This is a genomic window from Bradyrhizobium sp. UFLA05-109, assembly GCF_054185165.1.
This window is the reverse complement of sequence record NZ_JBBIAR010000006.1, coordinates 1-55,635: the sequence shown is the minus strand read 5'-3', so window position 1 is coordinate 55,635 and position 55,635 is coordinate 1. Positions and strand designations below refer to the sequence as shown.

51 protein-coding genes (1 of these 51 only partly in view) are annotated in these 55,635 nt (G+C 63.8%); 31 read left to right on the top strand and 20 right to left on the bottom strand.

Going from position 1 to position 55,635, the window contains the following annotated elements; genetic code table 11:
* The 7 genes from paaC to Q3C01_RS05665 form a co-directional block, all read left to right on the top strand.
* Positions 1–756: the 3' portion of a 1,2-phenylacetyl-CoA epoxidase subunit PaaC gene (gene paaC, locus Q3C01_RS05695; protein ID WP_458144355.1), read on the top strand. 21 nt of this gene lie to the left of the window's left edge; the window shows 756 of its 777 coding nt (coding positions 22–777); its start codon lies off the left edge, out of view; the stop codon is at positions 754–756.
* Entirely contained in the window at positions 750–1,253 is a 504-nt protein-coding gene (paaD, locus tag Q3C01_RS05690; RefSeq protein WP_458144354.1) for a 1,2-phenylacetyl-CoA epoxidase subunit PaaD, read from the top strand. The genes paaC and paaD overlap by 7 nt, the downstream gene beginning before the upstream one ends.
* Positions 1,254–1,255: 2 nt before the next feature.
* Positions 1,256–2,338, top strand: a complete 1,083-nt coding sequence (paaE, locus tag Q3C01_RS05685) for a 1,2-phenylacetyl-CoA epoxidase subunit PaaE (protein WP_458144353.1) — start codon at positions 1,256–1,258, stop codon at positions 2,336–2,338.
* Between the two features lie 101 nt (positions 2,339–2,439).
* Positions 2,440–2,889, top strand: coding sequence for a hydroxyphenylacetyl-CoA thioesterase PaaI (paaI, locus tag Q3C01_RS05680; RefSeq protein ID WP_458144352.1), 450 nt, complete (start codon positions 2,440–2,442; stop codon positions 2,887–2,889).
* Positions 2,890–2,924: 35 nt separating this feature from the next.
* Positions 2,925–4,256, top strand: a complete 1,332-nt coding sequence (paaK, locus tag Q3C01_RS05675) for a phenylacetate--CoA ligase PaaK (protein WP_458144351.1) — start codon at positions 2,925–2,927, stop codon at positions 4,254–4,256.
* A gap of 51 nt (positions 4,257–4,307) precedes the next feature.
* On the top strand, positions 4,308–5,312 hold the full coding sequence (locus tag Q3C01_RS05670) for a quinone oxidoreductase family protein (protein WP_458144350.1): 1,005 nt from the start codon (positions 4,308–4,310) through the stop codon (positions 5,310–5,312).
* 110 nt (positions 5,313–5,422) lie between these two features.
* The gene (locus tag Q3C01_RS05665) at positions 5,423–6,502 is read left to right on the top strand and encodes a YeeE/YedE family protein (RefSeq protein WP_458144349.1); all 1,080 of its coding nucleotides are present in this window, start codon (positions 5,423–5,425) and stop codon (positions 6,500–6,502) included.
* A 1-nt stretch (position 6,503) separates the two neighbouring features.
* On the opposite strand, the gene Q3C01_RS05660 is transcribed toward Q3C01_RS05665, so the two are convergent.
* From Q3C01_RS05660 to Q3C01_RS05640, 5 genes are read right to left on the bottom strand one after another with little or no spacing between them, the layout of a single operon-like run.
* On the bottom strand, positions 6,504–7,727 hold the full coding sequence (locus Q3C01_RS05660) for a bifunctional alpha/beta hydrolase/OsmC family protein (protein ID WP_458144348.1): 1,224 nt from the start codon (positions 7,725–7,727) through the stop codon (positions 6,504–6,506).
* Between the two features lie 53 nt (positions 7,728–7,780).
* Positions 7,781–8,446, bottom strand: coding sequence for a sulfite oxidase-like oxidoreductase (locus Q3C01_RS05655; protein ID WP_458144347.1), 666 nt, complete (start codon positions 8,444–8,446; stop codon positions 7,781–7,783).
* A 19-nt stretch (positions 8,447–8,465) separates the two neighbouring features.
* On the bottom strand, positions 8,466–9,788 hold the full coding sequence (locus Q3C01_RS05650; RefSeq protein WP_449383252.1) for an MFS transporter: 1,323 nt from the start codon (positions 9,786–9,788) through the stop codon (positions 8,466–8,468).
* Positions 9,789–9,817: 29 nt separating this feature from the next.
* Positions 9,818–11,038, bottom strand: a complete 1,221-nt coding sequence (locus Q3C01_RS05645) for a cytochrome P450 (RefSeq protein WP_458144346.1) — start codon at positions 11,036–11,038, stop codon at positions 9,818–9,820.
* Between the two features lie 54 nt (positions 11,039–11,092).
* Positions 11,093–11,302 carry a ferredoxin gene (locus Q3C01_RS05640; protein ID WP_458144345.1) on the bottom strand — a complete coding sequence of 70 codons (210 nt, stop codon included), beginning with the start codon at positions 11,300–11,302 and terminating at the stop codon, positions 11,093–11,095.
* Between the two features lie 159 nt (positions 11,303–11,461).
* Between Q3C01_RS05640 and Q3C01_RS05635 the strand changes: the two genes are divergently transcribed.
* The gene (locus Q3C01_RS05635; protein WP_458144344.1) at positions 11,462–12,106 is read left to right on the top strand and encodes a TetR/AcrR family transcriptional regulator; all 645 of its coding nucleotides are present in this window, start codon (positions 11,462–11,464) and stop codon (positions 12,104–12,106) included.
* Here Q3C01_RS05635 and Q3C01_RS05630 read toward each other — a convergent pair.
* From Q3C01_RS05630 to Q3C01_RS05615, 4 genes are all read right to left on the bottom strand, one after another.
* A complete protein-coding gene (locus tag Q3C01_RS05630; RefSeq protein ID WP_458144343.1) occupies positions 12,103–12,753 on the bottom strand; it encodes an aspartate/glutamate racemase family protein in 651 nt (216 codons plus the stop codon). The two genes, Q3C01_RS05635 and Q3C01_RS05630, sit on opposite strands and share 4 nt — an antisense overlap.
* Positions 12,754–12,915: 162 nt before the next feature.
* The gene (locus Q3C01_RS05625) at positions 12,916–13,929 is read right to left on the bottom strand and encodes an amino acid ABC transporter substrate-binding protein (RefSeq protein WP_458144342.1); all 1,014 of its coding nucleotides are present in this window, start codon (positions 13,927–13,929) and stop codon (positions 12,916–12,918) included.
* A 12-nt stretch (positions 13,930–13,941) separates the two neighbouring features.
* Positions 13,942–15,291 carry an aspartate aminotransferase family protein gene (locus Q3C01_RS05620; protein ID WP_458144341.1) on the bottom strand — a complete coding sequence of 450 codons (1,350 nt, stop codon included), beginning with the start codon at positions 15,289–15,291 and terminating at the stop codon, positions 13,942–13,944.
* A 3-nt stretch (positions 15,292–15,294) separates the two neighbouring features.
* Positions 15,295–16,167 carry a MurR/RpiR family transcriptional regulator gene (locus Q3C01_RS05615; protein ID WP_458144340.1) on the bottom strand — a complete coding sequence of 291 codons (873 nt, stop codon included), beginning with the start codon at positions 16,165–16,167 and terminating at the stop codon, positions 15,295–15,297.
* A gap of 107 nt (positions 16,168–16,274) precedes the next feature.
* Here Q3C01_RS05615 and Q3C01_RS05610 point away from each other — a divergent pair, with 107 nt between their 5' ends.
* Complete coding sequence (locus Q3C01_RS05610) at positions 16,275–17,462, top strand: amino acid ABC transporter permease (protein ID WP_458144339.1); 1,188 nt, start codon at positions 16,275–16,277, stop codon at positions 17,460–17,462.
* 2 nt (positions 17,463–17,464) lie between these two features.
* Positions 17,465–18,571: an amino acid ABC transporter permease gene (locus tag Q3C01_RS05605; RefSeq protein WP_458144338.1), complete on the top strand. Its 1,107-nt coding sequence runs from the start codon at positions 17,465–17,467 to the stop codon at positions 18,569–18,571.
* Positions 18,572–18,723: 152 nt separating this feature from the next.
* On the opposite strand, the gene Q3C01_RS05600 is transcribed toward Q3C01_RS05605, so the two are convergent.
* Both Q3C01_RS05600 and Q3C01_RS05595 read right to left on the bottom strand, forming a co-directional pair.
* Complete coding sequence (locus Q3C01_RS05600; protein WP_458144337.1) at positions 18,724–20,142, bottom strand: amidase; 1,419 nt, start codon at positions 20,140–20,142, stop codon at positions 18,724–18,726.
* Positions 20,143–20,273: 131 nt separating this feature from the next.
* Entirely contained in the window at positions 20,274–21,050 is a 777-nt protein-coding gene (locus tag Q3C01_RS05595; protein ID WP_458144336.1) for an SDR family oxidoreductase, read from the bottom strand.
* A gap of 178 nt (positions 21,051–21,228) precedes the next feature.
* On the opposite strand from Q3C01_RS05595, the gene Q3C01_RS05590 reads away from it, so the two are divergent.
* The 3 genes from Q3C01_RS05590 to Q3C01_RS05580 all read left to right on the top strand — a co-directional run bounded on the left by Q3C01_RS05590 (position 21,229) and on the right by Q3C01_RS05580 (position 23,811).
* On the top strand, positions 21,229–22,302 hold the full coding sequence (locus Q3C01_RS05590) for a tartrate dehydrogenase (RefSeq protein ID WP_458144335.1): 1,074 nt from the start codon (positions 21,229–21,231) through the stop codon (positions 22,300–22,302).
* A gap of 203 nt (positions 22,303–22,505) precedes the next feature.
* Positions 22,506–23,030 (top strand): hypothetical protein, encoded by a 525-nt coding sequence (locus Q3C01_RS05585; protein WP_458144334.1) that lies wholly within the window; start codon positions 22,506–22,508, stop codon positions 23,028–23,030.
* 52 nt (positions 23,031–23,082) lie between these two features.
* A complete protein-coding gene (locus Q3C01_RS05580; protein ID WP_458144333.1) occupies positions 23,083–23,811 on the top strand; it encodes a DUF4163 domain-containing protein in 729 nt (242 codons plus the stop codon).
* A 25-nt stretch (positions 23,812–23,836) separates the two neighbouring features.
* Here Q3C01_RS05580 and Q3C01_RS05575 read toward each other — a convergent pair whose 3' ends face one another.
* Entirely contained in the window at positions 23,837–25,087 is a 1,251-nt protein-coding gene (locus Q3C01_RS05575) for a Zn-dependent hydrolase (protein WP_458144332.1), read from the bottom strand.
* A gap of 30 nt (positions 25,088–25,117) precedes the next feature.
* Entirely contained in the window at positions 25,118–26,035 is a 918-nt protein-coding gene (locus Q3C01_RS05570) for a LysR family transcriptional regulator (protein WP_458144331.1), read from the bottom strand.
* A 120-nt stretch (positions 26,036–26,155) separates the two neighbouring features.
* Here Q3C01_RS05570 and Q3C01_RS05565 point away from each other — a divergent pair, with 120 nt between their 5' ends.
* The 6 genes from Q3C01_RS05565 (at position 26,156) to Q3C01_RS05540 (ending at position 31,609) form a co-directional block, all read left to right on the top strand.
* Positions 26,156–26,971 carry a putative hydro-lyase gene (locus Q3C01_RS05565; protein ID WP_458144330.1) on the top strand — a complete coding sequence of 272 codons (816 nt, stop codon included), beginning with the start codon at positions 26,156–26,158 and terminating at the stop codon, positions 26,969–26,971.
* An 87-nt stretch (positions 26,972–27,058) separates the two neighbouring features.
* Positions 27,059–28,303, top strand: coding sequence for an ABC transporter substrate-binding protein (locus tag Q3C01_RS05560; RefSeq protein ID WP_458144329.1), 1,245 nt, complete (start codon positions 27,059–27,061; stop codon positions 28,301–28,303).
* Positions 28,304–28,337: 34 nt separating this feature from the next.
* Complete coding sequence (locus tag Q3C01_RS05555) at positions 28,338–29,216, top strand: branched-chain amino acid ABC transporter permease (protein WP_458144328.1); 879 nt, start codon at positions 28,338–28,340, stop codon at positions 29,214–29,216.
* Positions 29,216–30,193, top strand: a complete 978-nt coding sequence (locus tag Q3C01_RS05550) for a branched-chain amino acid ABC transporter permease (protein ID WP_458144327.1) — start codon at positions 29,216–29,218, stop codon at positions 30,191–30,193. The genes Q3C01_RS05555 and Q3C01_RS05550 overlap by 1 nt, the downstream gene beginning before the upstream one ends.
* A complete protein-coding gene (locus Q3C01_RS05545) occupies positions 30,190–30,921 on the top strand; it encodes an ABC transporter ATP-binding protein (RefSeq protein WP_254106997.1) in 732 nt (243 codons plus the stop codon). The genes Q3C01_RS05550 and Q3C01_RS05545 overlap by 4 nt, the downstream gene beginning before the upstream one ends.
* Positions 30,905–31,609 (top strand): ABC transporter ATP-binding protein, encoded by a 705-nt coding sequence (locus Q3C01_RS05540; protein ID WP_458144326.1) that lies wholly within the window; start codon positions 30,905–30,907, stop codon positions 31,607–31,609. The genes Q3C01_RS05545 and Q3C01_RS05540 overlap by 17 nt, the downstream gene beginning before the upstream one ends.
* 288 nt (positions 31,610–31,897) lie before the next feature.
* On the opposite strand, the gene otnC is transcribed toward Q3C01_RS05540, so the two are convergent.
* Entirely contained in the window at positions 31,898–32,557 is a 660-nt protein-coding gene (otnC, locus tag Q3C01_RS05535; RefSeq protein ID WP_458144325.1) for a 3-oxo-tetronate 4-phosphate decarboxylase, read from the bottom strand.
* 118 nt (positions 32,558–32,675) lie between these two features.
* Between otnC and ltnD the strand changes: the two genes are divergently transcribed.
* The 6 genes from ltnD (at position 32,676) to Q3C01_RS05505 (ending at position 42,304) form a co-directional block, all read left to right on the top strand.
* Positions 32,676–33,590, top strand: a complete 915-nt coding sequence (ltnD, locus tag Q3C01_RS05530) for an L-threonate dehydrogenase (RefSeq protein ID WP_458144324.1) — start codon at positions 32,676–32,678, stop codon at positions 33,588–33,590.
* Between the two features lie 13 nt (positions 33,591–33,603).
* On the top strand, positions 33,604–34,386 hold the full coding sequence (gene otnI / locus Q3C01_RS05525) for a 2-oxo-tetronate isomerase (RefSeq protein WP_458144323.1): 783 nt from the start codon (positions 33,604–33,606) through the stop codon (positions 34,384–34,386).
* Entirely contained in the window at positions 34,383–35,660 is a 1,278-nt protein-coding gene (otnK, locus tag Q3C01_RS05520; RefSeq protein ID WP_458144322.1) for a 3-oxo-tetronate kinase, read from the top strand. Before otnI ends, otnK begins: the two co-directional genes overlap by 4 nt.
* A gap of 180 nt (positions 35,661–35,840) precedes the next feature.
* Entirely contained in the window at positions 35,841–37,532 is a 1,692-nt protein-coding gene (locus Q3C01_RS05515; protein WP_458144321.1) for a methyl-accepting chemotaxis protein, read from the top strand.
* Positions 37,533–37,929: 397 nt separating this feature from the next.
* Positions 37,930–41,115: an efflux RND transporter permease subunit gene (locus tag Q3C01_RS05510; protein ID WP_458144320.1), complete on the top strand. Its 3,186-nt coding sequence runs from the start codon at positions 37,930–37,932 to the stop codon at positions 41,113–41,115.
* Complete coding sequence (locus Q3C01_RS05505; protein WP_458144319.1) at positions 41,102–42,304, top strand: efflux RND transporter periplasmic adaptor subunit; 1,203 nt, start codon at positions 41,102–41,104, stop codon at positions 42,302–42,304. Before Q3C01_RS05510 ends, Q3C01_RS05505 begins: the two co-directional genes overlap by 14 nt.
* A gap of 394 nt (positions 42,305–42,698) precedes the next feature.
* Here Q3C01_RS05505 and Q3C01_RS05500 read toward each other — a convergent pair whose 3' ends face one another.
* Positions 42,699–42,905 carry a hypothetical protein gene (locus tag Q3C01_RS05500; RefSeq protein ID WP_458144318.1) on the bottom strand — a complete coding sequence of 69 codons (207 nt, stop codon included), beginning with the start codon at positions 42,903–42,905 and terminating at the stop codon, positions 42,699–42,701.
* Between the two features lie 26 nt (positions 42,906–42,931).
* Here Q3C01_RS05500 and Q3C01_RS05495 point away from each other — a divergent pair, with 26 nt between their 5' ends.
* On the top strand, positions 42,932–44,638 hold the full coding sequence (locus tag Q3C01_RS05495) for a methyl-accepting chemotaxis protein (RefSeq protein WP_458144317.1): 1,707 nt from the start codon (positions 42,932–42,934) through the stop codon (positions 44,636–44,638).
* Between the two features lie 303 nt (positions 44,639–44,941).
* Here Q3C01_RS05495 and Q3C01_RS05490 read toward each other — a convergent pair whose 3' ends face one another.
* The gene (locus Q3C01_RS05490) at positions 44,942–45,922 is read right to left on the bottom strand and encodes a helix-turn-helix domain-containing protein (protein ID WP_458144316.1); all 981 of its coding nucleotides are present in this window, start codon (positions 45,920–45,922) and stop codon (positions 44,942–44,944) included.
* A gap of 665 nt (positions 45,923–46,587) precedes the next feature.
* On the opposite strand from Q3C01_RS05490, the gene Q3C01_RS05485 reads away from it, so the two are divergent.
* The gene (locus Q3C01_RS05485; RefSeq protein WP_458144315.1) at positions 46,588–46,938 is read left to right on the top strand and encodes a hypothetical protein; all 351 of its coding nucleotides are present in this window, start codon (positions 46,588–46,590) and stop codon (positions 46,936–46,938) included.
* A 431-nt stretch (positions 46,939–47,369) separates the two neighbouring features.
* On the opposite strand, the gene Q3C01_RS05480 is transcribed toward Q3C01_RS05485, so the two are convergent.
* Positions 47,370–48,884 carry an acetyl-CoA acetyltransferase gene (locus Q3C01_RS05480; RefSeq protein WP_458144314.1) on the bottom strand — a complete coding sequence of 505 codons (1,515 nt, stop codon included), beginning with the start codon at positions 48,882–48,884 and terminating at the stop codon, positions 47,370–47,372.
* A 387-nt stretch (positions 48,885–49,271) separates the two neighbouring features.
* On the opposite strand from Q3C01_RS05480, the gene yghU reads away from it, so the two are divergent.
* Positions 49,272–50,153, top strand: a complete 882-nt coding sequence (gene yghU / locus Q3C01_RS05475) for a glutathione-dependent disulfide-bond oxidoreductase (protein ID WP_458144313.1) — start codon at positions 49,272–49,274, stop codon at positions 50,151–50,153.
* 125 nt (positions 50,154–50,278) lie between these two features.
* Here yghU and Q3C01_RS05470 read toward each other — a convergent pair whose 3' ends face one another.
* The 3 genes from Q3C01_RS05470 to Q3C01_RS05460 form a co-directional block, all read right to left on the bottom strand.
* On the bottom strand, positions 50,279–51,553 hold the full coding sequence (locus Q3C01_RS05470) for an acyl-CoA dehydrogenase family protein (RefSeq protein WP_458144312.1): 1,275 nt from the start codon (positions 51,551–51,553) through the stop codon (positions 50,279–50,281).
* Positions 51,554–51,847: 294 nt separating this feature from the next.
* Positions 51,848–52,225: a VOC family protein gene (locus tag Q3C01_RS05465; protein WP_458144311.1), complete on the bottom strand. Its 378-nt coding sequence runs from the start codon at positions 52,223–52,225 to the stop codon at positions 51,848–51,850.
* Between the two features lie 131 nt (positions 52,226–52,356).
* The gene (locus Q3C01_RS05460; protein WP_458144310.1) at positions 52,357–53,136 is read right to left on the bottom strand and encodes an SDR family NAD(P)-dependent oxidoreductase; all 780 of its coding nucleotides are present in this window, start codon (positions 53,134–53,136) and stop codon (positions 52,357–52,359) included.
* A gap of 170 nt (positions 53,137–53,306) precedes the next feature.
* Between Q3C01_RS05460 and Q3C01_RS05455 the strand changes: the two genes are divergently transcribed.
* From Q3C01_RS05455 to Q3C01_RS05445, 3 genes are read left to right on the top strand one after another with little or no spacing between them, the layout of a single operon-like run.
* The gene (locus tag Q3C01_RS05455; RefSeq protein WP_458144309.1) at positions 53,307–54,095 is read left to right on the top strand and encodes an enoyl-CoA hydratase/isomerase; all 789 of its coding nucleotides are present in this window, start codon (positions 53,307–53,309) and stop codon (positions 54,093–54,095) included.
* Between the two features lie 10 nt (positions 54,096–54,105).
* A complete protein-coding gene (locus Q3C01_RS05450; RefSeq protein ID WP_458144308.1) occupies positions 54,106–55,092 on the top strand; it encodes a phosphotransferase family protein in 987 nt (328 codons plus the stop codon).
* 2 nt (positions 55,093–55,094) lie between these two features.
* On the top strand, positions 55,095–55,472 hold the full coding sequence (locus Q3C01_RS05445; protein WP_458144307.1) for a DUF6285 domain-containing protein: 378 nt from the start codon (positions 55,095–55,097) through the stop codon (positions 55,470–55,472).
* The last annotated feature ends 163 nt before the right edge of the window (positions 55,473–55,635 follow it).

Here is a 55,635-nt window from a genome sequence, read left to right as displayed (position 1 = left end):
GTCTCCGAGACGCCGCTGGTGCTCTACACCTTGCGGCGCGCCGATGATGCGCTGATCCTCGGGCATCGGCTGTCGGAATGGTGCGGGCATACGCCGATGCTGGAAGAGGATATGGCGCTCTCCAACATCGCGCTCGACCTCATCGGCCAGGCCCGCGAGCTCTACACCTATGCGGCCAAGGTCGAAGACCAAGGCAACGACGAGGACAAGCTCGCTTACCTGCGCGACGTGAGGCAATATCGCAACCTGCTGCTGGTCGAGCAGCCGAACGGCGATTTCGCCCAGACCCTGGTGCGCCAGTTCTTCTATTCCGCCTTCGCCGACCTCTACTGGCGGGCGATGATGAATTCGCGCGATACGACGCTGGCAGCGATCGCCGCCAAATCCGAGAAGGAGAGCGCTTATCACTTGCGCCATTCCTCGGAATGGATCATCCGGCTCGGCGACGGCACCGAGGAGAGCCACTCCCGTGCGCAAGCCGCGATCGATCATTTCTGGGCCTTCACCGGCGAGATGTTTGCGGTCGACGATGACGAGCGCGGCCTGATCGATGCCGGCATCGCGATCGATCCGGCGACGTTGCGCGATCCCTGGCTGAAGATACTCTCCAATGTCCTCAGCGAGGCGACGCTCATGCTGCCGCAAAACGACTGGATGCAGCAGGGCGGCCGCGCCGGTCGGCACAGCGAGCATCTCGGCCATCTCCTTAGCGAGCTGCAATCGATGCAGCGTACCTTTCCGGGGCTGACATGGTGACGGCTCTCGAGAGCGAAAGCGATCTGCGCCAGCGCGCATGGGACGTTGCGGCAAGCGTGGTCGATCCGGAGATCCCGGTGCTGACCATTGCCGATCTCGGCGTGCTGCGGGATGTCGCCGTTGACGGTGATCGCGTCGAAGTCGCGATCACGCCGACCTATTCCGGCTGCCCCGCGATGAACATGATCGCGCTCGAAATCGAGCTGGCACTGGAGCGCGCCGGTTTTGCGCGGCCCAAGGTTCGCACGGTCTTGTCGCCGGCCTGGACCACCGACTGGATGAGCGAGGACGGCCGCCGCAAGCTGCATGCCTATGGCATCGCGCCGCCGCAGGCCTCAAGCTCGCGCCGCGCGCTGTTCGGTGAGCAGGCCGTCGCGTGCCCGCAATGCGGTTCTGAGAATGCCGAGCTGTTGTCCGAATTCGGCTCGACCTCCTGCAAGGCGCTCTGGCGCTGCAAGTCCTGCCGTGAGCCCTTCGACTACTTCAAGTGTCATTGACCATGTCCGCAGCCGCTCCACGTTTTCATCGCCTCGCCGTCAACGACCTCCGTCGCGAAGCCTCGGACGCCGTGTCGATGACCTTCGCCATCCCGGGCGAGCTCGCCGACGACTATGCATTCTCGCCCGGCCAATATCTGACGCTGCGCACCATGCTCGAGGGTGAGGAGGTGCGCCGCTCCTATTCGATCTGCTCGGGTCCTGACGACGGCGAGCTTCGCATCGCCGTGAAGAAGGTCGACGGCGGCGCGTTTTCGAATTGGGTGGCGGACGAATTGAAGTGCGGCGACGAGCTCGACGTGATGACGCCAACCGGCCGCTTCGGTGCGATCCCTCGGGTGGACACTGCGCGCGTCCATGTCGGCTTTGCCGCGGGGTCGGGCATCACGCCGATCCTGTCGATCGTGAAGGGCGTGCTGGCGCGCGAGCCGAACAGCCGCTTCTTCCTGTTCTACGGCAATCGCGCGACCGACAACATCATGTTCCTGGAGGCGCTCGAGGAACTCAAGGACCGATTCATCGATCGCCTTTCGATCTTTCACGTCATTTCCGGCGAGGAGCAGGACATTCCGATCCTGCATGGCCGGCTCGACGGCGAGAAGGTGAGGGTTCTGCTGCGCTCGCTGGTGCCGGCCGCAAGTGTCGATCACGTCTTCGTCTGCGGTCCATCTGGCATGAGCGAGGAGATCGAGGCCACCTGCCGCGACCTCGGCATTGCGGACGATCGCATCCATGTCGAGCGCTTCGTGTCCGAGTTCGGCGGCAAGCCGCGTCCGAAGAAGGCGGTCGCGGTCGATGCGCCGCCCAAGGCCATCGCGTCGCTGATCATCGACGGCAAGCGCCGCGACGTTCCGGTCGCCGAGGACGAAGCCATTCTCGATGCCGCGCTCCGCGCCGGCGTCGATCTGCCCTTCGCCTGCAAGGGCGGCATGTGTTCGACCTGCCGAGCCAAGCTGGTCGAGGGCGAGGCGCCGATGGACATCAATTATTCGCTGGAGCCCTGGGAGCTGAAGGCAGGTTTCGTCCTGACCTGCCAGGCCAAGCCGACGTCGGAGCGAGTCGTGGTCGACTACGACCATGTCTGAGCGGTGCATCAGAACCTGATGATGCAAATGCGTCGCATTATTTGACAGTTTTGAGCGATCGGCAGAACATCGGGCGCAAAAGAACAGGTAGGAGACGCGGAGTGAACGTCAAAGCAGCCCTGTCACCGGAAGACGTCGCCCGCGCCTGCGCCGATGCGATGTGGGCGGAGGACGATGCCTCGAAAGGTCTCGGCATGGAGATCGTCGAGATCGGCCCGGGCTTTGCGACGCTGGCGATGACGGTGCGACCGGACATGGTCAACGGCCAGCGCATTGCCCATGGCGGCTTCATCTTTACGCTGGCCGATTCCGCCTTCGCTTTCGCCTGCAACTCGCACAATGAGCGCGTGGTTGCGGCGCAAGGGCAGATCACCTTCGTCAAGCCGGGCAGGCTCGGCGATCGTCTCGTCGCAAGAGCGCGCGAAATCAGCCGCGGCGGTCGTTCCGGAATCTACGACGTGCGCGTTAGCGCTGGTGACATCGTCATCGCCGAATTCCGTGGGCATTCGCGTGTCATTCCTGGCACGTGGCTGCCGACGCAAGATCAGTGAACACAAGAACAAACAAATGATGTGGGGAAACGAGGATGGCTCTGACCAGGCTGAAGGCAGGTGGCAACGCCTATAGTGCCGAGATGGACGCGCATGAGCGCGCCTCGCGCGACGAAATGATGGCGTTGCAGACGCAGCGACTGGCCTGGTCGCTGAAGCACGCCTACGACAACGTCGCGCATTATCGCAAGGCCTTCGACCAGGCCGGCGTGCATCCGTCCGACTTCAAAGGGCTGTCCGATCTCGCAAAGTTTCCGTTCACCGTGAAGACGGATCTGCGCGACAACTATCCCTTCAACATGTTCGCGGTCCCCCGCGAAAAGCTGGTGCGCGTGCACGCCTCCTCCGGCACGACGGGCAAGCCGATCGTCGTCGGCTATACGCAACGTGATATCGACACCTGGTCGGACGTGATGGCGCGCTCGATCCGCGCCGCCGGCGGCCGTACCGGCATGATCATCCACAATGCTTATGGCTATGGCCTCTTCACCGGCGGCCTCGGCGTGCATTACGGCGCGGAGAAGCTCGGCTGCACGGTGGTGCCGATCTCCGGCGGCATGACCGAGCGGCAGGTGCAGCTCATCAACGATTTCCGACCTGACATCATCACGGTGACGCCGAGCTACATCCTGGCGATCCTCGACGAGTTCAAGCGCCAGAAGCTCGATCCGCGCCAATGCTCGCTCAAGGTCGGCATTTTTGGCGCCGAGCCCTGGACCAACGCGATGCGCGGCGAGATCGAAGAGGCCTTCGACATGGATGCGACCGACATCTATGGCCTGTCCGAAGTGATCGGCCCGGGCGTCGCGCAGGAATGCATCGAGACCAAGGACGGCCTGCACATCTGGGAGGATCACTTCTATCCCGAGGTGATCGATCCCGAGACCGGCGCGGTGCTGCCCGATGGCGAGAAGGGTGAACTTGTATTTACCTCGCTCACCAAGGAAGCCTTCCCGGTGATCCGCTATCGCACCCGCGATCTCACGCGCCTCCTGCCCGGCACCGCGCGTCCGGCCATGCGGCGGATGGAGAAGGTGACGGGACGGTCCGATGACATGATCATCCTGCGCGGCGTCAACCTGTTCCCGACCCAGATCGAGGAGGTGCTGCTCGCGACCGAGTGGTGCGGCGGACATTTCGTCCTGGAACTGACCCGGGAGGGGCGGATGGATGAGCTGACCATCATCGCCGAGGCACGCCCGGAGAGCTGGGACGGCCGCGGGCTCGTCGACCACGCCGAGCGCATATCCACCCACATCAAGAACACAATCGGGATCACGTCCAAGGTGAGGGTGGTTGCGCCGGCTACGCTGGAGCGATCACTCGGCAAGGCCAAGCGCCTCTACGACAAGCGGCCGAAGGATTGACTTGACCGGCCCCAAAGGCGACAAGGCCCGCGAGAAATCGTGGGTCGTTCGATGTCGGCAGCCAATAGCAAAACCGTCGAAGCGCGCTGCGTGCGCCTCAATGCCAAGGCCGAGAATGCGGCAGCGCTTGAACCTTTCGTCGAGCATCACAGGCTCGACCGTGGCGCTCACGACGTCCTGATCGAAGTGAAGGCTGCGGCCGTCAATCCGTCCGACGTGAAGGCCGCGACCGGCTTGATGCCCTATGCCGTGTTCCCGCGTACGCCCGGCCGCGATTATGCCGGCGTGGTGATCGACGGCCCGGCTGGCACGATCGGCCGCGAGGTGTTCGGCTCCTCGGGCGATCTCGGCATCCGCCGCGACGGCACTCACGCGACCCATCTCGTTGTCGAGCTTGAAGCAGTGGTCGAAAAGCCAGGCGCGCTGTCCTGGGAGGAGGCCGCCGGCATCGGCGTGCCCTTCGTTACCGCAATGGAAGGTTTTCGCCGCGCCGGCCTGCCGAAGCAGGGAGAGACGGTGCTGGTGATGGGCGTCAACGGCAAGGTCGGCCAGGCTGCCGTGCAGATCGCGACCTGGCAGGGCGCGCGCGCAATCGGCGTGGTGCGCAAGGCAGAGGCCTATGAAGGCCACTCCAACGCGCCGGTCGAAGTCGTCGACGCCTCCGCCATCGATGTCGCAGCGCGCGTGCGCGAGGTGACCGCCGGCAAGGGTGCGGATGTCGTCTTCAACACGGTCGGTGACCCCTATTTCCAGGCCGCGCACAAGTCGCTCGCGCTGCGCGGCCGGCAGATCCTGATTGCGGCGATCGACCGCATCGTGCAGTTCAACATTCTGGAGTTTTACCGCGGTCAGCACACCTACGTCGGCATCGACACGCTGGGCTTGTCGTCGATCGCAACTGGGGCCGTGCTGCGCGATCTCGGTCCCGGCTTTGCCAGCGGACACCTGAAACCGTTTCCGATCAAGCAAGGCGCGATCTATGCGCTGGAGCACGCTAAAGAAGCGTATGTCGCCGTCGCCGGCTCCTCGCGCGATCGCGTAATTCTGCGGCCCTAGCGTCATTGCGAGCGCAGCGAAGCAATCCAGGAATCTTTCCGCGGCGACAGTCTGGATTGCTTCGCTGCGCTCGCAATGACGGGAAACGACGAGAAGTCTGAGAGCAACCGATGGAACCCGCCCAACTCGTCATCCTTGCCGGCCTCGCCATCGGCCTCGTCTACGGCGCCGTTGGTCTGCTCAGCGGGTTTTGCCTGATGAGCAGTATGCGTGGCTTCCTTGCCAAGGGTGACGGTCGGCTGGTCCGCACCTACGCGCTGGCGATGGCGGTCGCTATCGCCGCCAGCCAGTTCCTCGCCGGAAGCGGCGTGGTCGATCTCGGCAAGTCGATCTATCTGCAACAGACCTTCTCGGCGCCGGTGCTGTTCCTTGGCGGGCTCCTGTTCGGCTACGGCATGGTGCTGTCGAACGGCTGCGGCTCGCGCGCGCTGGTGCTGCTCGGCCGCGGCAATCTTCGCTCCTTCGTCGTCGTGATCGTCCTGGCGATCGCAGCGCAGATGACACTGAAAGGCCTGATCGCGCCGGCGCGCATCGCGCTCGTGCAGGCCTCACAGACCACCGCGAGCGCGAATTCGCTGCCCGCGCTTTTGTCTGCCTTCGGGCTCGGCGATGCTGCCTCGCGAACGCTCGCTGCCGCCGTGATCGCGGCCGCGCTGGTGCTGTTCGCCTTCGCCCACGCCGCGTTCCGCCGCTCGCCGGGCCAGATTGCGGCAGGCGCTATCGTCGGTCTCCTGATCGCTGGCGGCTGGTGCGTCACCGGCTTCCTCGGCGCCGATGATTTCAATCCGGTGCCGGTGACCTCGTTGACCTTCATCGCGCCGATCGCGGACGCGCTGCAATACGCCATGCTGTCGACCGGCCTGACGCTCAATTTCGGCGTCGCCACTGTCGCCGGCGTGTTCGCTGGCAGCCTTATCACTGCGCTCGCGACGGGGCGTTTTCAGCTCGAGGGCTACACGTCGCCGCGCCACATGCTGCGTTCGGCGGGCGGCGCGGCGCTGATGGGCATCGGCGGCGTCATGGCCTTCGGCTGCTCGATCGGGCAGGGGCTCACTGGCCTCTCGACACTCGCGCTGGCCTCGTTCGTCGCCGTTGCCGGCATTTTGCTTGGCACGACAGCGGGCCTGCGCGGCGCATTGCAGGTGCAGCCGATAAAGACGGCAGCGGAAGCAGGTTCTCGGGCCGCTTGAGCTACTCCGCCGCCTTCGTCACGATCCGGATCTCCGACGTCAGCGTGCGGTGCACCGGGCATTTGTCGGCGATTTCCATCAGCTTCTTGCGCTGTTCTGCATCGAGCGCACCGTCCATCGCGATCAGGCGGTCGATCTGGTCGAGCATGCCGTCGCGCGTCTCGCATTCCTCGCAATCTTTTGCGTGGATCTTGGAGTGCTTCAGCGTCACCGTGACGCGATCGAGCGGCAGCGATTTGCGGTCGGCATAGAGCCGCATGGTCATGGACGTGCAGGCGCCGAGGGCCGTAAGCAGGAAATCATAGGGGCCGGGGCCGGCATCCTCGCCACCGGCTGCGACCGGCTCGTCGGCCACCAGCCGATGCGGCCCGACGGAGATCATCTGGTTGAACTTGCTCTTGCGGGTCTCCTGCACGACTACCAGGCGCGGCGCCTCGGGGAGATCGGCCACTTTCGCCGGTCTTGCCGCTTCGACATAGCGGCTGGCCCAGGCTGCGGTCACGTCGGCGGCATAGACGGCGTCGCTCACCTTGCTGAGCAGATGATCGGCGTGATCGAGCGAGACGAAGCTCTTGGGATGCTTCGCCGAGACGAAGATCTTTGTCGCGTTGTCGATGCCGACGGTATCGTCGACTGGCGAATGCATCACCAGCAGCGCCTTGTGCAAGCCCGTGATATCCTTCATCAACTCGTGCTCGACGATGTCGTCGAGGAATTCGCGTTTGATGCGGAAGGGCCGCCCCGCGAGCGACACTTCGACCTCGCCCTGGGTGCGGATGTCGTCGAGATGATTCCCGAACAGCCCGGTGACATGCGCAGGGTCCGACGGCGCTGCAATCGTCACCACCGCCTTGGCTTCCGGAATCTTTCCGGCTGCTGCCAGGATCGCAGCGCCGCCGAGGCTATGGCCGATCAATATCGCCGGTGCCTCGCGTGTCGTGCGCAGATGATCGGCGGCGTGCACGAGATCGGCGACGTTTGAAGAGAAGGTGGAGTTGGCGAAGTCGCCTTCGCTCGAGCCAAGCCCGGTGAAATCGAAGCGCAGCACGGCGATGCCTTTGGCCGCGAGCGCGACAGCGATGCGGCGCGCGGCCAAGACGTCCTTGCCGCAGGTAAAGCAGTGCGCAAACAGCGCGTAGGCCGCCGGTTCACCGTCCGGCAATTCCAGCGCGGCTGCCAGCAGATGGCCGCCCTCGCCTGTGAATTGAAAGCGTTCCATCGGCATGGCTATCTCCTCGATGTTGGCGTCCACCTCTCCCATAGGGAGAGGTGGGAATGTCAGTCCCCGGAGTAGCGCTCTTCAGTCCAGGGATCGCCGCGGTTATGATAGCCGCGAACTTCCCAGTAGCCGGGTGCGTCCTCAGTCAGAAACTCGATCGCCTGTAGCCATTTGGCGCTCTTCCAGAAATAGAGATGCGGCACGACCAGTCGCACCGGACCGCCATGTTCCTCGGACAGCGGCTGGCCCGACCAGCTATGGGCGAGCAGGGCGTCCTCAGTGGCGAAATCCTCCAGCGACAGATTGGTGGTGTAGCCGTCATAGGAATGCAGCACGACGAAGCGTGCATCATTGCGGGGCTGGCAGGCTGCCAGCAGCTCGCGTGCCGCAAGCCCCTCCCACTGGTTGTCGTAGCGCGACCAGGTCGTCACGCAATGGATGTCGGAGGTGCATTGCGTCTGCTTCTGCGCCGTGAATTCCGCAAACGTCCAGAACACCGGGTTTTCGACTGCGCCATAGACGTCGAGCCGCCAGCGTTCCCGCGAAATTTCCGGTGTGAGGCCGAGATCGAGCACGGGCCAATCGTTTGTGACATGCTGCCCGGGCGGCAGGCGCTGATCTTCCGGGCGCGTGATCCTGCCGGTGAGGAAGCGGCCCTCGCGCGCCCATTTCTCCTTGGTCCGCGTCAGCTTGCTTTCGGGCGGCGGCTCGTTCTCGTCAGCCATGATCTACTCGTGGCGGTGTCTACTCGTGACGATGCATCGCGGAGGCATGCTTGGTGTCGCGCATCGTAGCATAGATGATCAGCGAGAGGCAGATGATGCCGCTGAGATAGTAGTAGAACCAGTCCTCGTGTCCGATGGTCTTGAAGTAGAGTGCGATCGCCGGCGCCGTGCCGCCGAACAGGGACACCGTGATCGCATAGGGAAGTCCCACGCCGAGCGCGCGTACGTTGGTCGGAAACAGCTCGGCCTTCACCACCGCGTTGATCGAGGTGTAACCGGCAACGAACAGCCAGGCGCAGCAGATCAGCACGAACGCCATGAAGGGCGATTTCGTCTCCTTCAGCGTCATCAGCAGCGGGACGGTTGCGAGCGTGCCGGCGACGCCGAAGAAGATCAGCAGCGGCTTGCGTCCGATCTTGTCGGAGATCGCACCATAGATCGGTTGCAGGATGGTCGCGAAGATCAGCGTGCCGAAGATCACGAAGGTGGTCTGGTCTTCGGTGAGCCCGACCGAGAGTTTGACGAAGGTCTGCATGTAGGTGGTGAAGGTGTAGAACGCGGCCGTACCGCCGGCGGTCAGCCCCACCACCAGCAACAGCTCCCGCGGATATTTCAGAAGGTTTGCGATGGAGCCGGTCGGCTTCACCACCTTCTTGGCTTCCTCGAACGCCTCGGTCTCGTGCAGGCCGCGCCGCATTACCGCGGCGAAGATCGCAAGCCCCGCACCGATCGCAAACGGAATACGCCAGCCCCAGGCCTTCAGTTCGTCGGGCGTGAGGAACACCTTTTGCAGGAGCAGCAGCACGATGATCGCGGTGAGCTGCCCGCCGATCAGGGTGACGTACTGAAAGCTCGAATAGAAGCCGCGATGCCTGGGATCTGCGACCTCGCTCAAATAGGTGGCGCTGGCGCCATATTCTCCGCCGAGGCTTAAGCCCTCGATCACGCGCGCGACGGCCAGGATGGCCGGGGCGGCAAGGCCGATCGAGGCATAGGTCGGCGTCACCGCGATGATCAGCGAGCCGAAGCACATGAAAACGACGGAAAGCGTCAGCGAGATCCGGCGCCCGAAATGATCGGCGAGATAGCCGAAGAACCAGCCGCCCAAGGGGCGCATCAGGAAGGTCGCCGCGAACACGACGGCGACGTTCAGTTGCTGGACGACAGGATCGTTGCCAGGGAAGAAGGCAGGGGCGAAATACAGCGCGAACGCCGTATAGGCGTAGAAATCATACCATTCGACGAGATTGCCGATCGAGCCGATGAAGATCGCCTTGATGCGGCGTTGGGCGTCGGCAATGTCGAAGTGCTCGGAGGCCGGCTTGATTGCTTGGTCTGTCATCACCGGCCTCCCAGAACTTTTGCCGTCTGCTACATGGCCTTTCCGAGCAGAAATGGCAACTGGCGGGGACCGCGCACGGTCCCCTGCGACCAGGTCACGATGCCCTCCGGGTCGAGCCGGAAGTCCGGGATTCGCTTCAACCACTCTTCAATTGCCACCTGCATCTCCATCCGCGCGAGGTTGGAACCGACGCAGCGGTGAATGCCGAGGCCGAAGGCGGCATGGCGGTTCTCCCGGCGATCGAGCACGACCTTGTCGGCATCGGGGAACATTTTGGGGTCGCGGTTGGCAGCGGGAAAGGAGAGCAGCACCATGTTGCCCGGCTTGACCGGGCAGCCGGAAATGGTCGTCTCCTTGATCACCTCGCGCGCCATCGTCACCGGCGAATAGGCGCGCAGGAGCTCCTCGACCGCGATCGGTATCAACTCGGGCTCGGCGATCAGGCGCTCACGGTCCGCAGGCGTCTTCGCGAGGTGCCAGAGCGAGGAGCCGATCGCGCTCCAGGTGGTGTCGATGCCAGCGATCAGGAGGAGCCGCAGGGAGCCGTAGATGTGGGAGTCCTCGAGCGGCTGCCCGTTCTTGTCACGGGCGTTGAGCAGATAGGAGATCAGGTCGTCGCCCGGCTTCGCCTTGCGCGCTTCGACATGGCCGGCGAAATAGTTGGTCATCTCGTCGGCCGCCTGCTTCAGCATCATCTCGTTCTTGATGCTCAGCTCGAGGATCATGTGGATCCATTTGATGAAGAGGTCGCCGTCGCTCTCGGGGATGCCGAGCATGTGGGCGATCGCGCGCACCGGGATGTGCTTGGTGTAGCTCGCGGCGGCGTCGACCTTGCCGTCGGCGATGAATTCGTCGATCAGCTCGTTGCAGATGGCGCGGACGCGCGGCTCGAGCTTCTTCATCGCATCCGGCGTGAACGGCGGCAGCAGCAACTGCTTGGCCGGCTTGTGGTCGGGCGGATCCGAGGTGATCGGCGGCGCCGCGTTCTTGGCGACTTCGGGCCGCTCGTCGCGAACGATGATGCGGCGCGAGGAGAAGCTTTCGCTGTCGTTGGCGATCTGCCGCACTGCCTCGTAGGTCGTCGGCAGATAGCAACCGAGAAAGCGCTCGGTGTGTACGACGGGACTTGCGGCACGCATCTGGTCCCAGATCGGGAAGGGGTCTTCCGTCCAGCGCGGATCGGTGTGATCGAAATCGTGGAGCCAATCGGTGACGGGCGGATGGGCGGCGGGTTGGCTGACGTCGGACATCTCTGGATCCTCGGGGGCTTGTGTTCACGGAAGAACGCAGGAACGCGCGGCGCGCTATTCCTCGGTCACTTCAATCGCGATTTCCGGACAGTTGGATTTGGCGAGCCAGGCCTTGTCTTCCAGGCCGGCTGGCACGGTGCCGTCGCCGATCTGATGCGCATTGCCGTATTCGTCGAGCTCGAACAGTTCCGGCGCCAGCGCCTTGCAGCGGGCATGGCCCTGGCACTTGTCGGGATCGACCTGAACTCTCAGTCGTTCTGCCATTTAAGCTCCCTCGGTCGTGCGCATGCGGGCCCCTTAAGGGGCCGGGCGCGTTCCTCAATTGATTCTTCTCCGCAGTGGTTCCTGCGAATTAAGTTATAGTATATTACATTGCGGACGGGCTTCCCCTGTCAAGCGCAAACTTATAGGTTTTCGCTCAACATGCCGACACAACTCGCCCGCAAGCCGCAAAACGCCTATCACCATGGTGATCTTCGCGACGCCCTGATCAAGGCCGCCTTGCGCGAGGCGGAGCAGGGCGGGGCGGAGGCGATCAGCATCAAGGCGCTGGCGAAGGAACTCGGCGTCTCCCAGCCGGCGCCGTATCGTCATTTCGCCGACCGCGAGGCGCTGCTCGCCGCGGTGACGGCGGAGGCCTTTCGGCAATTCACGGCCAAGCTGCGCGAGGCCATGGCAATACCGTCGAAGCAGTCGAAACTCTCGCGGCTGGCACAGGCCACGCTGGAATTCGGCCTGCGCCGCAACGGCGTTTACCGGCTGATGTTCGCCTCGCGTACGGTCTCGTGCGCTGACAAGGGCAGTGAGTTGCACGCCGCGACCAACGAAACGTTCGCGCTGGTGCTCGACGCGTTGGAAGCGCCTGCCGTCGGCTATCTGCGCGAGCGGCATGCGCTGAAGATCTGGGCGGCATTGCACGGTGTGGTGATGTTGGCCGAGCAGGGGCTGTTCACCGGCGAGGCCGCGCACACGACACGTGAGGAACTGGTCGAGGATTTCGTGGCCGAGACCAAGCTCGCGCTGGATGCCGCTATCAAGGAAGCCCGCCGTCGCGGGAAAGCGGACTAGCGCTTCACCGACAACAGCTTTGCCAGTTTCAGCACGGCGCTATCAGGCGTCGTCACCACTGGCTTGCCGGCGGCATCCTCAACGAGCGGCGCCGTGGCCGCAATGCTGAACTGGGCGAGCGCGATCACATCGCAATCGCGCAGGTCTTTTGAGGCCTCCGCAATCAGGCGATCATGTGCTGCGCGGTCGCCGCGGTCGAGCGCCGCGAGCGCGCCTTCGGCAAGCTTCGGAACGATCTCGATGGAGGCCGGAAACTCCGGCGGCATCGATTGCAGCGTCGGTGGGAAGGTCGAGAGCAGGCCTATTTTCCGGCCCATCTTCACCGCCTGCTCGATCATCGCCTCATTCGGTTTCAGGACCGGCATCGGCGCATGCGCGCGCGCAACCGCCTCGATGCAGGGTCCAAAGGCGGAACAGGTGAACAGGATCGCATCTGCCCCGGTCGCGACGGCATAATCCCCGAGCGCGAGAAAGCGGCCGGTCATCGCATCCGTCAGCGCGCCGTCGCGCGCCAGATCCGCCGAAAGGCTGTCGTCGAGCAGGTTCATGAGCCGGGCTTCCGGCCACAGGCGCGCGAACGCCGACTCGATCGGCGCGATGGAATGCTTGAGCGCGTGGATCAGTGTGATGCGAGGGGGCGTCATCATCGAACGTGGCTGCCTGGCAGGGTCTCGTGCCCCGGACGCAGCGCAACGCGGAGTGTTGCGCTGCTGAGCCGGGGTCCATTTGGGCCCCTGGGTCCCGGCTCTGCGCAGCAGCGTTACACGCTGCTGCGCGTCCGGGGCACGGGTTGCTTATACTGAAACCGTTTACTTGAACGGAATGGCGTACATCAAGCCGCCTTTTTCCCAGAGGCCGTTGAGGCCGCGCTCGAGCTTCAGCGGGCTGCCTTTGCCGACGTTGCGCTCGTAGATCTCGCCGTAATTGCCGGTTGCCTTGATCGCCGTGACCAGCCACTTGTTGTCGAGCCCAAGCCGCGAGCCGAGATCGCCGGAGGCGCCCAACAGCCGCTGCACCGCGGGCGTCTGCGACTTCGCCATCTCCTCCACATTGGCTTGCGTTACGCCGAGCTCTTCTGCCTCGATCAGCCCGTAATGCAGCCAGGTGATGATGTCGCTCCAGACCTCGTCGCCGTTGCGGGTGAAGGGTCCGAGCGGCTCCTTGCTGATGGTCTGCGGCAGCACGACGTAATCGGCCGGATTCGGTGCAGCCGTGGTCACCGCGCCGGCGAGTGCCGAAGCATCCTGGGTCATGGCATCGCAACGGCCACCGAAGAAGGTCTGGTACATGGTGTCGACGCGGTCGAACACCAGGGGCTTCCAGTCGATGCCGTTCGCGCGGCCGTAGTCACCGAGCGTCACCTCATGCGTGGTGCCCTGCGCGACGCAGACGGTGGCGCCCTTCAGATCCTTCAGCTCCTTCACGCCGAGGTCCTTCTTCACGACGAAGCCCTGGCCGTCGTAGAAGTTGATCGGTCCCTGCCGCAGGCCCAGCGTCGTGCCGCGCAGATAGGTCTGCGTCGAGTTGCGGTAGAGCACGTCGATTTCGCCCGATTGCAGCGCGGTGAAACGGTTCTGCGCGGTCAGCGCGACATAGCGCACCTTGTTGGGATCCCCTAACACGCCGGCGGCGAGCGCGCGGCAGTAGTCGACGTCGAGGCCCTTGAAATTGCCCTGCGAGTCCGGTGCGGAGAATCCGGCAAAGCCGGTGCTGACGCCGCACACCAGCGTGCCGCGGCTCTTCACCGTGTCCAGCGTCGCAGCCGACGTCGCGCTGCTCGAAGCCGCGAGCAAGCCTGCCGCGATAATCACGTTCCTCATCATGCTACTCTCCCCTCAATGATTGACACTACGCAACACGTTGTCGACGGCCGTGCCGAGCCTGTCGACAATCAGGTCAATCTCGTCCGCCGAGGCGATGTAAGGCGGCGCCAGCAGCACGTGGTCGCCGCGGACGCCATCGACGGTGCCGCCGCCGGGATAGCAGCCAAGCCCCTCGGCGAAGGCAGCCGCCTTGATCTTCTGGTGCAGCTTGAGCGCGGGATCGAAGGAGGTCCGCGTCGCGCGATCGGCAACGAGCTCGATCGCCCAGAACAGGCCGCGGCCCCTGATGTCGCCGACATGGCGGTGATTGCCGAAACGCTCGGTCAGCCGCTGCTCGAGCTGACGCCCGCGTTCCTTGATGCGATCGAGGAGGGCGTCTTCGCGGATCACCTCTTGCACGGCAAGTGCCGCCGCGCAGGCGAGGGGATGGGCGAGATAAGTGTGGCCGTGCTGGAACGCACCGCTGCCGGCGCGGATGGTGTCGATGATCCTGCCGCTTGCGAGCATCGCGCCGATCGGCTGGTAGCCGCCGCCAAGACCCTTGGCGATCGCCTGGATGTCGGGCGCGATGCCTTCCTGCTGCCAGGCATGCGTGGTACCGGTGCGGCCCATGCCGCACATCACCTCGTCGAGGATGAGCAGCGCGCCATGGCGATCGCAGATCTCGCGCACTGCCTTGAAGTAGCCGTCGGGCGCAGTGACGGCACCGGCGGTGGCGCCGACCACCGGCTCGGCGAGAAACGCTGCGACGGTGTCGGGACCGAGCCGCTGGAACTCGGCCTCGAGCTCGGCTGCGAGCCGCGCCACGAACGCGGCATCCGATTCAGTGTCGTGCTTCTCGTGATACGCAAAGGCCGGCGTCACATGGCTGAAAGCGCCGGACAGCAGCGGCGCGTAGGGCTCGCGGCGCCAGGCGTTGCCGCCGGCGGCGAGCGCGCCGAGCGTATTGCCGTGATAGCTCTGGCGCCGCGCGATGAAGTGCCGCCGCTGCGGCTCGCCGCGCTCGATGAAGTATTGCCGCGCGAGCTTGATGCTGGCTTCGATCGCCTCCGAACCGCCGCTGACGAAATAGGCGTAGGCGAGACCGCCGGGCTCTTGGCCGACCAGCGTTTCGGCAAGCCGCTCCGCCGCCTCGGAGGAGAAGAACGCGGTGTGGGCATAGGCCAGCGTCGAGGCCTGCTTCGCCAGCGCCGCAATCACGCGCGGATGCTGATGGCCGAGGCAGGAGACGGCCGCGCCTCCGGAGGCGTCGAGCACGCGGCGTCCATCCTCGGCGAAGAGGTAAACGCCTTCGCCGCCGATTGCCTTCGGCGGTGTCTCGCGCAAGGAACGGTGCAGCACGCGGCTCGTACGGGTGCTCATGGGTCAACCTTTCTCTGATACGTAGATGGAGGTCGCAGTCAATCGCGCCTCGGTGTCCTGGAGGCGCTTCTTCGCCGCCGCGCCGCCGAGCGAGAACGTCACCGCGGCGAGCGACTGCGCGATCGCGATCGCGCCGGTGAGGCTCGGGAAGAATCCGGGCGAGGACGCAGCTTCAAACAGCAGCACGTGGTCCGCGCCCTCGGCCATTGGTGCGGCAACGCTGTCCGCGATCGAGATCAGCGTCGCGCCGGCGCGATAGGTAGCCTGAGCAACACGAACGCTTGCGCCTGTGTAAGGCGTGAAGCCGATCACCACGACCGCCTCGTCGGCACGGAAGGCGCCGAGGTCGAGATCGTCAGGACCAGAGCCGCCGACGATCTGCACCTCACCGGGGCGAAACAGCCGCAGCTCATAGTTCAGGAGCTCCGCGACGCTGCGGCAGCTTCGGAAGCCGGCAATCCAGATGCGCTTTGCGCTGTACAGGGCCTTTGCGGCATCGGCCACGGAGGAGGCCGAGATCCGCGGCAGACCGGCGGCCTCCGCTTCGAGCTTGTCGGTGATCAGCGCAACGTCGGAATCCGGACCGTGGCGGCGTCCTTTGGCGCGACCCGAGAAGGGCGATGCCTGCGACGGGCGTCGCGCTTCCGTCAGCGCCGCGCGCAGCGCGTCCCAGCCGGAATAGCCGATCGCCTTGGCAAGCCGCGTGAACGCGGCAGGGTCAGCGCCGGCTTCGGCCGCGAGATCGCGCATTGAGCGCGTGGTGGCGTCGTAGTCGTTGGCCGCGACAAACCGCCCGACCTCCTGCAGCCGCATCGGGAGCGATGGCAGTGCGCTGCAGAGTTCGCTCAGGGGTGAGGATTTCGCCGGCTCGGCCATGAAACATTTGTTGCATATCTCTTAGTTTGGTGCAACAGTTGATGCGCGCCGAGGAAGCGCATGGCCGGAAATCGCTGCTTTCGAAGCGCTTTGAGGATTTTTGTGCTGTGACGACTGATAGCCCCAGACCGCCGCCGCGTCGGACATTCTCGCTCGCTCTGGGAGGCCCGCAGCTCAAGGGGCTGTTGTGGCAGATCCTCGTCGTCGGCATTGCCCTCGCCATCATCGTCTTCCTCTGGTCCAATACCGTTCACAATCTCTCGGCGCGCCGCATCTCGACCGGCTTTGCGTTCCTAGGCCGCGAAGCCGGCATGCCGATCGCCGACAGCCTGCTCGCCTACAGCCCGAAGGACACGTATTTCTGGGCGTTCGTCGTCGGCATCGCCAACACCTTGCGCGTCGCCGTCATCGGCATCGTGCTCGCGACCCTGCTGGGAACGCTGATCGGGATTTCGCGGCTGTCGGCCAACTGGCTTCTATCGCGGCTCGCCGCCGTCTATGTCGAGGTGCTGCGCGACATTCCGCTGCTGCTGCAACTTCTATTCTGGTACGTGCTGATGCAGGCGCTGCCCGCCGCGCGCGCCGCATGGCGGCCGATCGAGGGCATCTTCCTGTCCAATCGCGGCCTGATCCTGCCGTCGATACCGATCGGCGAGGGGCAACTTTGGGTGCTCGGCACCGCCCTTATGGGCGCAGTCCTGTTCTACCTCATAAGGCGAGTCATGATCGCGCAGCAGATGCGCGACGGCAAGCCGCGACCCGCCTGGCCGTTTGCGCTCGGCCTCATCGTCGTACTGCCGGCGCTGGTGTCGTGGTGGCTCGATGTGCACTGGACCATCGCATGGCCCGAGCTGCGTGGGTTCAATTTCGTCGGCGGGTTGACGCTCGCGCCAGAATATTTTGCGCTGCTGATCGCGCTCGTCACCTACACGTCGGCATTCATTGCCGAGATCGTGCGCAGCGGCATTCAGTCGGTCCCGCGGGGGCAGTGGGACGCCGCCAATGCGCTCGGCCTGCGCCGCAGCTTCATGCTGCGGCAGATCATCCTGCCGCAGGCGCTGCGCGTGATCGTGCCGCCGATGACGAGCCAGTATCTGAACCTCACCAAGAACTCCTCGCTCGCTGTCGCGATCGGCTACCAGGACGTGGTATCTGTCGCCAATACCACGCTGAACCAGACCGGGCAGGCGATCGAAGCGATCGCGCTGATCATGGCGGTGTTTTTGACCATCAGCCTGTCGATCAGCTTCTTCATGAACTGGTACAATGCGCGGATTGCGCTGGTGGAGCGCTGACAATGACCGCGGTCACCGACATTCCGGAATCGCCGCGCGCCATGCGCCGCCCGCAATCCGGCAATCGCGTGCTGCGCTGGCTGCGCGCCAACCTGTTTTCGTCGATCCCGAATGGGATCATCACGCTCGTGCTCTTTGCAGTGCTCGCCAAGGGCGTGGTCAGCTTCGTGCAATGGGGTATTGCGAACGCGGTCTGGCTGACACCTCCGAACGATTCGAGCGCCTGTCGCGCGGCACGTGGGGCAGGTGCCTGCTGGGCCGTCATTCCCGAAAAGTATCGTTTCATCCTGTTCGGCACTTATCCGTTCGACGAGCAGTGGCGGCCGGCGCTCGCGGTCCTGCTCTTCATTGCGCTGTTCTACGTCTCGAGCCGCCGCGCGTGGTGGCGGCGCGAGCTCGTCTATGTCTGGATCGCCGTTCTGGCCGTAATCAGCGTGCTGATGTGGGGTGGCGTGCTCGGGCTGTCCTTCGTCTCGCAGGACCGTTGGGGCGGATTGCCGGTGACGCTGATCCTGGCGACCTTCGGCCTCGCCTTCGGCTTTCCGCTCGGCATCCTGGTGGCGCTCGGTCGGCGCTCGAAACTGCCGGCGATCCGTTCGCTCTGCGTGCTCTATGTCGAACTCATCCGAGGCGTGCCGCTGGTGAGCCTGTTGTTCATGGCGAGCGTCATGTTTCCGCTGTTCATGCCGGGGGGCTTCAATATCGACAAGCTGCTCCGCGCGCAGATCGCGATCATCCTGTTCGCCGGCGCATATCTCGCCGAAGTGATCCGCGGCGGTCTGCAGGCCGTGCCGCGCGGGCAATATGAGGCCGCTGATGCCCTGGGACTGTCCTACTGGCGCAAGCAGCGGCTGATCATCCTGCCGCAGGCGATCCGTCACGTCATCCCGCCGCTGGTCAACACCTTCATCGCCTTCTTCAAGGATACCAGCCTCGTCCTGATCATTGGCATCTTCGACCTGCTCACGACAGCCAAGACCGCGATCATCGATCCCGCCTGGCAGCAGTTCTCGGTCGAAGTCTACATCTTCATCGCTGCGATCTATTTCGCCTTCTGTTTCGCCATGTCGCGCTACAGCCGGAGCCTGGAGGCGGGGACGGCGAGGTGACCCTCTCTTGTGTCCCGGACAAGGTGCAGCGCGTTAGCGCTGCGCCGCAGAGCCGGGACCCGGGGGACGCACGATGGATCGTTGAGGGATGGGCCCGGCTCTGCAGCGCACCGGTGAAGCAGCGCTGCGCTGCGTCCGGGGAACGAAAGAAGTTACCTCTTCACCTTCGGATCGATTGGCGTCGTGCCGCGCAGACCCAGAATATCCTCCAGCACCTTGGCGCCCGCGATGATTTGGGCATCGCTGCGCGGCGCGCCGACGACCTGTACGCCGACCGGCAATCCCGACTCTGTGAAGCCGCAGGGCAGCGATAGCGACGGGCAGCAGGCGAGGGTGATGGCGTAGACGATCCCGAGCCACTCGATGTAATTGTCAAACCGCTTGCCAGCACATTCGGCGACATAGCGGTTCTCGATCGGGAAGGGCGGCACGATCGTCGTGGGTGTGAGCAGAAGGTCGTAGGTTTTGAAGAACTCGACAGCACGCGCCGTCATCGCAAGGCGCTGCGCCTCGGCGCGCGCGATCTGGTCCACCGTGAGGCGGAGCCCTTCCTCGATATTCCAGATCACCTCGGGCTTCAGCAGATCGCGCTTCTCGCGCAGGAGCTTTGCCTTGGTCATCGCGAAGTCGAGCGCGCGCAGCACGTGGAAGCATTCATGCGCCTCGCGCCAATTCGGATGCGCCTCTTCCACGATCACGCCGGCTTCCGCAAAACGCTCTGCCGCCTTCCGCGTGATCGCCTTGACCTCGGGGTCGACGGGCGTGATGCCGAGGTCGGGCGAATAGGCGATGCGCTTCGGCTTCTTGCCCGAGCGGGCGGCGGAGAGGAACGAGACTGCCGGTGCAGGCAGCGACAGCGGATCGGCCGCATAATCGCCGCTCATGGCGTCGAGCAGCAGCGCGAGATCCTCGACGTTGCGCGCCATCGGTCCCTGTTGTCCGAGATTGCGGTCGACGCCGGCCGTGGGCGTATGGGCGACACGGCCGATGCTCGGCCGCATGCCGACGATGCCGCAGAAGCTGGCAGGACTGCGCAGGCTGCCGCCCATGTCGGAGCCATGCGCGAGCCACGCCATGCCGGTTGCAAGCGCCGCTGCCGCGCCGCCGGAGGAGCCGGCCGCTGATTTCGATGTATCCCAGGGATTGAGCGTCGCGCCGAATACCTCGTTGAACGTGTTGGCGCCGGCGCCGAATTCCGGTGTATTGGATTTTGCGTAGACGACCGCGCCATTGCCTTCGAGATGTTCGACGAGGAGGTCCGATCGCGCCGAAATATTGTCCTTGAAGATCGGCGAGCCCTGCGTGTTCAACACGCCGGCAACATCCGTCAGGTCCTTGATCGGCACCGGCAGGCCCGCGAGCAGTCCGCGCTCGGTGATCGGTTTTTGCATCAGAGCCTTGGCACCAGTCCGTGCGCGATCGAAGCACAGCGTGGGAAGCGCGTTGACCTTGCCGTCGACCTCCGCGATGCGTTTCTCCAGGACGTCGAGAAGATCAAGCGGCGTGACGTCGCCGGCGCGCAGCTTGTCGACGACGGCACATGCGGTTTCGTGGATCAGGTCCTGAGTCAATTATCTTGCTCCTTATCGTCATTCCGGGGTGATGCGAAGCATCGAACCCGGAATCTCTAAATTCCGGGTTCGCCCTTCGGGCGCCCCGGAATGACCGGTTGTTGGTTCGCGCGCAACAACGAGGATAGACTCTAGCCCCAACCCGCGCTGATCCCGCCATCCACCGTATAGATGACCCCCGACGTATAGCCGGAGCGTTCCGAGGCCAGAAACGCCATCAGGTCGCCGATCTCGCGCGCATGCGCGGGCCGGCCCAGCGGCAGGCCCTTCTGGAATTCCTTGTAGCGGGTCTCGTCGCCGAATTGGTGCTTGGCGCGGGTCTTGAGCAGCGTGACGTGGCGATCGGTGCCGACCGGGCCAGGATTGATGCCGACCACGCGGATGTTGTCGGCGAGGCTCTTGCCCCCGAGCGCGCGGGTAAAGGCCATCAGCGCCGCATTGCCGGCGCTGCCGCAGATGTAGTTGGCGTCGAACTTCTCGCCGGCCGCGCCGATGTCGTTGACGATCACGCCGCCGCCGCGCGTCTTCATCTGCGCGTAGATCATGCGCGTGAGATTGATGTAGCCGAACACTTTCAATTCCCAGGCGTGACGCCAGGTCGCTTCGTCGATCTTGTCGATGGAGCCGCCGGGAATGTCGCCGGCATTGTTGACGAGGATGTCGATCTCGGCGGCATCCTTGGCGAGCCGCGCGACGTCCTCGGCCTTACGCAGGTCCACGACGCTCGTTGCCGCGTCGATCTGATGCGCCGAGCGCAAACGGTCAGCCAGCGCCTTGAGTTGGTCGCTGCTGCGGGCGGCGAGCAGGAGGTGGCATCCTTCCTCGGCGAACGCTTCAGCTGCGGCCGCGCCGATGCCTTTGGACGCGCCGGTGATCAGGACGCGCTTGCCACGCAGATGCAGGTCCATTGGGATTCTCGCTGACCTCGGGGAAGAGGATGAAATCAGTAGGCGGTCGCCCGCGCCATCGTCAACATTGCAGTGCAGCGTTGCACTGCCGACGAGTTTGGTCCATTGCAGGGCCAGCAACCACGGCTCATGGTCAGCCCGGCCAGATCAAGTCAAGACAACTTCCAGGACATTTTCGATGAGCAAGAAACAATACCGGATCGCAGTGATCCCCGGCGACGGCATCGGCAAGGAAGTGATGCCGGAGGGGCTGCGCGTGCTGGAGGCTGCCGCGAAGAAGCACGGCGTCTCCGTGCAGTTCGACCATTTCGACTTCTCGTCCTACGACTATTACGAGAAGCACGGCCAGATGATGCCTGACGATTGGAAGGAGAAGATCGGCAAGCATGATGCGATCTACTTCGGCGCGGTCGGCTGGCCGGCGAAAATTCCGGATCACGTCTCGCTGTGGGGTTCGCTGATCAAGTTCCGCCGCGAGTTCGACCAGTATGTGAACCTGCGCCCGGTCCGGCTCATGCCCGGCGTGCCGTCACCGCTCGCGAACCGCAAGCCCGGCGATATCGATTTCTGGGTGGTGCGCGAGAACACCGAAGGCGAGTATTCATCCGTCGGCGGCCGCATGTTCCCGGACACCGACCGTGAATTCGTTACGCAGCAGACCGTGATGACCCGCGTCGGCGTCGACCGCATCCTGAAATTCGCCTTCGAACTCGCGCAGTCGCGACCGAAGAAGCACCTGACTTCGGCGACGAAGTCCAACGGCATCTCGATCACCATGCCCTATTGGGACGAGCGCGTGGAGGCGATGGCGAAGAACTATCCAGGCGTGAAGTGGGACAAGTACCACATCGACATCCTGACGGCGAACTTCGTGCTGCATCCGGACTGGTTCGACGTCGTGGTCGGCTCCAACCTGTTCGGCGACATCCTCTCCGATCTCGGCCCAGCCTGCACCGGCACCATCGGCATCGCACCGTCGGGCAACATCAATCCCGAGCGCAATTTCCCGTCGGTGTTCGAGCCCGTGCACGGTTCGGCGCCCGATATCGCGGGGCAGGGCATCGCCAACCCGATCGGCATGATCTGGTCCGGCGCGATGATGTTCGAGCATCTCGGCGAGAAGGAAGCCGGCAAGTCGATCGTCGACGCCATCGAGCGCACGCTCGCCGAACGCACGCTGCGCACGAAAGACCTCGGCGGCAACGCCGACACGACCGCCTGCGGCAAGGCGGTCGCGGAGATGGTGGATTAGGCCTCGGTGCGTAGGGTGGGTTAGCGAAGCGTAACCCACCTCTTTGCTTTCCGCGCGACGGGGGAAGCGGTGGGTTACGCAACCCACCCTACGATTGCTTCGTCCGATTTTTTTCGGCGTCCCTCGAACCCGAGATCGACGGGCTTCGACAGAGTAACCAAGCCGCGGCGCAACTCTCACCCAAATCCAACCGTGAAATTCAGATGAAAAGTCCCGCTGTCTTCGTCCTGTTTCTGGCGCTGACGTCGACCACGGTCTGCCTGGCCCAGACCGCGGAGAAGCAGGCCTGCAATGTGAACGTCGACATTACCGATGCCGACCCCAAGGGCACCAACGTAAGGGCAACTCCGGGAGGAACTGCCATCGCGTCGCTGAAGAACACTACGAGTGACGGCTGGATCGGCGTGCATGTCACCGGCCAGTTCGGCGACTGGTACGAGATCGACCGCGCCAGCCTGATCGACGCCGATCAGCCGCCCGGAGGCAAGGTCGTATTCCAGGGCAAGGGATATTTGCACAAAAGCGTGGTGGGCGTCAGCGGCATGCAAAATGGCGGTGCAGTCTATCTCAACCACGACATCAGAAGCGGCCTGGTTGATCCTCATGCCGCCGGCGATCAGCGTGTCGACATGTTGGGTTGCTGGGGTGAATTTCTCAAGGTTCATGTCAAGAAGGGCACGGGCTGGACCACGGCGGTCTGCACCAACATGAACACCACCTGCAGTTGACCATCCGAGCGGCTTCATCGCGCGATACCCGTTTTCTCCGGAGATTTCGAATATGAAGTCGTTTGCCGCAGCCGTTGTCTGCCTGGCGCTGGCAGCGGCGCCCGCGCTTGGCGCTGACTATGAGACGAGAGAAAAATCACCACTTTATGAGCTGCATCTGCGGATACCCGCGAGCGCCGTGGCGATCGCAGCGCTGAAGCTCAGGATCCTGGCGCTGTACAAAGTCGACGCCGACCAGGCCAAGAGCGACGCCAAGGACGACAGGGAAGGAAACCCGAGTTTCCATCCCTACAGCATCGACACCAACTGGCGCGTGACCTTCGAAAGCGACGCCGTGCTCAGCCTTTCAGCCGAGACCAATGCAGACACCGGCGGCGCCCATCCCAATCAGGCATTCCAGACCCTTGTCTGGGACAAGAAAGCCGACCGCGCAGTGCCGATCGATGCGCTATTCCAGCCGGAACAGGTCCGCGATGCGCTGATGGCGATCGCTGATGCGGCTGCTAAGGCCTGGGCCAGAACCTATACGCAGCGCAGCGGTCAGCAACCCGGGCCGGATACTGATGTTGCCGGGAATGGTATTGCTGCAGACCCTGACAAGCTCAAGGCCTATGCGCTGACCTACGCCAAGGGGGAGATGGCTGCCAATGGAATCGTGCTGCTGTACGGCGCAGGCCAGGCATGGCCGCATGTGTTGGGCGATTTCCGGCTAGCTGTGCCCGCAACCGTTTTCGCGAAATATCTCAAGCCGCAGTGGAAGGCCGTATTCAACGCGTCCTGACGCGAAAACTCCGCGCATTCTCTCCTCAGGGCGCCACGCCCGCAATCGCCAGCACGGTGTGCATCAGCACGTTGGTCCCCGCGGTGCAGTCTACCTGCGTGGCATCCTCCAGCTCGTTGTGGCTGATGCCATCCTTGCAGGGCACGAACACCATCGCCGCCGGCATCACGGTGTTGAGGTTGCAGGCATCGTGACCGGCGCCGGAGGTGATGCGGCGGCTGGAATAGCCGAGCGTATTGGTGGCATTCTCGACGGCCGCAATCAGCTTGGGGTCGAAATGCGCCGGCGCCTTGCGCCAGACCAGATCAAGCTTCACCTCGACCTTGCGGCGCGCGGCGATCTCGGCAATCGCCGCACGCAGGTCGCGATCGAGCGCGTCCATGATCGCGGCATCCGCGCTGCGGCAATCAACCGTGAAGGCGATCTCGCCGGGGATGACGTTGCGCGACGGATTTGCGATCACGGCCTCGCCAATCGTGCCGACCGCTTTCGGTCCGTGCTTCTTCGCGATGGTCTCCATCGCCAGCACGATCTCCGAGAGCGTCGCCAATGCGTCGCGACGCAGCGGCATCGGTGTCGAGCCGGCATGGCTTTCGAAGCCGGTGATATGACCGTCGTACCACAACACGCCCTGGCCCGAGTCGACGACGCCGATGGTCTTGGCTTCCGCCTCCAGGATCGGTCCCTGCTCGATATGAAGCTCGACGAAGCAGCCGAGCTTCTGGAAGCCGACCGGCTTGTCGCCGCGGTAGCCGATCGTATCCAGCGCGTGGCCCACCGTGACGCCCTCGGCATCCTTTCGCGACAGGATATCGTCGGTGGTGAAATCGCCGACATAGGCGGCAGAGGCCATCATGGCCGGCGCAAAGCGCGAGCCTTCCTCGTTGGTCCAGTTGACGACGCAGATCGGCGCCTCGGTCTCGATGCCGGCGTCGTTCAGCGTGCGGATCACCTCCAGCGCGCCGAGCGTTCCCAGAATGCCGTCATACTTGCCGCCGGTCGGCTGCGTATCGAGATGCGAGCCGATGCCGACGGGCAATTTCGACATGTCGCGGCCCTTCCGCAATCCGAACATCGAGCCCAGCGTGTCGACGTGCACCTCGAGCCCTGCGTCCTCGCATGCCTTGCGGAACCAGTCGCGCACCTGCTTGTCCTCGGTGCTCAGCGTCAGCCGCCGCACGCCGCCCTTCTGCGTCGCGCCGAATTGCGCGGTCTCGTGGATGGAGCCCCAGAGGCGCGCGGAATCGATTTGTAGATTGGTGGCGGCTCGGCTCATGCGTTCGTTCCATTCTCGTCCGGCCCACTTTCAATGACGCGCCGTCATCTCCGCGTCAACCGCGAGGCTCTTCTGCGCGATCTGCTGCGCGAGATCTGCGACACGCTCGACGGCGATGACATCGGGCGAGGCGAGCCAGCTTGCCGTGAAGGTCAGCGGCGTGATGTTCAGGTCGGTATCGAGCAGTTGCAACCGTCCGTCGGCGAGTTCTTTCTCGACGATCGCTGCAGGTATCACGGCGATGCCGAGTCCCTCGACGGCCATGTGGATGACGGTCGCAAGCGATGCGCTCGCGTGCAGCCGGATCGGCGGCAATTCGGGCCGGTCGAACACCTCGCGCACGACCTCGTAGGGTTTGGTCTTGCGCGGGAAGGTGATGATCGGAAAGCGCGCGAGGTCCTGCCGGGTGACGGGACCGTGGCCGAGCCCGAGCGAAGGGCTTGCGAGAAAGCCGATCGGATAGTCGGAGAGCATGCGATTGTGCACGCCGGCAGCCGATAGCGGCCCGACCACGAAGGCCAGCTCGATTTCCTGCGCCAAGAGGCGCGCTGCGAGGTTCGGCGTGATGTCGACCTCGATCTCCAGCGACAGGTTCGGATAGATCTCGTTCACGCTCTTGACGAGCCGCGGCAGCCAGGTGTGCACGATGGTCTCGGCGACGCCGAGCCGCATCACGCCGCGCATCGCGGACGCGTTGCCGATCTCGGCCATCATCGCCGCGCGCAGGCCGATCAGCTTCTCCGCATAGACCATCATCTGCCGTCCGCTCGGCGTCGGCGATGCGATACGATGATCGCGGTTGAGGAGCTTTACGCCCATCTCGCGCTCGAGCTGGGCGATGCGCTGGGAGATCGCCGGCTGGGTGGTGTTGAGCCGCGCCGCGGCTCCCCGGAAGCTGCCGAGCTTCACGACCCAGAGGAAGGTTTCGATCGACCTGAAGTCCAGCATTGGGAGGATTTTTTCCGGTCGATAAATGAAGTTTATCGATCTATATTAGAAAGGAAGATTAGACTTTATAACATGCTTGGTGTTCGCTGTCCTTGTCGAGATTATAGGCAGGTCGATCAAATGACTGTTTTGGTGGCAGTGCAGCAAACTGAAACAAGCGATACCCTTCCGAGCCGTCGGGCCCGGCTCGTCTACCGCGGGGGAGAGGTCGGCTCGACGGCCGGCGTCGCCCCCGGCTTCGTTCAGGGCAATCTGGCGATCCTGCCCGAGAAATACGCCAGCGCCTTTCACCGTTTCTGCCAGCTCAATCCCAAGCCGTGCCCGATCATCGGCATGTCCGATGTCGGAAGTCCTTTCATTCCGGCACTGGGCGCCGATCTCGACATCCGCACCGACGTGCCGCGCTACCGTGTGTGGCGCGACGGCGAGGTCGTGGAGGAGCCGACCGACATCACGAAACACTGGCGCGACGATCTCGTGACCTTCGTGCTGGGCTGCTCGTTCTCGTTTGAAGAGGCGCTGCTCGACGAGGGCATGCCGATCCGCCACATCGAGCACAATGTGCGCGTGCCGATGTACCGCACCAACATAGCCTGCGGCGAGTCAGGTCCGTTCGCCGGTCCCATGGTGGTGTCGATGCGTCCGTTCAAGCCGGCGGATGCAATCCGCGCGGTGCAGATCACCTCGCGCTATCCAGCCGTGCACGGCGCGCCCGTGCATCTCGGCCATCCACACCTGATCGGCATCAAGGACCTTGCCAAGCCCGACTACGGCGATCCCGTGCCGGTCGCCGATGACGAGATTCCGGTGTTCTGGGCATGCGGCGTCACGCCGCAGTCCGTGATCAACGCCGCCAGGCTGCCGTTCGCGATCACGCATTCGCCGGGCCTGATGCTGGTCACGGACCTGAAAAACAAGAACATGGCCGTGATTTAGTGGGCAGCATATGCTGCTTCTTCGGGCTTTACCGTACACACCAATCGCTCCATCGATAGCCGCAGATTTTTGCAAGGGGACGCTGCAATGACGATGAATCGCCGTGAATTGTTGCTGGGTGCAACCGCCGCTGCCGCGCTGATGCCGATCGTGGCGCGCGCGCAGACCTCCGAAGTGGTGATTGGCGCGACCTATCCGTTGTCGGGCTCCGGCGCCCAGGTGGGTGTTGATGCGCAACGGGCGTTCGAGACCGCGGTCGATATCATCAACAACGATCAAGACTTCGACCTTCCACTGGCAAAGGGCGTCGGTTTGCCCGGCCTCGGCGGCGCGAAGATCCGCATTGTGTACGCCGACCATCAGGGCGACCCGCAAAAGGGGCGCGCCGAAGCCGAGCGACTGATCACGCAGGAAAAGGTCTGCGCGGTGCTCGGCTCCTATCAGAGCGCGGTCGCGGTCACGGTCAGCCAGATCTGCGAGCGTTACCAGACGCCGTTCCTGTCGGCGGACAATTCCTCGCCCAGCCTGCATCGCCGCGGTCTGAAGTACTATTTCCGCGCCTCGCCGCATGACGAGATGTTCTCGGCCGGGATGTTCGATTTCCTCGATGCGATGAAGAAAAAGGGCACCAAGATCGAGACCTTGGCGCTGTTCCACGAGGACACGATCTTCGGCACCGACTCTGCGAATGCCCAGATCAAGCTCGCAGCCGAGCGCGGCTACAAGATCGTCGCCGACATCAAGTATCGCGCCAACTCGCCGTCGCTGTCGGCCGAAGTCCAGCAGCTCAAGGCCGCCAATGCCGACGTGCTGATGCCCTCAAGCTACACGACTGACGGCATTCTCCTGGTCAAGACCATGGCCGAGCTCGGCTACAAGCCGAACAACATCGTAGCCCAGGCCGCCGGCTTCTCCGAGAAGGCGCTCTATGATGCTGTCGGCGACAAGCTCGAGGGTGCGATCACCCGCGGCAGCTTCTCGCTCGATCTCGCCGCCAAGCGGCCCATGGTCGGCAAGATCAATGACCTGTTCAAGGCGAAGTCGGGCAAGGACCTCAACGACAACACCTCGCGGCAATTCATGGCAATGATCGTGATTGCGGACGCCATCAACCGCGCCAAGTCGACCGACGGCGAGAAGATCCGCGATGCAATGGCTGCAACCGACATACCGGGCGAGCAGACCATCATGCCCTGGAAGCGCGTCAAATTCGACGAGATGGGCCAGAACAACGATGCCGACCCGGTGCTGCTGCAATATGTCGGCGGCAAGTTCGTCACCATCTTTCCGGCGCAGGCGGCAGTGGCCGAACCGATCTGGCCGATGAAGTAGACAGGCCGCAGGGCAGGGTGGGGGACCAAGCACTGTGACAGCCGAGACCATTATCCAAAGTCTTGCGAGCGGCCTTCTCATGGGGCTGCTCTACGGGCTGATCGCCGTCGGGCTCGCTTTGATCTTCGGCCTGATGGACGTCGTGAACTTCGCTCATGGCGAGTTCCTGATGATCGCGATGTATGCGACCTTCTTCCTGTTCACGTTCTTTGCGATCGATCCCTTGCTGTCGGCGCCGCTGGTTGCTGCGGCCTTGTTCGTGTTCGGGGCCGTGATCTATCTCCTGGTCGTTCGCTTTGCAATGCGTGCCAAGGCCAATGCCGGCATGGTGCAGATCTTCGCGACCTTTGGCCTGGCGATCGTGATGCGGGGATTGGCCCAGCTCTTCTTCACGCCGGACTATCGCAGCGTCACCCACTCCTGGCTCGGCGGCAAGACCATCTCGGTCGCCGGCATCTTCCTGCCGGCGCCGCAGCTGGTTGGCGCTCTGGTGTCGATCGCGGCGTTTGCCGGGCTCTATTTCTTCATCAACCGCACCGATTTCGGCCGCGCGCTGGAGGCAACTCGTGAAGACCCCGGCGCGGTCGCGCTGGTCGGCATCGACAAGAACCGCGTGTTCGCGCTCGGATGGGGCCTTGGCGCCGCCCTGGTCGGTTTGTCCGGTGCCATCATGGCGGTCTTCTTCTACATCTATCCCGATGTCGGGGCATCCTTTGCGCTGATCGCCTATGTCACGGTGGCGCTCGGCGGCTTCGGCAGCGTGTTCGGCGCCTTTGCCGGCGGCATCATTGTCGGCCTCGTCGAGGCGACGACGGCGCTGGTGCTGCCGCCATCGCTGAAATCAGTCGGCATCTACGCCGTCTATCTCCTCGTTGTCTTCATCCGGCCGCGCGGCCTGTTCGGGTCGATGTGATGGACAAGAATTTTTCTGCGCGGCGCCGCCGCGACCTGATCATTGCCGCCGTGTTGGCGGTGATCGCGGCACTGGTGCCGCTGTTCGTGAAGGACGTCTACGTCCAGAACATCATGATCCTGACGCTGATGTACGCAGCGTTGTCGCAGAGCTGGAATATCCTCTCCGGTTATTGCGGACAGATTTCGCTCGGCCACGCCCTTTATTTCGGGTTGGGTGCCTATACCACCGCGCTTCTCTTCATGAAGTTCGGGGTGCTGCCGTGGTTCGGGATGATCGCCGGCGGATTGATCTCCGCAGCGATCGCGATGGCGCTCGGCTATCCCTGTTTCCGCCTCGGCGGCCACTATTTCGCGATTGCCACCATCGTGATCGCCGAGATTGCGCTGCTGTTGATCCAGAACTGGGATTGGGCGGGCGCGGCGCTCGGCATCGACATTCCCGTGCGTGGCGACAGCTGGTTGAAGTTCCAGTTCACGCGAAGCAAGCTGCCTTACTTCTACTTTGCCCTCGCACTCGCCTGCGTCGCCTGGTTCGTCACCTGGTGGCTGGAAGATTCCAAATGGGGCTTCTGGTGGCGCGCGGTGAAGGATAATCCGCAGGCGGCCGAGAGTCTGGGCGTCGACGTGTTCGATTCCAAGATGGGCGCCGCAGCCGTCTCGGCCTTTCTCGTCGCGGTCGGCGGCAGCTTCTACGCGCAGTTCGTCTCCTATATAGATCCTGAAAGCGTGATGGGCTTCCAGTTCTCCCTGCTGATGGCGCTGCCGGCGGTGCTGGGCGGGATCGGCACCCTCTGGGGGCCCGCGCTCGGCGCGATCATCCTGATCCCGCTGACGGAATTGACGCGCTCCTATATCGGCGGTTCGGGGCGCGGCGTCGATCTCATCGTCTATGGCTCACTGATCATCCTGATCTCGCTGGCGCTGCCGCGGGGACTGGTGAGCCTGTTCTCCTCGCGCAAGGGAGCCGCACGATGACCGCGCTCCTCGAAACGCGCGGCGTCTGGCAGCGCTTTGGCGGCCTCGTCGCCAACTCCGACGTCTCGATCTCGGTCGGCCGCGGCGAGATCGTCGGGCTGATCGGCCCCAACGGCGCCGGCAAGTCGACGCTGTTCAATCTCATCGCCGGCGTCCTGCCGCCGACGCAAGGCTCGATCTGGTTCGACGGCGAGGACGTCACGCGCATGCCGGCAGCCGAGCGCTGCCAGCGCGGCGTCGGGCGCACCTTCCAGGTCGTCAAGAGCTTTGAGACCATGACCGTCATCGACAACGTCATCGTCGGCGCGCTGGTGCGCAACACCGTGATGCGCGAGGCCCGTCGCAAGGCGCATGAGGTGCTGGAGTTCACCGGCCTTGCAGCGCGCGCCGGCGTGCTCGCAAGCGACCTCGTGCCGGCCGAGAAGCGGCGCCTCGAAGTGGCGCGCGCGCTTGCGACCGAACCGAAGCTCCTGCTGCTCGATGAAGTCCTCACCGGCCTCACGCCGACGGAAGCGCAGACCGGCGTCGCGCTGGTGCGCAAGGTGCGCGATGCCGGCATCACCGTGCTCATGGTCGAGCATGTCATGGAGATCGTGATGCCGCTGGTCGACCGCGCCATCGTGCTCGACCTCGGCAAGGTGCTGGTCGAGGGCAAGCCGGCCGACGTGGTCCGCGATCCCAAGGTGATCAGCGCATATCTGGGAGATCGTCATGCTCAAAGTGCATGAAATCACGACCGCCTATCAGGGGCTGGTTGCGATCTCCTCCGTGTCGATCGACGTCGAGAAGGGCGAGATCGTCTGCGTCGCCGGCGCCAACGGTGCGGGCAAGTCGACGCTGCTGAAATCCATCGCTGGCGCCGAGCGCCCGCGCTCTGGCACCGTGACGTTCGACGGCAAGCGGCTCGACGGCATGGCGCAGCATCGCATCACGGCCACCGGCATCGCCTATGTGCCGGAGAACCGCCGCCTGTTCCCGCGCCTGTCGGTGCGCGACAATCTTCGCCTTGGCAGCTATCTCTACCGCGGCGAGGCGGATCGCGAAGGGCCGCTCGACCTCGTGTTCAATCTGTTCCCGCGTCTGTCCGAACGGCTCGAGCAGCGCGCCGAAACGCTCTCCGGCGGTGAGCAGCAGATGCTCGCGATCGGCCGCGCGTTGATGACGCGCCCACGGCTGTTGATGCTCGACGAGCCCTCGCAGGGCATCATGCCAAAGCTCGTCGACGAGATTTTTCAGGCCGTCAAGCGCATCCGCGACGCCGGCATGACCGTGCTGATCGTCGAGCAACGCATGGCCGAGTGCCTGGAGATCGCCGATCGCGCCTACATCCTGCAAACCGGCCGCGTGCTGATGCAGGGCCCTTCCGCCGAGATCAAGGGCAACCCGGACGTACGCAAGGCGTATCTGGGGCTCTAGCCGCGAAGAACATTTCGTAGACTGGGCGACGGCGCGCAAGCGCCGTGCCAGCCGTTTTTGTGGCAGCATAGTTGGTGGGCACGCTTCGCTTTGCCCACCCTACGAGATGCAAAGTCTTGGGCACGCGCGTCCCGCGCTGCCGGTGTCATCGCCCGACTTGATCGGGCGATCCAGTACTCCGAGACGCCAGAGAGATACGGATGAGCTGCAGCGTACTGGATTCCCCGCTTTCGCGGGGAATGACATCGATCGCGGAGGTGCCGCTATGCCGCCCTTGGCCGCGCTACACTAGTGCTCATGCTCCGGCAGCGTCAGCCCGTACACCTTCACGAGATCCTTCACCTGCTCCGGCGACAGATGCCGCGCGTTCAACCCGCGCAGCAGCAGATAGAGCTTCGCCGTCTCCTCCAGCTCCTCCGTCGCGAACACGGCGGCTTCCAGCGTGTCGCCGGCGACGACCGGGCCGTGATTGGCGAGCAGCACGGATGAATATTTCCCGGCCAGCCCCTTGATCGCATCCGCCACCGCCGGATCGCCAGGGCGGTAATAGGGCACGAGCGCGGTGGCGCCGCATTTCATCAGATAGTAGGCCGTCATCGGCGGCAATGCGGCGCGCGGATCGATCTCGGGCAGCATCGAGAGCGCAACCGAATGGGTCGAGTGCAGATGCACGATCGCGCGCGCCGCGCCCCGCGTCTCATAGAGCGCGGTGTGCAGCGGAACCTCCTTGGTCGGCGCATCGCCGGAGATGAGCCGGCCGGATTGATCCAGCCGTGACAGCCGCGCTGGATCGAGGAAGCCGAGCGAGGCGTTGGTCGGCGTCACCAGCCAGCCGCCGTCGGGAAGCTTGACGCTGATATTGCCGGACGAGCCCGGCGTCAGACCGCGCTCGAACAGCGAACGGCCGAAGCGGCAGATATCCTCGCGAAGTTTGCTCTCATTGCTCATGGAAGGGACGCCTCGTGCACTCGTTGTCTCACGCTTTGGCAGCGCGGCCAAGCCGTGATATGCGGTTCACGAGGCCGCCGAGACCGGCCATTGAGGAACGTTCCAAGGGATCAATAGCATGTCGTCAGCCTCGCAGAACCCGCGTATCGCCGTCATCGGGCTCGGCTCGATGGGCTTTGGCATGGCCACATCGCTGAAACGGGCGGGATTTGCCGTCACCGGCTGCGACGTCTCGGCCGACTCGGTCGCGCGCTTCGTGAAGGACGGCGGCGCCGGCGCAAAGTCGCCGGCGGAGGCGGCGAGGGACGCCGACATCGTCGTCAGCGTCGTCGTCAACGCGGCGCAGACTGAGGCGATCCTGTTCGGCCAAAGCGGGGCCGCGGAGACCATGCCGAGGGACAGCGTCTTCATCTCCTCCGCCACCATGGACCCCGACGTCGCCCGGCGCCTCGCAAAGCAGCTCGAGGAAACCGGCCGGCACTACCTGGATGCGCCGATCTCCGGCGGCGCGCAGCGCGCCGCGCAAGGCGAATTGACCATCCTCGCCTCCGGCAGTCCGGCCGCGTTCGCCAAGGCGCGCCCCGCGCTCGATGCCATGGCGGCCAAGCTCTACGAGCTCGGCGATGCCGCGGGCCAGGGCGCCGCCTTCAAGATGATCAACCAGCTCCTCGCCGGCGTGCACATCGCCGCGGCCAGCGAAGCGATCGCCTTCGCCGCCAAGCAGGGTCTCGACATCCGGAAAGTGTACGAGGTGATCACGGCGTCGGCCGGCAATTCCTGGATGTTCGAGAACCGCATGCCGCACGTGCTCGACGGCGACTACACCCCGCGCAGCGCGGTCGAGATTTTCGTGAAGGACCTCGGCATCATCCAGGACATGGCGCGGTCGGCAAAATTCCCGGTGCCGGTCTCGGCCGCTGCTCTCCAGATGTTCCTCATGACCGCAGCGGCCGGCATGGGCCGAGACGACGATGCGTCGGTGGCGCGGATGTATGCGCAGGTGACCGGCGTGAAGCTGCCAGGCGATAAATAACAAGAGGATTCCGATGCCCCGCTTTGCCGCCAACCTCTCGATGATGTTCACCGAGGTACCGTTCCTCGACCGCTTCGATGCCGCCGCACAGGCCGGTTTCACCGCCGTCGAATTCCTGTTTCCCTATGAGCACCCGGCCGAAGCGGTCGGCGAGCGCTTGAAGCGCAACGAATTGACGCAGGCGCTGTTCAACCTGCCGCCCGGCAATTGGGACGCCGGCGAGAAGGGCTTTGCGGCGCTGCCTTCGCGCTTTGCCGATCTCAAGCAGAGTCTCGAGACGGCGCTGCCCTATGCCAAAGCGACCGGCGTCAAGCGGTTGCACCTGATGGCCGGCATGGCCAACCGCGGCGATCGTCTCGCGATCGAGGCCTTCTACAAGTCGGTGGCGTGGGCCGCGGAGTTCTTTGCGCCGCATGGCATCGACATCGTGATCGAGCCGATCAACCCGCGCAATGTCCCCGGCTATTTCCTCAACGACTTCGGCTTCGCGCGCGACGTGGTCGAGGAACTGAGGATCCCGAACCTCAAGCTCCAGTTCGACATCTATCACTGCCAGATCATCCATGGCGACGTCACCATGCGCCTGCGCGAGATGATGCCGATCATCGGCCATATCCAGATCGCCAGCAACCCCTCGCGCAACGAGCCCGATAGCGAGGAGCTGAACTATCCCTTCCTGTTCGCCGAGCTCGACCGGCTCGGCTATGCCGGCTTCGTCGGCTGCGAATACAATCCGCGCGGCAAGACCGCCGATGGTCTCGCCTGGTTCAAGCCTTATGCCGGAGCAAAGTCGTGACACTTGCGCTGGGTTGTATCGCCGACGACTATACCGGCGCCTCCGATCTCGCCAACACGCTGACGCGCGCGGGCCTGCGTACCGTGCAGACCATCGGCGTGCCGTCCGACGACCTGGCGCTACCCGAGGTCGATGCCGTCGTGGTATCGCTGAAGAGTCGCTCGATCGAGGCAGGCCTTGCGGTGACGCGCTCGCGCGCGGCGGAGAAATGGCTGCGCGGCCGCGGCGCGAGTCACGTGCTGTTCAAGATCTGCTCGACCTTCGATTCCACCGACGCGGGCAATATCGGCCCGGTGATGGACGCGCTGCGCGACGACTGCGGCGAGACGATCGTGCTGGTGACGCCGGCCTTCCCGGAGACCGGCCGCACCGTCTACCAGGGCAATCTCTTCGTCGGCACCGTTCCGCTCAACGAAAGCCCGCTGAAGGACCACCCGCTCAACCCGATGCACGATTCCAACCTGGTGCGGGTCCTGGCGCGGCAGAGCAGGACCAAGGTCGGTCTCGTCAACCTCGGAAGCGTGACGCGTGGCGCCGATGCCGTGCGCGCGCAGCTCGCGGAGCTGTCGGCCAGGGGCATGGGAGCGGCGATCATCGATGCCGTGTTCGATCGCGATCTCGAGACCATCGGCCTCGTCGCAGCTGGCCATCGGCTGTCGGTGGGCGCCTCCGGCATCGGCCTTGGGCTGGCGCGGGCGCTGGTCTCGACGGGAACGGTGAGTCCGAATTTCGCAGCTGCCGACGCGGGCGCGCCGGTTGGCGGACCGGCTGCGTGTCTCGCCGGAAGCTGCTCGCAGGCGACCCTTCAGCAGATCGCGAACGCCGAACGTGTCATGCCGGTGTTACATTTAAACCCCGAGCAAATTGTCGCAGGTGGAAGCGAAGCGCAGCGCGCGCTCGCCTGGGCGAAGCCCCGGCTCGCTGATGGTCCGGTGCTGATCGCTTCGAGCGCCACGCCGGAGGCAGTCGGTGCGGTGCAGGCGCGTTACGGCCGAGATGCCGCCGGTCACGCGATCGAGCAGGCCATGGCGGATATCGCCGAAGGATTGGTGCAGTCGGGTGTTCGGCGTCTTGTCGTTGCCGGCGGCGAGACATCGGGCGCCGTCGTCGATCGCCTGAAAATTCCAGGCTTTCTCGTTGGCGCGGAGATCGCTGCGGGAGTCCCGGTATTGCGCGCGGTGGGCGCAAACGAAGGCAGCATGCTGCTTGCCCTAAAATCAGGCAATTTCGGCGGGCCGGAGTTTTTCTCCGACGCGCTTGGGCTCATGCGCTGAGCGCAGGGCTGTCTTAGTCCTCTGTTTATTTCTTTCGGGTTCCGTACTCGTACGGAGTCGTAGTTAACATCTGCTCAGGTCGTTTGTTGTTTGATGTCGGCCGCACTCCCTTTGGTTGCAGCCATTTCATGACGCGCGGTCGTGGCCCAAAGCCGCGATCCAAGACAAGAGACCCTAGCAATGCTCGCGAAAATTTCCATTCGTGCCAAGATCATCAGCGTCGTGGCCTTCCTTCTGGCCGCGATGGCCGGCATGGGTGTGCTTGCCGTCATCAAGATGCGGGCGATCAACGCCAACACCGTCGATATCGCAACGAGCTGGATGCCGAGCGTTCGGGTGCTCGGCGAGGTCCGCGCCAACGTCCTCACCTATCGCACCGTGGTACGCGCTCACATGTTGGCCGAGACGATCGAGGAAAAGCTTGCGGCAGAAAAGACGGCCGGGGACGTGATCGACGCGCTGGCCAAGTCCCGCAAGCAATACGAGCCGATGATCACCTCGCCGGAGGAGCGAGCGCTGTATACCGAATGGTCCAAGCTGTGGGACGACTACAAGAAGGGTACGGACGATGTCATGGCGCTGTCGCGCAAGGATGTCGGCAAGATCTCGCACGAAGCGCGTGAGCTGAACACCAAAGCCGTCGGTAAGATCGGCCTGCAATCGGACGAGGTGCTGAGAAAGGATATCGAGCTCAACAACAAAGGCGGCAACCAGGCCGCCCAGGATGCCGCCGACAGCTATGCCTTCGCCTTCATGCTGGTCTGCGTCATTCTCGGCGTCGCGCTCGTCATCGGCATCGGCGTCAGCTTCTACATGATCCGCGATGTCTCCAGCGGCATCGATTCCATCGTCGAGCCGATGCAGGCGCTCGGCAAGGGCGACCTGAGCGCGGAAGTGCCGCATCGGGGAGAGAAGACCGAGATCGGCGCCATGGCCGATGCGCTTCAGGTGTTCAAGGAGGCGTTGGTCGCCAAGAAGGCGGCTGACGAAGCCGCCGCGCGTGATGCGGAGGTCAAGATCGAGCGCGGCCGCCGCGTCGACAACATTACCCGCGAATTCGAATCCATGATCGGCGAAATCGTGCAGACCGTCTCATCGGCCTCGACCCAGCTCGAAGCCTCTGCCTCGACTCTGACGGCGACCGCCGATCGCTCCCAGCAGATGGCGACCACGGTCGCCGCCGCTTCGGAAGAAGCCTCCACCAACGTGCAGTCGGTGGCCTCAGCCACCGAGGAGATGGCCTCGTCGGTCGGCGAGATCAGCCGCCAGGTCCAGGAATCGGCGCGGATGGCGGGCGACGCCGTCGGCCAGGCTCGCACCACCAGCGAACGCGTCAGCCAGCTCTCCAAGGCCGCCTCGCGCATCGGCGACGTCGTCGAACTGATCAACACCATCGCTGGCCAGACCAACCTTTTGGCGCTGAACGCGACCATCGAGGCGGCGCGTGCCGGCGAAGCCGGCCGCGGCTTCGCAGTGGTGGCATCCGAAGTGAAGGCGCTCGCCGAGCAGACTGCGAAGGCGACCGGCGAGATCGGCCAGCAAATCACCGGCATCCAGGCCGCCACCAACGACTCCGTCGGCGCGATCAAGGAAATCTCCTCGACCATCGAACGCCTCTCCGAGATCTCTTCGGCGATTGCGGCGGCCGTGGAAGAGCAGGGCGCAGCGACCCAGGAGATCGCCCGCAACGTGCAGCAGGCGGCGCAGGGCACCCAGCAGGTCTCCTCCAACATCACCGACGTGCAGCGCGGCGCGACCGAGACCGGCACGGCCTCCTCGCAGGTGCTGTCGGCGGCGCAGATGCTGTCGAACGACTCGAGCCGCCTGAAGACCGAGGTCAGCAAGTTCCTGACCAACGTGCGCGCGGCGTAGTTCAAAGTTGCCGGCCAATTCCGTCATCCTGACAGCTTGTGAGTTTTCTCGTCATCCCGGGGCGCGACGAAGTCGCGAGCCCGGAATCCATCGGGACGCACAGACTGCCGCGCAGTGGATTCCGGGCTCGCGCCCAAGAGGGCGCGCCCCGAAATGACGAAGGGAGAGAGAAAAGCCCCGCTCTCAATCCCTCATCCTCGGGGTGACGGTGATCGAGCCGCGGCATCCGTCGTGTCCTCTGGCATAGCTGCGATGCCTATTCCGCAGTGCGGTAGCAGGGAAGTGAATGATCCCGCGCTGCTTCGCGTTGGCGTCGAGGCGGGGTTCGGGTAAAGGGAAAGAGGAATGCCCGCGGGGGCGGATTCCACCTCTCGCTTGACCTGGAACTGACTGGCGAATGATAGCTCTGGTCCGCATCGCCCTGAGCCGGCCGTACACCTTTGTCGTGCTCGCGCTCCTGCTCCTGATCGTCGGACCGCTCGCGGCGCTACGCACGCCGACCGACATCTTCCCGGACATTCGCATCCCCGTGATTGGCGTCGTCTGGCAGTACACCGGCTTGCCGCCGGACCAGATGGCTGGCCGCATCACCACGCCCTTCCAGCGCGCACTGACGACGACGGTCAACGACATTGAGCACATCGTCGCAAACTCCTACAACGGCTTCGGCATCATCAAGATCTTCTTCCAGCCGAACGTCGACATCCGAACCGCCAATGCGCAGGTCACCGCGATCTCGCAGACGCTGCTGAAGCAGATGCCGCCGGGCGCGACGCCGCCGCTGATCCTGAACTATTCGGCCTCCACCGTGCCGATCATCCAGGTGGCGCTGTCGGGCGAGGGGCTCACCGAGCAAAACCTCGCCGATATCGGCATCAACCAGCTCCGCACGCCGCTCGTGACCGTGCCGGGCGCGGCGATCCCCTATCCCTTTGGCGGCAAGCAGCGTCAGGTGCAGATCGACCTCGACCCGACCGCGCTCCAGGCGCGTGGGCTGTCGGGGCAGGACGTGGCCAACGCCCTCGCAGCCCAAAACCTGATTACGCCGGTCGGCACCCAGAAGATCGGCACCTTCGAGTACAACATCCAGCTCAACAACTCGCCACTGAAGATGGAGGAGCTCGGCAATCTGCCGATCAAGACCGTCAACGGCGCGATGGTTTATGTGCGCGATGTGGCGACCGTCAGGGACGGCAACCCGCCGCAGACCAACATCGTCCACGTCGACGGTAACCGCTCGGTGCTGATGATGGTGCTGAAGGCCGGTGCGACGTCGACGCTCGATATCATCGCCGGCATCAAGCAGAAGGTGATCGAGGTCAAGGACCAGTTGCCGGATGCGCTGAAGATCGGCTTCATCGGCGACCAATCGGTGTTCGTGCGCGGCGCGATCGAGGGCGTCGCCTTCGAAGGCGTGATCGCGGCGCTGCTCACCAGCGTCATGATCCTCTTGTTCCTCGGGAGCTGGCGCTCGACCGTCATCATCGCGGTCTCGATTCCGCTGTCGGTGCTGGGCGCCATTATCATGCTGTCGGCGATCGGCGAGACGCTCAACATCATGACGCTCGGCGGCCTGGCGCTCGCGGTCGGCATTTTGGTCGACGACGCCACCGTGACCATCGAGAACATCAATTACCATCTGGAGCAGGGCAAGCCGGTCGAGCAGTCGATCCTCGACGGCGCCAACCAGATCGTGACGCCGGCTTTCGTCTCGCTGCTCTGCATCTGCATCGTGTTCGTGCCGATGTTCTTCCTCACCGGTGTCGCGCGCTTCCTGTTCGTGCCGATGGCCGAAGCCGTGATGTTCGCCATGATCTGGTCGTTCATCCTGTCGCGCACGCTGGTGCCGACCATGGCGAACTATCTGTTGCAGGCGCATGTCCATCATGACGGCGCGCCGCCGAAGTCGCGCAATCCTCTGGTCTGGTTCCAGCGCGGCTTCGAGGCGAGGTTCGAGCGCATCCGCGGTGGCTATCGCGGCCTTTTGGGCATGGCCTTGGCGCATCGCGCGGTGTTCGTGATCAGCTTCCTCTGCGTGATCGGCGCGTCGTTCGCGCTGGTACCATTCCTGGGACGCAACTTCTTCCCCGCGGTCGATGCCGGCAATATCCTGATGCATGTCCGCACCCAGGTCGGCACCCGCGTCGAGGAGACCGCCAACCAGCTCGCCGACGTGCAGAAGGCGATCCGCAAGCTGGTCCCGGGCGAGATCGAGACGCTGACCGACAACATCGGCATGCCGATCTCCGGCATCAACATGACTTACAACAACACCGGCGTGATCGGTCCGCAGGACGGCGACATCCAGATCAAGCTGAAGGAGGGGCATAAGCCTACCGAGGAGCACGTGCGCGTCTTGCGTGAGCAGTTGCCGCGGCTGTTCCCCGGCGTCAGCTTCGCCTTCCTGCCGGCCGACATCGTCAGCCAAATCCTGAATTTCGGCGCGCCGGCACCGATCGACCTCCAGATTCGCGGCGCGAATCTCGACGCAAATTTCGCCTATGCCAATAAGCTGCTCGCAAAGGTCCGGCGCATTCCCGGCGTCGCGGATGCGCGTATCCAGCAGTCGCCGAACAACCCAACCTTCAACATCGATGTCGACCGCACCCGCGCGCAATATGTCGGCCTGACCGAGCGCGACGTCACCAACAGCCTCGTGGTCAATCTCGCCGGCTCCTCGCAGGTCGCGCCGACCTACTATCTCAACCCGGATAACGGCGTGTCCTATTCCATCGTGATGCAGACGCCGCAGTATCAGATCGATTCGCTCAGTGCGCTCCAGACACTGCCGATCACGGCCGCCGGAAATTCGCAATCGCCGATCCTCGGTGGCATCGCCGACATCAAGCGATCGATGTCGAGCGCGGTGGTGTCGCAATACGACATCCAGTCGCTGGTGCAGATCTTTGCGACCACGCAGGGGCGCGATCTCGGCGCTGTCGCCGCCGACATTCGCCGGGTGATCGCCGACACCGCTAAGGAAGTGCCGAAAGGCTCCTCAGTTGTGCTGCTCGGCCAGGTGCAGACCATGAACAGCGCCTTCACCGGCCTGCTGTTCGGCCTGTTAGGGGCGGTCGTGCTGATCTATTTCCTGATCGTGGTGAACTTCCAGTCCTGGTCCGATCCCTTCGTGATCATCACGGCGCTGCCGGCCGCGCTGGCCGGCATCGTCTGGATGCTGTTCACGACCGAGACCACGCTCTCAGTGCCGGCGCTCACCGGCGCCATCATGTGCATGGGCGTTGCGACCGCGAACAGCGTGCTCGTCATCTCCTTCGCCCGGGAGCGCTATGAGGAGCTCGGCGATCCCGTCGTTGCTGCGCTCGAGGCAGGCTTCGTGCGGTTCCGCCCTGTGCTGATGACGGCGCTTGCCATGATCATCGGCATGGCGCCGATGGCGTTGGGGCTGGGGGAGGGCGGCGAGCAGAACGCACCGCTCGGGCGCGCCGTGATAGGCGGCCTGATCTTTGCGACCTTCGCCACGCTGATGTTTGTTCCCGTGGTCTTTAGTATGGTACACAAGAAGCAAGGCGCCAAAGCCGCCGCCGCTGCCTCACCGGAGATACCGCATGCCGTCCACTGAACCGCGCTCGCCGGTGTCGCGCCGGAAATTGGGCATATTTGGCGTGGTGGCGCTAATCGGGGCGGGTCTCGTCGTCGGCACCGGCATCCGCGCGCGTGAGGAGCAGGGCTCCAAGCTCAAGCAGTGGACCGAAGATCAGGCTGTTCCCAGCGTCGCGGTGACCCTGCCCAATGCCAAAGCCCTCAGCGCCGCCATCGACCTGCCGGGCCGGCTGGAGGCTTACTACCGCGCGCCGATCTTCGCTCGCGTATCGGGCTATTTGAAGAGCTGGAGCGCCGACATGGGTGCCCGCGTCAAGGCCGGCCAGGTGATCGCCGAGATCGAAGCGCCGGACCTCGACCAGCAACTCCTGCAGGCCCGCGCCGATCTTGCCAGCCAGCAGGCTAGTGCAAGGCTCTCCGAAGCGACCTTGAACCGGCGCAAGACGCTGGTCGCCTCCAACTTCGTCTCCGCGCAAGAGATCGACGAGCGCACCGCCGATCTCTCCAACAAGAAGGCCGCCGTCAATTCAGGCCAGGCCAATGTGGAGCGGCTGGAAGCGCTCGCCGGCTACAAGAAGATCACCGCGCCGTTCGATGGTGTCGTCACGGCGCGCGATACCGACGTCGGCGCGCTGATCAATGCCGGCGGCGGCTCGGGCCCTGCGATGTTCGTGATATCAGATATCAGCAAGCTGCGCGTCTATGTCAACGTGCCGCAGAACTATGTGCCGGCGATCAAGATCGGCGCCAAGGCCACCATCACTCTGCCGGAGTATCCGAACCGAACCTTCCCGGCGACGGTCGAAGCCTCCTCGCAGGCCGTCGATGTCTCCTCGGGCACGACGCGCATGCAGCTCGGGCTCGACAATTCCACTGGTGAGCTGATGCCCGGCGGCTATGCCAGCGTGAAGCTGAACTTGCAGCGCGACTCCGCACCGCTCAGCATTCCCGCAAGCGCCCTGATCTTCAACGGTAGCGGCCTGCGCGTTGCGACCGTCACGCCCGACGACAAGGTGGCGTTCAAAACCGTGACCATCGCGCGCGATCTCGGCCGCGAAATCGAGCTTGCTTCCGGCATCGCTCCCGACGACCGCGTCATCACCGCGCCACCCGACGGCCTCGCCGACGGCGACCAGGTGCGCGTGGTGGGCGCCGGCGCCAACGGCAAGCCGGCAACGGCGTCGGAAAAGCAGGCGCCAAAGGGTTAAGATGGTCTCGTGCCCCGGACGCAGCGCAGCACGAAGTGATGCGCTGCTGAGCCGGGGCCCATCTTTCCCAGAGTGTACTGCCTTGCTTTCTGGGTACCGGCTCTCCGGAGCGGCACTTCGCGCCGCAGAGAAGCAGATCTCTGCGACGACTGAGTGCCGCGAGCCGGGTAGCTGCGAGACGCGGGGACGCCGGTGCGGCGCAGGATGGCTCGGCTTCGCCATTGCTTCGTCCTAAGAATGTGATTCTGAAATAGTTCACGCTGTAGTCTGTATATCGAGGCCGCAGCCTTGGCTGGCAGGCAGCGAATGTCTTGGCAGTTGCGGAATTTTTCGAAACTTAAGGCCGCTTCGAGAAAATCAGTTCGATCGGGATGCAAATCGGACGAGGCCACGGTCATTGAACGGAGCAATTCCGGTCTTTGTCATCATCGAATTCGTCCTGAAACTGCGCATCAGCACCAAATTGGAGGATTGCATCTGTGCTGGGCGTTCTCTCTTTTGTGGGGGCGGTACTCGCGCACGTCGCCGACAAACTGAAATGCCGGTCGGGCTCTTGCGTTTCGCGCCCGGCCGCCGCGCCGGCGATTTCTGCTTCCTTCATTTCCGTGATTGCTTCGAAAGGTTGCCATGTCCTTCCTCGGTCGCTTCCGTATCCTGACCAAAATTCTCGCCGTCATCGCGTTGATGGCCATCGTCGCCTGCTCCATCACCTGGCTCGGCATTGGCGCGTTGAGCACGCTGAACGAAGGGGCCGAAAACATGAGAAAAGCCGCGACACGCGCGCTTTTGGCTGCCCGCGCCAATCAGAACGTGCTCGCGCTCAGCCGTTCCGAGTTCCGAGCGGCCCTGGACCCGCGTCCGGAGAACCGCGAGCAAGTGCACAAGATTGTCGCCGAACAGATGAAGAGCTTCCTGGAGAGAATCGACGAAGTCGGCCAAACCCGGGACGAAAAGGCCAGGGCCATGATACCGGCCGTCAAGGAGACCTGGGCCGCCTATCAGAAGAGCATGGAGACGACTCTCCGCCTTGTCGATGGCCTGAAGGACGTCCAGTTGAGCGAACAAGGCGAACAGTTGCGCCGTGCGGTCACGCATGGCGAGGCCGATGCGGAGAGATTGCAGGCCACCGTGCGGGCCATTGCAGATCGGTTGAGCGAGCGCGTGGAAGCTTTCGCCAAGGCGGCTGCCGGGGAATACGAAACCACGTCGCGCCTGATGGAGACGGTGGCCGGGGTCGGCATCGTACTCGGTCTTTCGATCGGTTTCCTGATCGGCCAGTTCGGAATCGCCAAGCCGATGCGCGGCCTCGTTGGCCTACTGCAACGCCTGGCAAAGGGCGAGGATATCGAGATCACAGGCACCGAGCGCAAGGACGAGATCGGCGAGACCGCCCAGGCAGTTAACGGGATCAAGGTCATGCTGGCGCAGAAGGCGAGCGACGAGGCGGAAGCCAAGGTCGAGCAGGATCGAATCGCGGCGCAGCGCCGCAAGGCGGACATGATGAAGCTTGCCGATCAATTCGAAGCGGCGGTTGGCGAAATCGTCGAAACCGTGTCGTCGGCATCGACCGAGCTTGAAGCCTCTGCTTCGACGCTGACCGCGAACGCGGAGCGTGCGCAGGAAGTGACCACCACGGTCGCGGCGGCGTCGGAAGAAGCCTCCACCAACGTGCAGTCCGTGGCGTCAGCAACGGAAGAGCTGTCGTCATCGGTCAACGAGATCAGCCGGCAGGTCCAGGCATCGGCGCGCATGGCCCGCGAAGCCGTTGACCAGGCTCGCAAGACTAACGACCGCGTCGGGGAACTATCGAAGGCGGCGGCCCGCATCGGCGCCGTGGTCGAGCTCATCAACACCATCGCCGGCCAGACAAACCTCTTGGCGCTCAACGCCACCATCGAGGCAGCGCGCGCCGGTGAGGCCGGTCGTGGCTTCGCAGTCGTGGCTTCCGAGGTGAAGGCCCTAGCCGAGCAGACCGCAAAGGCCACCGGCGAGATCGGTCAGCAGATCGACAGTATCCAGGCTGCGACACAAGAGTCGGTCGGCGCGATCATGGAGATCAGCGGAACGATCGAAAAGCTGTCAGAGATATCGACTACCATCGCATCCGCCGTCGAAGAGCAGGGCGCAGCGACACAGGAGATTTCCCGCAACGTGCAACAAGCGGCCGCAGGCACCCAACAGGTGTCGTACAATATCGTTGACGTTCAGCGCGGCGCCGGCGAGACCGGATCGGCCTCCTCTCAGGTGCTCTCTGCGGCGCAATCGCTGTCGAGCGACAGCAACCGCCTTAAGCTCGAGGTCGGTAAGTTCCTCAACACGGTCCGCGCCGCGTAATACCGAAGCCCGGCTCGACATCTAGCCGGGCTTCGCCAGACCGCGGGATAAAAGCGACGATGCCGCTCCGGGCCAACGCGACGGCTTGCATCGGGAGAACAGAGTTTTCGGCTTCAACGGTGCATTGCCGAAATGGCGCGCCACGGACGATGAAGATGGGCACGATTGCCTCGCCGTGGCGCGATGATGCGGCGCGTGATACCGTGTATTTCTGTTCGGTCCCACGCCTACCTTTTCTGGGCATGCTCTGACGAATTACGGGTGACAGTGGAGGAAGACAGATCGACTTGACTCAGCGCTCGATCATCCCCGATGATTCAAGCCTCTGCGCCGTTTACCAAGAGTGTTTGACGGGAGTTCGCCGAACATTTCGCGATATGATCGCGCAAAATGACCAAGGCTGTGAAAGCCGCATCGGAGCGCAACCGAAATCACCGAAGTCGTGTCGTCTGCGTTTTGCAGAAGCAGGTTTGCCTGCTCAAGTCTCGCGCGCCTGAGATATTCTTGCGGCGTGCAATTGTGCCGCGAATGGAAATACCGAAAGATGCTGCGGGCGCTGACGCTCGATATTTGCGCGAGGGTCTCCACCTGCAGCGGTTCGGCCAAGTTTGCGACAATGTAGTCCTCGATCCGCTTCAATTGGGCCAGGGCCGGGGCAGCGGGCGGACGACTTGCCACTGCGTCCCAGTTGCCAAGGTACACCAGCATCCTCACTGAAATGTCCTCGACTGCGGTCGCGACGAGGGCCGGCACGAACCGTTGATCTGCTATCTCGAGCTCCCTTGCGAAGCGAAACGTCGATTGACGCAGGAACCGAGTGTGGCGAAAGTCGCACAGCGAAGGCTGCCTCAGATCCATGCGGATACTGTCGGAGTCAAGCAACGCCGACCATTTGCGTCGCAGCATGCCGCCGTCCACGCGCAGGCACAGTTTGTGCAATCCGGCGGGATATCGCGCAGACCAAGGCTGGTCGCTCGGAATGATATATGCTGCCGACGACGTTGCATTTTCGACGACTTTGCCGTCGAGAACGATTTCACTCACTTCCGGGGCCGTCTGAAACGATAGGTGGAAATGACTTGCAGGATCAAATCTGCACCCAATTGGGCGATCAAAACGAATGAACGCTAGCGCACCTTGGTCGAAATACACGGCATTTGTGACAAACGGGGCTTTGGTCTGTTTGTGGGGCAGATCAACTCGATTTGCTTGTCCCCTTACCCGGATCAACGTCTCTACCTCGTCAAGCTTGTCGGACTGGAATTCAGGGTAGTTCTTCAGCATTTACCTTCCGTGGAATGTTCTGGTGCCTGAGCAAACTATCATCGGAATAGCCTCGGCGCAGCCATGATGGTTGATGATATTGGGCGAGATTGGCAGTGGCGGATTAAAGGCTCCTTTCATCAGCGGGTATGGGGATAGATCCCTGCATTGAATGATCACGGGTTTGGCGCACCGGATTGCGCAGGACCGAGGCGCGCGCCACGATCTCAGGGATGGCGCGGTCACGCTACAGTCTGCATCCAGACTGCAAACGCTGGGCTGGCAGGCAACGAATGTCTTGGCAGTTACGGAATTTTTCGAAACTTAAGGCCGTTTCAAGAAAATGAAATTCGATCGGAGCGCGAGTCGGCGAGGCGACGGTCGTTGTTCGGAGCAATTCCGCTGTTTGGGGACATGGTTGTCATCACGGAGTTCATTCTGAAGCTGCGTATCAGCGCCGAATTGGGGAATTGCATCTGCGCTGGGCGCTCTCCTTGTTGGAGCGATACCGGTCATCGGTGATCGCGGAACGCATCGCCATCGTTCTCGCTGAACACCAGCGAGGACAAACCTGACGAATATCGTGTCGCTGGCGAGCCGAGTGCGGATGCATCAAGCACGGCCAAGCGACGATGCGAAAAGGTAGCGTAGCAGAGCTTCGGTAAAAGGGACGGGAGTAATATCTCATGTCGGTTCATATTGTCGCAGAAAGCCGCGCGAAGCTCTGTGCCATGTTGAGCATCCTCGCACAAAAATATGATACAACAGCCGAGTTGCTGGGCGCTGGCAAACCGCACCTTGGTGCGCTGGTCGCGGATGCGATTGTAGTCAACATCGACCTGCGGATAGCTGAAAACATTGTGGCGTTAAAGATTCTGAGCCGCCAATTATGGCGGTCCCCAAAGCGGATATTCGTCATTGACGAACGTAGACGCCTTGCGATCGTGCAGGCTTGTGCTTTGGGCGCTACGGATGTTCTGATCAATCCGGTCAAACCTGTTCAATTGCTCGCCAAGCTCGCCGGGGGTATCGGTTAAACCGAAGGCCTTTCGGGCAGAGAAGAAGGGGCTGCGTGTTTTGCGTCGATGTTCCGTGCGGTGAGAAGTGGCAGCACGGTCGACGTCGCACACATCAATCGTGTTGGCGACAAGATCGCCGACAATATCGTCGAGGATGGTTTGGAGAATTAGCGGACGATCGTCCGTCGACACCACGAGGTGACCTATCAGCATTGCCTCTTGGTGACGAGCATTGTGGTGGGCTTCGGTCTGAGGTTTGGCATCTGCGAGCGGACGAGAGATGATCGGTGCATCGTGAAGCACAAGACAAGGAAACACCTGCCTTCCGAACGCTGTTCGACGAAGACTGACTCAACAGATTGTAGGGTGGGCAAAGCGAAGCGTGCCCACTACGTCACGACAATCGCGGAACCAATGGTGGGCACGGCGCTAACGCGCCTTTGCCCACCCTACGAGATCTTGCCGACCCGCCACTCCGGCACGCCATCGGCGGCCATCGTGATGGCGCCGAGCGAGCCGACAGGCGTGCGCGCCATATCGAGCAGATGCGCCAGCGTCGTGTTGTCGCTCGCCGGAATGCGCGCCAGCGTCCGCCGATCGTCCTCCGTGCGCAGCATCGCCACGCCGTGCTCGACGTCGCCGTTGCGGCCGTAGATCACCGTGAAGCTCTCGACCTCGCCCTGGCCTGAGGCCTCGGCCACGAACTCAGGCACAACGCGCTTGTGGCGATCGGCCTCCGCCTGCACGCTCGTCTCCTGCGCCAGCGCTTCGCGCGGCGGCGTCTTCGAGAGCACGAGCCCGTGGTGCTTGGTAACGAAGCCGCCCTGGCCGTAGAGCAGGCCGAGCTTCGCGCCACCGCGCAACTTGCGCACCATCGCGCAGGCCGCATGTGTCATGTAGGTGTTGAGCGGCGCGCCGAAGAAGGTGAGGCCGCCGGTCACGGTCGGCTGCACGTCGGCTCCGAGGCCCAGCGTCCGCCGAGCCATCTTCGGCACGCAAGGAAAGCAGCTATAGAGCTCGATGGCGTCGAACTGCTTGCCGTCGCCGCCGGCAAGGTCCGTCACCGCCTTCAGTACCGCATTCTGCGGATGGCTCTCATAAAACTGGTCGCGCAGGAGATAGTCGCGCGGCTCCTCGGCCGAGGCGCCGCCGAGCGGATAGACCAGCCGATCCTCGGCAATGCCGGCCGCGCGCGCCTTCGCAAGGCTGGTGAGCAGCAGCGCGCCGCCCATATTGACCATCGGGTTGGCGACCATCAGTTTCGTGTAGGGCCAGGCGATCAGGCGGTTGTCCGCCGTCGGTGTCGTGATCTCGTCCGGCGCAAAGCGCCGCTTCAGCCAGGCATTGGGGTTTTGTGCGGCGGCCTCCGAATAGCGCGACCACAGCGTGCCTGACTCCGCCATCGCCTCGCCTGGTGCCTGACCCCAATGCGCCGAGGATGCGGCCTCGTAGAAGGGATAGACCGTGACGGGGCGGAACACGCCCAGCTTCACCGCCAGCGGCTTCTGGAACGCCGCACCGCGCTTCGGCTCCTCGACGTCATGCGCAAACGGCGTCCACGGCAGCTTGGCTCGGGCACGCTCCGCCTTGGTCGCGGTCGATTGCGCCTCCGCGCCACAGACAGCGGCAACGCTGCATTCGCCGCGCGCGATGCGCTGGGCGGCTTCGTGCAGATAGCGGATCGGGCTCTCGCCGCCGACCGGGCCGTAGTAGCAATGCGAAGGCTGGATGCTGAGCCGCTGCGCCAGCAGTTCTTCCGGATCGCGATAGCGCCAGCTCAGGAAGTTGACGACGTCGAGCGACTGCACCTCGCAGAGCAGCTTTGCGCCGGCATCTCCTTCGGCGCGCCGCAGCGCCTGTTCGAGAAGATCGAGCGGCTCGAGGCCCGCGGTGATCTCCTTGGGCCGGTCGACGATCTCGCCGACACCCACGATGACGGGAATGCGGTCTGGTGGGACAGTCATTGTTCTTGCTTCTTCACTTTCTCAACAACTCGGAGCCCTCATCCTGATGAAGAGACCGCGAAGCGGTCGTCTCGAAGGATGGCCGCTAGGCACTTCGTGGTTCGAGACGGCGCTGTGCGCCTCCTCGCCATGAAGGTCCGTCACGATCACTCCGCCACCAGGGCATTCATGTGCTCGACGGGTCCGGCGAAACGCTAGCCCAGCCTCGTCGCCATGCAAAGCCGGTTCGCCGTGGGCTTCTTGCGTGCAGGCGCCATACGCCCGGGCAGCCCGGCCATGACGAAACGGGGAGGGCGCCCATCTGCCAATGCAACCCGGCGCTCTTGCCAATCTCGCCGCTATCGCTAGCTAACAGCCCACGCGCCTTCCGCGCTGGAGCCCTTTTTCATGACCGACGCCCCCCCCTACGAGCCGCCCAAAGTCTGGACCTGGAATAAGCCGAGTGGCGGGCAGTTTGCCAGCATCAACCGGCCGATCGCAGGCCCGACGCACGACAAGGAGCTGCCGGTCGGCCGCCATCCGCTCCAGCTCTATTCGCTGGCCACGCCAAATGGCGTGAAGGTGACCGTGATGCTGGAGGAGCTTCTGGCGCTCGGCCACAAGGGCGCTGAATACGACGCCTGGCTGATCAATATCGGCAAGGGCGATCAGTTCGGCAGCGGCTTCGTCGCCATCAATCCGAACTCCAAAATCCCGGCGCTGCTGGACCGCTCCGGTCCCGAGCCGATCCGCGTCTTCGAGTCCGGCTCGATCCTGGTCTACCTCGCCGAAAAATTCGGCGCCTTCCTGCCCAAGGACGTCAAGACGCGCACCGAAGCGATGTCCTGGCTGTTCTGGCAGATGGGCAGTGCGCCCTATCTCGGCGGCGGCTTCGGTCATTTCTACGCCTATGCGCCGACCAAGATCGAATACGCCATCGACCGCTTCGCGATGGAAACCAAACGCCAGCTCGACGTGCTCGACCGGCGGCTTGCCGAGAGCGAGTACCTTGCCGGCGGAGAGTACACGATCGCCGACATCGCGGTGTGGCCGTGGTACGGCGCGCTCGCCAAGGGGCTGGTCTATGGCGCGGGCGAATTCCTGTCCGTGCAGGACTACAAGAACGTGCAGCGCTGGACCGATCAGATTGCCAAGCGTCCGGCGGTGAAGCGCGGCCGCATGGTCAACCGCGTCTCCGGCGATCCCGCGAGCCAATTGCACGAGCGCCACGACGCATCGGATTTCGAGACCAAGACGCAGGATAAGCTTCAGGCGGTGGCTGCGTCGTAAGCGCCTCCACGAATTGCAGGGTGGGCAAAGGCGCACAGCGCCGTGCCCACCACTCCTGCCGATCAGTTGGATGGATGGTGGGCACGGCGCTTGCGCGCCTTTGCCCACCTACGACAGCCGCGCCTTTACGGCATGCTCAGCTCATGCCGTCCCACCACCATCCAGTGCACCTCGTCCGGGCCGTCGGCAAAGCGCAGGTGGCGGACGTCCTGATACATCTCGGCGAGCGGCGTCCATTGCGAGATGCCGGTGGCGCCGTGCATCTGGATCGCCTGGTCGATGATCGTGCAGGCGCGCTCCGGCACCATGGCCTTGACCATGGAGACCCAGACGCGGGCCTCCTTGTTGCCGAGCACGTCCATGGCCTTTGCCGCCTTCAGCACCATCAGCCGCATCGACTCGATCTCGCAGCGCGCCTGCGCGATGATCTGAAGGTTGCCGCCGAGATGGGCGATCTTCTTGCCGAAGGCTTCGCGGGTGAGCCCACGCTGCACCATCATGTCGAGCGCCTTCTCGGCCTTGCCGATGGTGCGCATGCAGTGGTGGATGCGCCCGGGTCCGAGGCGGAGCTGTGAGATCTCGAAGCCGCGGCCTTCACCGAGCAGGATGTTGTCTTTGGGCACGCGCACATTGTTGAAGCGCATGTGCATATGTCCGCGCGGCGCGTGGTCCTGGCCGAACACGTGCATCGGTCCCAGAATTTCGACGCCAGGCGTGTCCTTCGGCACCAGGATCTGCGACTGCTGCTTGCTCGGCGGCGCATCCGGATTGGTCTTGACCATCACAATCATGATTTTGCAGCGGGGATCGCCAAGACCTGAGATGTAATATTTCTCGCCGTTGATCACCCATTCGTCGCCGACCAGCTTTGCCGTGGTCGAGATGTTCTTGGCATCGGACGAAGCGACGTTCGGCTCCGTCATCGCATAGGCCGAGCGAATCTCGCCGTTCAGAAGCGGCGTCAGCCACGTCTCCTTCTGCGCCTTGGTGCCGACGCGCTCCAGCACCTCCATGTTGCCGGTGTCGGGCGCCGAGCAGTTCATGGTCTCCGAGGCCAGCGGGCTCTTGCCGAGCTCGACGGCGATATAGGCGTAGTCGAGGTTCTTCAGGCCCTGGCCGGTCTCGTCATCGGGCAGGAAGAAGTTCCAGAGGCCTTCCTCCTTGGCCTTGTTCTTGGCCTTCTCCAGCACCTCGAGCTGACCCGGCGTAAAGCTCCAGCGGTCGTCCTTCTTCTCGCCGTGCTTGATGAACTCTACCGTCATCGGCTCGACGGTCTCGCGAATGAACTTCTTCACGTGGTCATAGAGCGGCCGGACCTGGTCCGACATGCGCAGATCATTGAGCTCGTCGCCGGGATTGAGCGTGTAGTTGGTGGTGCGGGGCACATAGGCGTGTTTCATTCTTGTTCCTCCCGTTTCGAGATAGCCGTTCTGCCGCCGACCATAGACGCGACGCGCAAAAAGCGCGAGCGCACATTTTCACGCGACGGCCATTCGATGGAATATCGCGCGGGCGTTTGAAATGTTGTTTGAACCGTGTCGCCAACGTACCACTGTCATTCCCCGCGAAAGCGGGGAATCCAGTGCGCCGCGGCTTCTCCGTGAATCTCCGACGCCTCGGGATACTGGATCGCCCGATCAAGTCGGGCGATGACGGCGGAGATTGTGGCAGGCCGCGCGGTACATGTGGCGAGCTCACACCACGCGGTGCATCGCGCAGATCTTGTTGCCGTCGGGATCGCGCAGGTACGCAAGATAGGCCTTGCCGGCAGAGCCCTCACGAATGCCGGGAGGATTCTCGCAAGTCGTCCCGCCGGCAGCGAGGCCGGCCGCGTGCCAGGCCTCGACCTGCTCGGGTGAATTGCAGGCAAAACCGATGGTGCCGCCATTGGCGTGCGTCGCAGGCTCGCCGTTGATCGGCTTGCTCACCGAGAACACGCCTGTCCTGGTGATGTAGAAGATGCGATGGCCGTCGACCCGCGCAGGCCGCACCTCGAGCGTCGCCAGCAGCTTGTCGTAGAACGCCTTGGCCTTGTCCAGATCGTTGGTGCCGATCATCACGTGCGAGAACATGGTTTCTTCTTCCCCCTGTAGTTGTTTTGACTCAATTCGTAGGGTGGGCAAAGCGAAGCGTGCCCACCATCACAAGCGAAACACTGAATGGTGGGCACGGCGCTACGCGCCTTTGCCCACCCTACAAAATCTCAAAACGCCGTATATCCGCCGTCGATCACGAACGTATCCGCGGTGTGGTAGGACGACGCCTTGCTCATCAAATACACCGCGATGCCGCCGAAATCGGATGGCTCGCCGAAGCGCCGCTGCGGAATCCGCGGCATCACGTTGGCGACGAATTTCTCGTTGGCCATGATGCCGGCGGTCATGTCGCTCCTGATCCAGCCTGGCAGGATCGCATTCGCGGTGACGCCGTAGCGCGCGAGCTCGACGCCGAGCGCGCGCACCAGCGCGTTGATCGCGGCCTTGGTCGCGGCGTAATGCTCGTTGCGCGCCGTGCCGAAGATCGAGGCGAGGCTCGAGGTCGCAACCAGCCGGCCGAAGGGATCGCCGGCATTGGCGCGGTCGGTCATGTGCCTGGCGGCGGCCTGGAAGGCGTGGAACACGCCGTCGAGATTGGTCGAGAACATCGTGCGCCATTCCTCTTCGGTGCGCTCGACGAAGGAGCGCCGTCCGCCGCCGCCGATGCCCGCATTGGCGAAGCAGCCGTCGACCCGGCCGAAGGTGTCGAGCGTCGCCTTCATCGCCGCATTCACCGAGGCAGGATCGGTGACGTCGCAGACGCGGGCATCGACCTTGCCGGACGAGCCCGCCAGGCTCGCGGCGGCGGCCTTGTTCTTCTCGGCGTTGCGGCCCCAGATGGAGACGTTGCAGCCTTGCGCGGCGAGCGCCTGTGCAATGCCGAGCCCGATGCCGCCATTGCCGCCGGTGATCACGGCGACGCGGCCGGTGAGATCGAAAATGGTCATGGGTGTTTCCCCGCTGTGTTTGGCATGACGCGCATCAGCCTGTGCGCACAAGATTGTCCGCTATGTCCCGATCACCATGGACAAGCCGCCGGCAAAAATCAAATATGCGCCCCGACGAAAACCAATTCCGGTCTGCGGAACATCGCGGCCGCAACGCGGGTGAGGAAACCATGCAGTTCAAACACGTCACGCTCGATTTCGACGGGCCGGTCGCCATTCTCAAGCTCCATCACCAGGAGGTCATGAACGCCGTCTCGGTGGACATGCTGGGCGGGCTCACTGAGGCTCTCGACGAGATCGAGGAGCGGAAGGGCGAGGTCCGCTGCGTGGTGCTGACCGGCGCGGGGCGCGCGTTCTGCACCGGCGCGAACTTGCAGGGCCGCAACAATCAGTCGAAGAAGACCAAGGCTGGTTTGACACTCGAGACCGGCTTTCATCCGTTCCTGCGGCGGATCCGCAATCTGCATTGTCCAATCGTCACCGCGGTCAACGGGCCGGCGGCCGGCGCCGGCATGAGCTTCGCGCTGCTTGGCGACATGATCCTGTGCGCGCGCTCGGCCTATTTCCTGCAAGCCTTCCGCCGCATCGGCCTCGTGCCCGATTGTGGTTCGACCTGGCTGTTGCCGCGTCTCGTCGGCAAGGCGCGCTCGATCGAGCTTTCGCTGATGGGCGAGCGGCTGCCGGCAGAGAAGGCGCTGGAATGGGGCCTCGTCAACCGCGTCTATGACGACGGCGCGCTGATGGAGGAGGCGATGAAGCTCGCGCATGAGCTCGCCAACGGGCCAACGGTCGCGCTGTCGCTGATCCGCAAGCTCTATTGGGACAGCCCGGAAAACTCCTTCGAGGAGCAGCTCAATCTCGAATTCCAGTGCCAGCTCCGCGCGGGTGACACCGAGGACTTCCGCGAGGGCGTCGGCGCCTTCCTCGAGAAGCGTCCGGCCAAATTCAAAGGCAAATGATCAGAGCCAAATGATCGAGGCGGAGCTTTCGCGCAGCGTCGCGCGCTGGTGCCCTGGCGCAACCGGCGCGACTGGCGCGGCAAAACTGTCGGGCGGTGCGAGCCAGGAAACCTGGCGCTTCGACATTGCGCATCCGGACGGCACGATCGGCGCGATCCTGCGTCGTGCGCCGAAGGGCTATGGCGCCGCTCCCTCGCGCGCCGCGGGCCTCGGCGCCGAAGCAAGGCTCATGCAGCTCGCGTTCGAGGCGGGACTGCCGTCGCCGCGCGTGCTGCATGTGCTCGAGCCGAAGGATGATCTCGGCACCGGCTTCATCATGCAGCGCGTCGAAGGCGAAACCATCGCGCGCAAGATTCTGCGCGATGACGCATTTGCCGCAGCGCGGCCGATACTCGCACGGCAGCTCGGCGGCGTGCTGGCGGGTCTGCACAGGCTGCCGCTGGCGGAACTGCCCGAGCTCCGGCGCATGACCGCAGCGAAGGAGATCGACGAGTTCGAGCGCGACTATCGCAGCCTCGACTGGCCGAAGCCGGTGTTTGAAGTCGCATTGCGCTGGCTGCGCGATCACGATCCAGGTCCATCCGCCGAGGTCACGCTGGTGCATGGTGATTTCCGCAACGGCAATCTCATCATCGGCGCTGACGGCTTGCGTGCGGTGCTGGACTGGGAGCTCGCCCATCTCGGCGATCCCATGGAGGATCTTGGCTGGCTCTGCGTCAACTCCTGGCGCTTTGGCGAGATCGACAAGCCCGTCGGTGGTTTTGGTCCGCGCGAAGACTTGTTCGCGGGCTATGAGGCCGGGGGCCGCAAGGTCGATCCGGCGCGGGTGAAATTCTGGGAAGTGATGGGCACGCTGCGCTGGGGCATCATGTGCTGCGGCATGATGCAGCGGTTTCGCACCGGACCCGATCATTCCATGGAGCGCGCCATGATCGGCCGCCGCGCTTCTGAGACCGAAATCGACCTGTTGCGCCTGCTGGCGCCGCGAGGGAGTTGACCATGCAGGACGAGCCGAGCCCGATCGAGCTGAGCAAAGCTGTTGCCGATTTCCTTCGGAGCGACATCGCGCTGCTGATCTCCGGCCACCAGGCATTCAAGCTGCGCGTGGCCATCAACGCCCTCGACCTCGTTGTGCGGCAGTTGACGATGGAGGAGGGGAGTGATGCGCGGGAGGTGGCACGGCTCCGCGCGCTGCTCGGAGCCGACGGATCAGTGACCGAGCTCAACCGCGCGCTTGCCGGGCGCATCGCGAGCGGCGAGATCGATCTTGAAACACCGGGGCTTGCCGAACATCTCTGGCAGACCACGATGGACAAGCTCGCCGTCGATCAGCCGAACTACGCGTCGTACAAGCGGGAGCTGTCGAGGGGCGGGTAGGGACAGTCTGGATTGCTTCGCTAAGTTTGCACTGACGAGATTGTGGGTGGGCGCGCCGCATTCTCAGCCGTCATCGCCCGGCTTGATGTTCAGCCCGGGGACATGACCGACGGGTGTTCGGGGACATAGCCGACACTTTTGCCGCTCGCCAAGTCGATGATAG

What these genes read in the sequence shown, in the direction of transcription:
- Q3C01_RS05495 (WP_458144317.1), top strand. Translation starts at nt 42,932, where the DNA reads ATGTCCTTCCTCGGTCGCTTCCGTATCCTGACCAAAATTCTCGCCGTC.
- paaD (WP_458144354.1), top strand. Translation starts at nt 750, where the DNA reads ATGGTGACGGCTCTCGAGAGCGAAAGCGATCTGCGCCAGCGCGCATGG.
- Q3C01_RS05585 (WP_458144334.1), top strand. Translation starts at nt 22,506, where the DNA reads ATGAAAAGTCCCGCTGTCTTCGTCCTGTTTCTGGCGCTGACGTCGACC.
- Q3C01_RS05645 (WP_458144346.1), bottom strand. Translation starts at nt 11,038, where the DNA reads ATGTCCGACGTCAGCCAACCCGCCGCCCATCCGCCCGTCACCGATTGG.
- Q3C01_RS05445 (WP_458144307.1), top strand. Translation starts at nt 55,095, where the DNA reads ATGCAGGACGAGCCGAGCCCGATCGAGCTGAGCAAAGCTGTTGCCGAT.
- Q3C01_RS05615 (WP_458144340.1), bottom strand. Translation starts at nt 16,167, where the DNA reads ATGGCCGAGCCGGCGAAATCCTCACCCCTGAGCGAACTCTGCAGCGCA.
- Q3C01_RS05450 (WP_458144308.1), top strand. Translation starts at nt 54,106, where the DNA reads ATGATCGAGGCGGAGCTTTCGCGCAGCGTCGCGCGCTGGTGCCCTGGC.
- Q3C01_RS05550 (WP_458144327.1), top strand. Translation starts at nt 29,216, where the DNA reads ATGGACAAGAATTTTTCTGCGCGGCGCCGCCGCGACCTGATCATTGCC.
- Q3C01_RS05540 (WP_458144326.1), top strand. Translation starts at nt 30,905, where the DNA reads ATGCTCAAAGTGCATGAAATCACGACCGCCTATCAGGGGCTGGTTGCG.
- ltnD (WP_458144324.1), top strand. Translation starts at nt 32,676, where the DNA reads ATGTCGTCAGCCTCGCAGAACCCGCGTATCGCCGTCATCGGGCTCGGC.
- paaE (WP_458144353.1), top strand. Translation starts at nt 1,256, where the DNA reads ATGTCCGCAGCCGCTCCACGTTTTCATCGCCTCGCCGTCAACGACCTC.
- Q3C01_RS05635 (WP_458144344.1), top strand. Translation starts at nt 11,462, where the DNA reads ATGCCGACACAACTCGCCCGCAAGCCGCAAAACGCCTATCACCATGGT.
- Q3C01_RS05580 (WP_458144333.1), top strand. Translation starts at nt 23,083, where the DNA reads ATGAAGTCGTTTGCCGCAGCCGTTGTCTGCCTGGCGCTGGCAGCGGCG.
- Q3C01_RS05590 (WP_458144335.1), top strand. Translation starts at nt 21,229, where the DNA reads ATGAGCAAGAAACAATACCGGATCGCAGTGATCCCCGGCGACGGCATC.
- Q3C01_RS05655 (WP_458144347.1), bottom strand. Translation starts at nt 8,446, where the DNA reads ATGGCTGACGAGAACGAGCCGCCGCCCGAAAGCAAGCTGACGCGGACC.
- Q3C01_RS05625 (WP_458144342.1), bottom strand. Translation starts at nt 13,929, where the DNA reads ATGATGAGGAACGTGATTATCGCGGCAGGCTTGCTCGCGGCTTCGAGC.
- Q3C01_RS05480 (WP_458144314.1), bottom strand. Translation starts at nt 48,884, where the DNA reads ATGACTGTCCCACCAGACCGCATTCCCGTCATCGTGGGTGTCGGCGAG.
- Q3C01_RS05515 (WP_458144321.1), top strand. Translation starts at nt 35,841, where the DNA reads ATGCTCGCGAAAATTTCCATTCGTGCCAAGATCATCAGCGTCGTGGCC.
- yghU (WP_458144313.1), top strand. Translation starts at nt 49,272, where the DNA reads ATGACCGACGCCCCCCCCTACGAGCCGCCCAAAGTCTGGACCTGGAAT.
- Q3C01_RS05605 (WP_458144338.1), top strand. Translation starts at nt 17,465, where the DNA reads ATGACCGCGGTCACCGACATTCCGGAATCGCCGCGCGCCATGCGCCGC.
- Q3C01_RS05470 (WP_458144312.1), bottom strand. Translation starts at nt 51,553, where the DNA reads ATGAAACACGCCTATGTGCCCCGCACCACCAACTACACGCTCAATCCC.
- Q3C01_RS05505 (WP_458144319.1), top strand. Translation starts at nt 41,102, where the DNA reads ATGCCGTCCACTGAACCGCGCTCGCCGGTGTCGCGCCGGAAATTGGGC.
- Q3C01_RS05490 (WP_458144316.1), bottom strand. Translation starts at nt 45,922, where the DNA reads ATGCTGAAGAACTACCCTGAATTCCAGTCCGACAAGCTTGACGAGGTA.
- paaK (WP_458144351.1), top strand. Translation starts at nt 2,925, where the DNA reads ATGGCTCTGACCAGGCTGAAGGCAGGTGGCAACGCCTATAGTGCCGAG.
- Q3C01_RS05620 (WP_458144341.1), bottom strand. Translation starts at nt 15,291, where the DNA reads ATGAGCACCCGTACGAGCCGCGTGCTGCACCGTTCCTTGCGCGAGACA.
- Q3C01_RS05455 (WP_458144309.1), top strand. Translation starts at nt 53,307, where the DNA reads ATGCAGTTCAAACACGTCACGCTCGATTTCGACGGGCCGGTCGCCATT.
- Q3C01_RS05560 (WP_458144329.1), top strand. Translation starts at nt 27,059, where the DNA reads ATGACGATGAATCGCCGTGAATTGTTGCTGGGTGCAACCGCCGCTGCC.
- Q3C01_RS05500 (WP_458144318.1), bottom strand. Translation starts at nt 42,905, where the DNA reads ATGAAGGAAGCAGAAATCGCCGGCGCGGCGGCCGGGCGCGAAACGCAA.
- Q3C01_RS05660 (WP_458144348.1), bottom strand. Translation starts at nt 7,727, where the DNA reads ATGCCGATGGAACGCTTTCAATTCACAGGCGAGGGCGGCCATCTGCTG.
- Q3C01_RS05460 (WP_458144310.1), bottom strand. Translation starts at nt 53,136, where the DNA reads ATGACCATTTTCGATCTCACCGGCCGCGTCGCCGTGATCACCGGCGGC.
- Q3C01_RS05570 (WP_458144331.1), bottom strand. Translation starts at nt 26,035, where the DNA reads ATGCTGGACTTCAGGTCGATCGAAACCTTCCTCTGGGTCGTGAAGCTC.
- Q3C01_RS05510 (WP_458144320.1), top strand. Translation starts at nt 37,930, where the DNA reads ATGATAGCTCTGGTCCGCATCGCCCTGAGCCGGCCGTACACCTTTGTC.
- Q3C01_RS05650 (WP_449383252.1), bottom strand. Translation starts at nt 9,788, where the DNA reads ATGACAGACCAAGCAATCAAGCCGGCCTCCGAGCACTTCGACATTGCC.
- Q3C01_RS05640 (WP_458144345.1), bottom strand. Translation starts at nt 11,302, where the DNA reads ATGGCAGAACGACTGAGAGTTCAGGTCGATCCCGACAAGTGCCAGGGC.
- Q3C01_RS05630 (WP_458144343.1), bottom strand. Translation starts at nt 12,753, where the DNA reads ATGATGACGCCCCCTCGCATCACACTGATCCACGCGCTCAAGCATTCC.
- Q3C01_RS05545 (WP_254106997.1), top strand. Translation starts at nt 30,190, where the DNA reads ATGACCGCGCTCCTCGAAACGCGCGGCGTCTGGCAGCGCTTTGGCGGC.
- Q3C01_RS05670 (WP_458144350.1), top strand. Translation starts at nt 4,308, where the DNA reads ATGTCGGCAGCCAATAGCAAAACCGTCGAAGCGCGCTGCGTGCGCCTC.
- Q3C01_RS05575 (WP_458144332.1), bottom strand. Translation starts at nt 25,087, where the DNA reads ATGAGCCGAGCCGCCACCAATCTACAAATCGATTCCGCGCGCCTCTGG.
- Q3C01_RS05465 (WP_458144311.1), bottom strand. Translation starts at nt 52,225, where the DNA reads ATGTTCTCGCACGTGATGATCGGCACCAACGATCTGGACAAGGCCAAG.
- Q3C01_RS05485 (WP_458144315.1), top strand. Translation starts at nt 46,588, where the DNA reads ATGTCGGTTCATATTGTCGCAGAAAGCCGCGCGAAGCTCTGTGCCATG.
- Q3C01_RS05665 (WP_458144349.1), top strand. Translation starts at nt 5,423, where the DNA reads ATGGAACCCGCCCAACTCGTCATCCTTGCCGGCCTCGCCATCGGCCTC.
- Q3C01_RS05595 (WP_458144336.1), bottom strand. Translation starts at nt 21,050, where the DNA reads ATGGACCTGCATCTGCGTGGCAAGCGCGTCCTGATCACCGGCGCGTCC.
- otnI (WP_458144323.1), top strand. Translation starts at nt 33,604, where the DNA reads ATGCCCCGCTTTGCCGCCAACCTCTCGATGATGTTCACCGAGGTACCG.
- Q3C01_RS05565 (WP_458144330.1), top strand. Translation starts at nt 26,156, where the DNA reads ATGACTGTTTTGGTGGCAGTGCAGCAAACTGAAACAAGCGATACCCTT.
- otnC (WP_458144325.1), bottom strand. Translation starts at nt 32,557, where the DNA reads ATGAGCAATGAGAGCAAACTTCGCGAGGATATCTGCCGCTTCGGCCGT.